The organism is Ulvibacterium sp. (genome assembly GCF_965248315.1).
Classification (GTDB): Bacteria; Bacteroidota; Bacteroidia; order Flavobacteriales; family Flavobacteriaceae; genus Ulvibacterium.
Genome location: NZ_CBDFIX010000002.1, coordinates 4,170,995 through 4,227,508 on the forward strand (window position 1 = coordinate 4,170,995; position 56,514 = coordinate 4,227,508).

The window sequence follows — 56,514 nt, forward strand, 5'->3', positions numbered from 1 at the left end:
GGGCACTATGTCGCCTTCCTTAGGTAAAGGTATTGGACTAGGATATGTACCTACCATTTTTTCGGAAACTGGTAGTAAGATACATATTCAGATCAGAAAGAACAGGGTATCCGCTACTGTAGTAAAGTTACCATTCTATAAAGGGTAAACAACCTCTATGGGTAAAAGAAGGGGAAAGTTGGAGGAAGGAGGAAAAAAGGTACTCATTTTAGGAGCCAGCGGTTTTTTGGGCAATGCCATTTACAAAGAACTTTGTAACTATTTTGATACCTATGGCACCTATTTCTCGGCCAGAAGGGCCTTCGAGGATAATCATCAATTCTTTAAGTACGACATGCAGGAGGATGATATTTTCCACCTTTTGGAAAAAGTACGCCCCCAATATATTATTTCTGCGGTGCGCGGTAACTTCGCCGCCCAGATACAAATGCATCAACACATTACCGAATACATTTTGCAAAATAAGTGTACCCTCTACTTCCTTTCTTCTGCAAATGTTTTTGATGCTTACAGCAAATATCCATCCTACGAGTACGATAAGACTTTGTCCGAAAGTATTTATGGGAGATTGAAAATAAAGATCGAGAACATGTTCCTTAGGCTTCCCAAAAAGAAGATGGCCATCTTAAGGATACCCATGGTTTTCGGAAATTCTTCTCCTCGGATAAAGGAAATTAAAAAGGCAATATGGAAGAACACCCCTATCGAGGTTTTTCCAAACTTGGTAATGAACGTTACCAACGACGACAAGCTAACCCAACAGATACACTACTTGATCAACCAAAACAAAACGGGTATTTATCATATGGGGAGTATGGATTTAATACACCATGATGAATTCATAAAGGAAATTGTAAATCGTATCGGTAATTTTAATCCTATCTACAAGCGTGTATATACCACAAATGAAGAACGTTATTTAGCCGTACTTCCTAAAGACAATACCCTGCCGAAAAATCTAAGATTCGGTTATCAGGAAATTATTGATCATCACATTCTCAAATAAACTTCTTTCTGGCGTTAATTTTTGTTTAAATCTTGTACCATCGAATGGAACGTTCATTCAATTCTTTACTTTTAGAGGGATACTAAAAATAACACTATGAAAAAATTATCAGAACGGACTATAGCGGAGCGTTTGGAAAAATTTGAAAGATGGCAATACAAGGATGGAGCCATAGAGGCCAATTTCACTTTTAAGGATTTTAGGGAAGCCTTTTCCGTAATGACCCATGTCGCTTTTGAGTGTGAGGCACATAACCACCATCCGGATTGGACCAATGTATACAACTCCTTAAAAATACGGTTGAACACCCATGATGCCGGAGGTGTGACAGAGAAAGATTTTCAACTTGCCCATAGTATACAGAATATAATTCTGTAAAAGGACTATGCTCAATTGTTCTTGCAGCAGGTATTAATTTTGCTAAATTTGCCTATTACATTTTACAAAATATAGGCAATGGGAAGAGCTTTTGAGTTTAGAAAAGCACGCAAAATGAAGCGGTGGGCCGCGATGTCCAAGGCATTTACCCGTATTGGGAAAGATATCGTAATAGCCGTTAAGGAAGGTGGGCCAGATCCCGATTCAAATGCCCGGTTACGGGCGGTAATCCAAAATGCCAAGTCCGTGAATATGCCCAAGGACAATATTGAGCGGGCCATTAAACGGGCATCGGACAAAAGCCAAGGAGATTATAAAGAAGTCCTTTTTGAGGGCTATGCCCCACATGGAATCGCTATCCTTATTGAAACCGCTACCGATAACAACACACGTACCGTGGCCAACATAAGGAGTTATTTTAACAAATGCGATGGCAGTTTGGGAACTTCTGGTTCTGTAGAGTTTATGTTTGATCATACCTGTAATTTCCGAATCAATGGAGATGATATAGATCCTGAGGAATTGGAATTGGATATGATCGATTTTGGTGCGGAAGAGGTTTTTGTGGACGATGATGGAATTTTAATTTACGCTCCATTTGAAAGTTTTGGATCTATCCAAAAGGAATTGGAGAATAGGAACATTGAGATTCTTTCTTCCGGATTCGAACGTATTCCCCAGGTAACGAAGGAGCTTACCGAAGAACAGGCCCAAGATGTGGAAAAACTCTTGGAAAAAATTGAAGAGGATGATGATGTTCAGAACGTATACCACACGATGAAGGAATAGCCCTCCAACAATTTGATTTATTTTTTACCGTTTTGTAAATAAGCTTCCAGGGCAACGACTTACTTATAAAACGTGTTATGCGCAATCTTTTCCTCCTTGGCCTTTTATTTTTTATGTTCAACATCGCTGCAAGCAGAGCCCAGGAAATGAATCCTACAAAGTTGGGGGAACTTATTGAATCGGTCACAGACACCTTTGAAATCAATGGCAATTCCTTTAGGTTCGTTTATAAGGATGTTTTTCTTTTTATGATTTATGATGAAAATGCCAACCGTATGCGCATTATTTCACCAATTGTTCAACGTGCGGAAATAGAGGAGGAACAGTTATTGAATGCCTTAGTGGCCAATTTTCATTCTGCCTTGGACGTGAAATATGCGCTAAGTGATGAAATCATTTGGTCCGTTTTTACACATCCCCTCAGGGAGCTTTACTCTCACCAAGTATTGGACGCCATTGACCAGGTTTATTTAGCTAATGTGACCTTCGGCACTACCTACTCCAGTACTAATCTAGTATTCCCGGGCAATGCGAATAAAAAAGATGAGCCCAGACCAAAAAAACTGATCAAAAGGGATTAGAAACTATATTCCCGTACCTTACCCTGTACCCCGTTAAAAAACCTTTGATAAATTTCAAAATCCGTTTCTTTACTCTCGGATGGATATTGGGCCTCTGAAATTTTCACTTGCTTGCGACCATAGTCAAAAGCTACCATAACAATAGGCACCTGGGCACCTTTGGCGATATAGTAAAAACCGGTCTTCCATTGTGTAACCTTCTTTCGGGTACCTTCCGGAGAAAGAGCCAATCTAAACTTTTTGCGTTCCCTAAAAATCTTGGAAACAGCGTTTACCGTATCGCTACTTTGGTTACGATCAATGGGCGCACCACCCATCAACCTCAAATACCAACCCAAAAGAGGCGTAAATAAACTTTTCTTGGCGATAAAATTAATTTCCTCATCCAATACCCTACGAACCAAAAGTCCGAGAAAAAAATCGACCCAACTGGTATGGGGCACCACAATGACGATACATTTGTCCACTTTGGGAAATGAACCTATCAATTTCCATCCCAAGATCTTGAAGTAAATGAATTTTGCTAGCGTATGCATGTGTTAACTTGCTGTTGCATAAGTACGGCCATTTAATAAATGAAAGTGTAGAAGTGATTCGAGTTGAAAATCTAGTCAGGAAATGAACAAAGGATTGTTAGCCCTAATGCCAACTATTATCACCAAAATTATATCCTACTATAAATAGATTTCAATTTTTTCCGGGTGGCAATATCGCGCCAGCCCTTGCCAAGGGCATTCTCCCATAAAGGTTCCATGCTAAGGGAAACGCTTATCATGGTTTCGTAGTCGCTATCGGTAAGGTCAGAACAGATACCCGTTGGCAGTTGTACTTTTTGTTTTTGCACCATCTGATCAAAAAGTGCCACTCCTTTCGGGTAAAACTCTTCCAAATGCTGAAATACCATACAATTCCCTATGCCGTGTTTTACGCCAAGCAAATAGGACAGTCCATAGCTCATGGCGTGTGCCACCCCTACTTGCGAGTACGCTATGCTCATGCCTCCGTGCCAAGAGGCCATCATTAGTTTATCCCTGGAATCTGCGGGTGATAACTCACCAAGATACACTTCCTTACAAAGTTCCAAAGCCTTTTCACCGTAACTTTGGCTGAAAGCGTTTAAATAGGTACCATTGAGCGATTCTATACAATGGATAAAACAGTCCATTCCTGTATAAAACCACTGTTCTTTTGAAACACCATTGGTTAAATCAGGATCCAGGACCACTTGATCAAATGTGGTGTGGTCCGAATTTATTCCCAGCTTTTTTTCCGGCCCCAAAAGAACGGTTGTCCTGGAAACCTCTGCTCCAGTACCACTTATTGTGGGAATACCAACATGGTAAACCGATGGTTTTCCTACCAAATCCCATCCCTGGTAATTACATGAACTTCCCTTATTGGTCAAACAAATTGATACGGCCTTGGCCAAATCCAAGAGAGTACCGCCCCCAATCCCAACAATTCCGGACGGGAGTTCGTTAAACTCCGTTTTTATTCTCCCTACCAGGGCATCAACTTGAACCGTTTTCGGCTCCTCCTCGGCAGAAACAAAAATTACCTGGTCATTAAAAATTAAAGGGATACGACTAGCAAACGATGTACCTTCAAAAACGTCGTCGACCAAAAATATAAATGGAGCTTCGGAATGCCTACGCTTGGGCATAAGTATTTCGCCCAATTGATCAAAACTTCCTCGCCCAAATATTACCCTGGGCACCATGGGAAAGTTTCTATACCGACTTACTTTAGAAGTGATAGAATCCCTTACGCCAACCTCTTTTCTAATCTCCATAACGATTTACAAATACTTCAAAATATCCGTCAATTGATTAATTTTCAGATATGTATACTTTCCTTCTTCTACTGATACTTCCTCATGCTGCCATGTAGTGTGAAAAGGAACATGTACGGCCTGAGCGCCTATATTGAGAATCGGTAAAACATCGGATTTTAGGGAATTCCCAATCATCAAGAATTCATTAACCCCTATTTTCAAATGATCCAACAAATTTAGATAGTTTTCTTCTTTTTTATCACTCAAAACCTCAACGTGGTGAAAATAATTCGACAAGCTTGAGCGTTCCAATTTGCGTTCTTGGTCCAAAAGATCGCCTTTGGTCAAAACTATAAGTCTATACTTTCCATTCAATTGTCTCAATACTTCCTTTACTCCGCCCAATAGTTCAACAGGATGTGCAATCATCCTTTTACCAAGATTCAATATTTCCGATATCGTTGCTTGGGAAACTTGATTATTTGATAATTCCATGGCAGATTCTATCATGGAAAGCATAAATCCTTTAATCCCATATCCATACAGCTCAAGGTTTTTCATTTCCATTTTGAAAAGCTCTTGGTCTATTTTGTTCTTGGTCTCATAGCCCTCCAATAAATCTGCAAATTTTTCCTCGGTCTCCCTAAAATAGGTTTCATTTACCCAAAGTGTGTCATCCGCATCAAAGCCTATAACCTTGATGCTGCTGTAATCTATTTCCATTCCTCTTGTGCCCGTTTTAAGTCCTCAGGGGTATCAATTTCTATTCCACTAATGGTCGTTTCTACCATTTTTATTTTTTTCCCATATTCCAAATAGCGAATAGCCTCAATTTTTTCCGATGCCTCCAATGGAAGCATAGGCAATTTTTGAAAATCCATCAGGGCCCTTTTTCTAAAAGCATAAATTCCTTTATGTTTAAAGTAAGGAGGGTCAACTTCCTCCGCCCTATGATACGGAATAGGGGATCGTGAAAAATATAGGGCGAAATTATAATGGTCAACAATAACTTTTACGGTATTGGGGTTGTGGATTTCGTCCTTATCCCGAATCCTGACCATTAAGGAAGCTAAATCGATTTCTTTTTTCACATCACCTTGAAATACATTTAGTACCGCTGCTAAACTTTCCCTATCGATAAAAGGTTCATCACCCTGAACATTTACAATAATATCCACATCCATATCCTCAACTGCCTCGGCAATACGGTCACTTCCACAATCGTGTTCCTTAAAACTCATTTTTGCCTTACCTCCGGCATTTGAAATGGTATCAAAAATAAGTGTGCTATCAGTAACTACGTAGACGGCATCGAAGAGCTTTGTTTTCACAGCAGCTTCATAGGTCCTCAAGATTACGGGTTTGCCCATAAGGTCTTGCATCAATTTTGCGGGAAATCTTGATGCCGCATAACGCGCCGGTATCATAGCAATAACTTTCACCTTCTTTTTGTTTTGGTTGGTCTATTTTATGTTTTGGGTCGTGGCCTTAATTTTCTATATATCCTGAATACAATTATCAAGATTACGATGACCAGGACAGCCGCCATTATGGGCGCAAAAATAGAGGCCACGGAGACAACAAGAGCAGTTCCCGTTTCTACCGTAGATACTATAGGGTTTGCCAGACCTCCTGTAGATGCCGTAGAAGCCAGCCGGCTCGTGGCACCGGCACCTTTAATTGCCGTAGCGGTACCTCCGCCTGCTATAATGGCCAATGACCAAGTTATAACAGGATCTAAATCGGCAACGGTAGATACCATAACAGCCGTGCCTGCTATAGCCGCCAAGGGTATGGCCATACTATCCAAAACATTGTCCACCCATGGAATGAAATAGGCAAAAATCTCAACTACGGTAGCCACGCCCAATGTAATCAGGGTAGCAAGACTTCCCACCCATTGCCAATTCTCGTTAAGCTCCCAAATATTAAAGTAGGCAGCCAAACTTAGGGCGAACAAGGGTAAAAAAACCCTAAAGCCAACAGAAGCGGCAAGGCCTATACCCAAAAAAATGCTAACAATGGTATCCGAGGTCATTCTATTTTATGGGAGCTTTGTTTAACCACCCCCTTTAACTGCACGAATTTAACTTATTCATTCCCAACAAAAAAATTGTCCTTAAAGCCAATGAGATACAGTTGTCTTTTGGCACGTGTTATTGCTGTATATAGCCAGCGAAGATAATCCTTATCCACCCCATTGGGTAAATAAGGTTGTTCTACAAAAACGGTATCCCATTGCCCTCCTTGTGACTTATGGCATGTAATGGCATAGGAGAACTTTACCTGCAGCGCGTTAAAATACCTATTGTTCTTAACCCCTAAAAATCTTTTGTACTTGGACTTTTCATGTATATAATCCTTACTCACCTCCTGGTATAATTTGTTGCCATCCTCATAGGACAAAGAAGGTGTAATGGCCTGTATAGTATCTAGGAGGAGCACTGTTTCAAATGGCTTTTGATCGGGATAATCTACCATTCTTACTTTAACCTCGGCAAATTTGAAACCGTAAATCTCCTTTAGGGTAAGAATTTCAAGCACTTCAATGATATCGCCATTTGCTATAAATCCAGCTTCGGAATTAGGCTTTAACCAAAAGTAGTTGTTCTTTACCACCATCATATAATCACCGACGGCCAATTCATTTTCAAGAAATAAAATCCGGCTCCGAATATTTTCATTGTAAAGATTCGCTCTTTTGTTTGAACGAACAATAAAGGCCGTCTCTTCTCTCCCGTTCCTAGAGTAAGATGAATCTATGGCTTCTTGTATTTCATGGCCATCCACCAACCTTTGGATGTCTTTAAAAAGGTTGACATCAAACTGAAACGAATCAAAAAAACCGCCTTGAAGTTGTTCACGCAACAGGGTTGCGTTGACTAAAATACCAGAATTTTCTGCTTGACGAACTACTTCATCCAATTCAACCTTAACTATTTCTTTATTATAATTGAGGGATAACTTGTTCTCATCCAAAGCTGGACTTATATTCAGATGTACCGGGGGCAACTGAGCCGTATCGCCTATTAAGATCAATTTACAGTTATGGCCCGAATAGACGAACATTAATAAATCGTCCAACAAGGAACCGTTTTCAAAAAGTTTGGAATCCGCGGGGGAATCGGGAATCATTGAGGCCTCATCCACAATAAAAACTGTATTTCTATGTTTATTTGGCGCCAACACAAATTGAATTCCACCTCCACTCTGTTTTTTTGGAAAATATATCTTTCTGTGTATCGTAAATGCCTGTGTATTGGAGTAATTGGACATTACTTTTGCCGCCCTTCCCGTCGGGGCCATGAGCACAGACTTCATAGTCGTCTTCCAAAGGCAATTGACCAAAGTACCTATAATTGTAGTTTTTCCCGTACCTGCAAAACCTTTTAATAGGAACACACTATCCTTTCCTTCGGACAAAAGATAATCGGCCATTTTTTGAAGAACGACAGATTGCCCTATGGTAGGTTCGTGGGGGAATTTCTCTTCTAGAATAGCATAAAAAGACGTACTTGAAAGACGTTTCATAGATTTTCAAAGATAGAGAGGATTTCCTTGCAAAACCTCTGTAATATTATAAAAGAAGTCTTATTCCAGGTCAGATGGCCAAGTAACATTCCTTCTCTCTGAGATTTATAGCCTTGCCTTCCAAGCCTATAAAACAAGGAGATTTTCCACCGTTAGACCCATAAAATCCAGTGCAAAATCCGAATGCAAAAAATTAGGCAGTTTGCAAAAAAATTGTAGATTTGTGTTAACCACTAAATTTAATTAACACATACGAAATGAAGACCATAATACAAATTGTACTTTGGATAGCTTGTGTAGGACTTGGATATCTTATTTATAGATCGGTTACCGGTCCCATAGAGTTCAACAAAGTTAAGGTAGAACGCTTTGCCAAAGTAGTTTCCAACCTGAAGGATATTCGAAATTCCCAGGAAGCATACAAAACGGTAAACGGTAAATACGCCAAGGATTTCAATAGCCTTATCACTTTTGTGGACACCGGAAAATATGTGATAACCCAGCAAAGGGATTCCTCGTATATGGAGTTTGACAAGGTATACCAAATTGACCTGTTGAAAGAAGTGAAAATTATCGACACGCTTGGTTTTATTTCGGTAAAGGATTCATTGTTCAAAACAGACGATCGTTTTAAAAGCATGATGAACGTTCCTGGAGCACCAGGTGGTGAAAAGTTTGAAATGAAGGCGGATATCATTGAAAAAAGTGGTTACAAGGCTCCTGTTTTTGAAGCAAAAGTGGAGAAAAACGTAATACTTTATGACCAACCCCAGGACTTATTGGCAAAGGAAAATGCTGAAATAGGAGTGGACGAGGTGAATGGAAATGTTATTAAAGTAGGTTCTTTGGAGGAAGTGAGCACAAGTGGTAATTGGCCTCCTATTTACGATAAAAAAGGTGAACAATAATTCCAAGGGAATTTCTCAAGATTTTTTGAAACTGTCCATTCAAGTTAGTTTGAATGGACTTTCTTTTTGTATTCTGGATACTATTAAAAATACCGTGCTGCTATCGGAAAAGAAAACTTTTGACATAACCCTTACCCCCTATAAACTGTTAAGGGAAGTAAAAGATCTCTTTAAAAAACATTCCATTTCTCAAAAAGAGTTCTCCGAAGTAATTGTCATTCATCAGAACAAATTATTCGGTTTGGTCCCAAAACCACTGTTCAATCCGGAAGAGCTCCCTAATTATATAAAGTTTAATGCTAAAATATTGGCAAGTGATCATATAGATTTCGACGAGATAGCAAGTTACGATATGGTTAATGTTTATGTGCCATTTGTAAATATCAACAACTATATTTATGAGCTTTTTGGTGATTTCATTTTTAAACATATCGGTACCGTTTTGATTGAATCTTTATTAAAAAATCATACCAACGGGAAAAGTCCGGTTTGCTACGTTCATGTGTCCGAAAAAAATATGGACATCGCGGTTATCTCCCAAAAAAGATTGTTATTGTACAATAGTTTTTCATTCGATACGAAAGAGGATTTTCTTTATTATCTCCTTTTTGTACTGGAACAATTGAACTTGGATGCGGAATCTGTCACCTTACGACTCTTTGGCAGTATAGAAGAGGATGATGAAATCTATGTGCTTTGTTATGAATATATTAAACATATCTCCATTTTTATGCCTACGGGTGCGTCGCATCCTTTTATAGATACTGCATCTGAAAATATCGATTTTGCCATATTAAATTCCCTATAATGCGCATTATCTCCGGGGAACACAAGGGGAAACGGATCTTGGCCCCTAAAAAATTACCTGTTAGGCCTACGACCGATATGGCCAAAGAAGCTTTGTTCAACATTTTGAACAATCGATATTATTTTAAGGACGTATCTGTTCTCGACCTGTTTTCGGGTACTGGAAATATTAGTTATGAGTTCGCTTCACGAGGCTCCAAACCTATTTACGCCATAGATACCAATAGCAATTGCATAAAATTCATTTCACGAATGGCCCGTGAATTAAAATTTAATATCACCCCCATTAAGGCCGATGTTTTGGTCTATTTGAAGAAGTCCGACATAAAAGTAGATATTATCTTTGCCGATCCCCCTTATAACATGCCTTTAAATGATTTTGAAAAAATACCCCAGCTTGTTTTTAATAATGACCTACTTACAGAAAATGGCATACTGGTAATTGAACATTCCAAGCATATGAACTTGTCCCAATCTATTCATTTTTCGGATTCAAGAAAATATGGAGGGAGTATCTTTAGCTTTTTTGATCCATCCACAGGTGGACAAGATCGCGAGTAAAGCTAAAATGGACATTATAAAAAAGCAGGCCATAAGCCGGATTCTGTTTCCATTAATACGGATCCTTATCATTTATCTAGGCCCTTGGTCACCCAAAAGCTCCATCCGCCTACCCTTCGGCTTGGGCATGCAACCCTCATAACGCCGGTATATGTGGCGTTTCACCGCATAGAGTTTACCTGATTTCACTACAGCATTATCTGTACATACTTTCTGTTGCACTGGTCCTTTCCCATATGCATGGGAAGACGGGCGTTACCCGCTATGCCGCATTTTGGTGTCCGGACTTTCCTCCCCCAATAGCTATCAAGGGCGATAAGGCGACCTGCTTCTCGCAAAGGTAGTCCAATTGTTGATAAAAATTAACGATATGGCCCATTATCACAGCATATCAAAAACAGCTATCTTTATATTTGTAGAACAAGTTAGCTGTAATTCAAAAGACACATATTGGAACCATTTATCGTATCAGCTAGAAAATATAGGCCTCAGACATTTGCAGATGTCGTTGGACAGGAAGCCATTACCAAGACCTTATTGAATGCCATTGAAAGCAATCATTTGGCACAAGCCTTGCTTTTTTGTGGACCAAGGGGAGTTGGCAAAACTACATGTGCCCGTATTTTGGCCAAGCAAATCAATCAAGATGGTACGGAACGTGAGGAAGAGGATTTTGCCTTTAATATTTTTGAGTTGGATGCAGCATCCAACAACTCGGTAGATGATATCAGAAACCTTATCGATCAAGTACGAATCCCACCACAGGTCGGAAAATACAAGGTGTATATCATAGACGAGGTGCATATGCTTTCCCAGTCGGCATTTAACGCCTTTTTAAAAACCTTGGAGGAGCCACCAAAACATGCGATTTTTATTTTGGCCACCACTGAAAAGCATAAGATAATCCCCACCATTTTATCCCGTTGTCAGATATTCGATTTTAAACGAATAACGGTCAAGGATGCTGCGGCCTATCTAAAAAATATAGCCGAAAGACAGGGCGTACAAGCCGAGGACGATGCCTTGCATATTATTGCACAAAAAGCCGATGGCGCGATGCGTGATGCGCTTTCCATATTTGATAGGGTGGTCAGTTTTTCAGGAAAACAACTTACCCGAAAGGCAGTTACGGAAAATTTAAATGTACTGGATTATGATACCTATTTCGAGGCCACAGAGTTAATATTACAACATAAAATCCCCCAATTGCTATTGTTATTGAACAGTACACTGGCCCTTGGTTTTGATGGACATCATTTCATTGTTGGTCTGGCATCCCATTTTAGGGATTTAATGGTGTGTAAACATCAAGATACCATTGATTTATTGGAAGTGGGTGAAGTGGCAAAAAATCATTATCAAGAACAGTCCAGGAAAACTTCCAACTCCTTTTTGTTGAAAGCCTTGGATATTGCCAATGATTGCGATTTAAATTACAAAGCCAGCAAAAACCAAAGATTACTTGTAGAACTGGCCTTGATGAAAATGGCATCTATCGATTTTGAAAAAAAAAATCCTGATTCCACTGATGTAAACCAATTCGCCAACGCGCCTATTGCCCCTGCATCTTTTTTTAATCATTTACCGGCCCCAGTTCTCGAAACTGCCAACACATTAAAGGAAGTCCATTCAAAAGACTCTCCAATAGACGTTGAGCCATCAGCTTTTACTGCAGAAGTAGAAGAGCAGGTTCCAGTTAATGCTAAAATTGAAATTCCAGTTGCTCCCAATACGATTACTCCTACTCCACCTGTCACAAACAAACCGCCAACATTAGAGAGGATAAACCTTAAGACAGCCGGAAAAAGGATATCCGGACTTTCCCTTTCCAGCCTTAAAGCAAAAAAAGAGCATCATCTAAGCAAGAAAGAGGAATCCATTGAGGAAAGCCAACTTCCAAAAGATGTCTTTACCGAAGAGGATATGCAAAAACATTGGGCAGATTTTGTTCAAAAGATAGATGGGGAAGGCAGAAAGATACTGGCATCCAGTCTCACCACGGATACACCCAAACTCTTTGATGAAAGCACCATCTGGATAGAATTGCCCAATGATACTATGAAAAAAGAGGTGGAAAGAGAACAGTATGATCTAATGCTACACCTAAGGCAGCAATTGAATAATTATTCCGTTAATCTAAGGATTACCGTTAATGAGCAAACGGCCAAGAAATTTGCCTTTACACCAGAGGAAAAATATCAAAAACTTCGGGAGAAAAACCCTGCTATTGATCTACTTCGCAAGGAATTCGATCTAGACTTTTGAAGCTCGTAAAAAACGGGTGCGAAGGGCATACACGAACATTATGACAGAAATAATGAGGAGACCAAAGGCCTCCCTACCCTCTTCAATATTTTTTATATCTCCAGTACCTATTTCAAAACCTTCAAACTTTTCGGGAAAAATATAGACAAAACCCAATAGGGCAATAACTCCAAAAGATAAAGGCACCAAGTAATGCATTCTCCCTATAGCGAAGCCAAAAGAAACCAATGCCGCAATACTATAAATTAAAATCCAGACCCAAGGATCGGGATCATTATATTGTACTACTGCCGATACAAGGAACAAGGCTCCAAAAACCCAACCCAATATGGAGAAAAGTAATCTCATAAAAACAAATATAATAAGCAAGCTTTTGAATTCTATTGCAATTCCCATTAAATTTGAAAAAATCCAATTACAATGCTGGGATTAAAACTGCCAACGGACCCAAGGTGGGTAAATATCGTTGAAAAAAACATCGGAGAAATTCTTACGGATCATGCCTACTGTGAACAAAAAGCGGCCAGTACGGCTATTTCCCTAATCGTTACTTTTCCCGAATATCCAGAATTGGTAGAAGAAATGATTGCGCTTTCCCGAGAAGAAATGGGTCATTTTAAAATGGTCCACGATAGAATTATCGCAAGGGGAGAAATCTTGGGTAAATATCGAAAGGACGAATATGTAATCGAATTGATGAAATTCTTTCCAAAAGGCGGCAGCCGAGCAACACAGTTGGTCCATAGACTGTTGTACGCTGCATTGATAGAGGCGAGAAGCTGTGAACGGTTTCGTTTATTGTCCGAAGAACTTAAGGATAAGGAACTAGCGGAATTCTATCATAAACTGATGGTAAGTGAAGCCTCGCACTATACCATGTTCCTCAAGTTTGCTAGAATGTACGGGAAACGCGATGAAGTTGATCAAAAATGGAAGGAATTACTAATCTACGAGGCGGATATTATGAAAAATCTTGGAAAAAAAGAGACTGTTCACGGATAAATCGAAAAAGGCACAAAGAAGGTATCAGGAATTGAGTTTGTCCAAATAATAATCATAGGTGGCGAACTGCGATCTTACCTCTGGGCCATCGCTCTTTCTGTAGGCATTATCCTGTTCTTCGGAAAAGACCCTGGCCTTTAAATTGTCCTTCCAAGAGATTTCAAAAGTATCTATTAATTCCTGTTTTACATCCTTATCATAAATAGGGCAACCCACTTCCACCCGATAATCCAGGTTTCGGGTCATCCAATCTGCCGATGAGATATATACTTTGGGGTTATCTTCATTGGCAAAAATAAAAATCCTGGGATGTTCCAGAAATTTATCGACTATGCTTATGGCCTCAATATTATCGCTCATCCCTTTAACCCCGGGCACCAGACAACATATACCACGTATTATCAATTGAATTTTTACGCCAGCCCTACTCGCCTCGTACAATTTATCCGCCATTTTATAAGAAGTAAAGCTGTTCATTTTTATTTTTATATAGGCTTCCTTACCTACAATGGCATTGGCGATTTCATTATCAATCAATTTTTGAAACGTACTTTTGGTATAGTGTGGGGATACCACCAAGTGTTTATATTTGTTTATCTTATAAGTGGTTTCAAAAAAGGCAAAAACCTTGTTCAATTCCTTTAAAATGGGCTCATGTGCCGTAAAAAGGGTGTAGTCCGTATAAATTCTGGCCGTGGATTCATTAAAGTTGCCTGTACTTATAAATCCATAACGTTTAATTTCTTCGTTCTCCTCCCGTTCAATAACACATATTTTGCTATGTACCTTAAGGCCGGGAACCCCAAAGATCAATTTAACACCTTCTGCCTGTAATTGCTCTGCGTATTCTATGTTCGCCTGTTCGTCAAATCTCGCCTGTAGTTCAATCTGAACGGTGACCTGTTTCCCATTTTTGACGGCATTAATAAGTGATGCGGCTACCTGAGAGTTATTAGCCAGACGATAGACGGTTATTTTTATACTACGGACCTTCGGGTCTAAAGCCGCCTCCCTAAGGAACTTGATTACATAGGAAAACGTATGGTATGGGGTATATTGCAAATAGTCCTTTTGCGCGATGTGCTCAAAAAGACTGCCCTCCATACTTAAGCCCTTGACTGGCAAAGGAGTAATCTTATCATAGAGCAAATCCTTCCTTCCTAAACTAGGAAAGCCCATATAGTCTCTTCGATTGTGATATCTGCCTCCTGGGATAACACTATCCGTATCTTCTATATTCATCTTTTCTTTTAGGAATAGAAGCGTATCTCTCCCTATGCTTTTGTCATATACAAACCTAACGGGGTCGCTTATTTTGCGAGATTCCACACTGGAAGATATCTTTTCGATAAAGCTTTTGCTCAGATCATTGTCAATATCCAATTCGGCATCCCTGGTAATTTTTATCATATGTGCGGAGATGGACTCATATTCGAACATGGTAAAAATGCTGTCTAAACAGTACCTAATCAAATCATCCAAGATAATAATGAAGTTTTTTTCTCCTTCCTTGGGAAGTACCACAAAACGATCTATCCCTTTTGGGATTTCTATAAGGGCATATCTTTTTTCCTTTTCCTCTTCATCTCCCCGTATCACCATTTTTATGGCTAGATATGCAGCAGTATCCTTCAACATGGGAAACTCGGTAAGGTCATTGAGAATAATGGTCATGAGCTGGGGGCTCACGTTTTGAATAAAGTAATTCTTTACAAACTCCTTTTGATTTTCATTGAGCTCCGTTTCCCGTAAAAGAAATATATTTTGTGTCTCAAGCTCCTTCTCAATGTTCCTTAAAATGGTAATACTGTCTGCCTGCTGTTTGATTACAATTTTGGTGATTTCCTCCAGCAAATCTTTCGCTTTCTCTCCTCCGAGAACACTTTTACCTGTCTTTCCAGCTTCCACTATGCGTTTGACCGTAGCATAACGCACTTTAAAAAACTCATCAAGATTGTTGGAAAATATGCCCAGGAATCGAAGTCTTTCTATGAGCGGTACGTTCTTATCGGCACTTTCCTGTAATACCCTTTCATTAAACCATAACCAACTAATTTCCCTGTTAACATATTGATTTCCCGTTTTGTTCATTCTTTAAGATCTTTTGGAAAAATGGTCTGTACTGTAATCCCTTTTTCCACGGAAGCCCATTGGTCGGTCTGAAACTCCAAATGAACCAGTCCGCTGGTAGGAACATTGTCAATATAGCTATTTCCCAAGGAATTGGCAATATGTGTAAAGGCATGGTTATGTCCAAAAATCATTACTGTTTTTAAGTTGTCGTCCAGGCCTTGAACAAACTCTAGCACATCATCGCCCGAAAAATCGTACAACATTTCTGAGAGCTCAAATTTGGCAAAGGGAAAGTCCAACTGTCTTAAAAAAATTAGGCAGGTATGAAGTGCCCTACTGGCAGGGCTTGAAAAAATGGCATCAATCCCCATATCCCGGGAATGGAATGCGGAACTCACCAAATGACCATCATTTATTCCTCTTTCGTTAAGTGGCCGATCTTTGTCATCTACGGAATACTCCCAAGAAGATTTACCATGCCTTACCAATATAAGTGTCTTCATTTAACGTAAACTTAATATGAGTTAAAGATGTCAATACCGAAATCAGAAGAGCTCAATGGACCAAAATCTTAGGGTGCCAACCGTTCTATCTTCCAGTTAAAATCTTCTTGAAGGGTATAACGGATACGATCATGCAAACGGTTGGGTCTACCCTGCCAAAATTCAATGGATAAAGGCTTTACAATATAACCTCCCCAATAATCGGGCCGTTCAATATCTTTCCCAGAATATTCTTTTTCAAGCGCCTTTAACTTTACTTCCAAAAATTCCCGGGAAGGAATAACGCTGCTTTGGTTAGATACTATGGCCCCTAATTTACTGCCCTCAGGCCTGGATTCAAAATACCCATCGGAAAGGTTTTCGGCAATTTTCTCGGCATTTCCCTTTATAATGATCTGTCGCTCCATGGTCGGCCAAAAAAATGAAAGACATACGTTGGAGTTCTCGGCTATCGACTTCCCCTTTTCACTTTCATAGTTCGTATAAAAAATAAATCCTTCATAGGTATACTTTTTAAGGAGAACTACCCTGTTTTTTGGAAATCCATCCAAGCCCAAGGTAGAAACGGTCATTGCATTAGGCTCCTCCGTTCCCTCCGAGGCCTCAACCTCATAAAACCATTTTTGAAAGAGTTCCATGGGATTGTCTGAGATATTATCCTCCATTAAGGCGCTCTTTTCATATGATTTCCTATAATTCCCTAAATCTTTTTGCATTTTGCTATCATCAAAAAAACAAGATAGGCAAAGTTCTTAAAAAGACGGGACTCTGGAAAGATGAATCGGACATTTCAAACCAAAGCTTGGTGAAAATAGAAATCAAAATTGAAAGATTCTCCCGTCTCTTGCAAGTTCCACATTTTCAAAAATCTCTTCGGCTTCTTCCTTGAAAAGATCTATGGATTTATATCGGGTAGAATAATGCCCCAGAATAAGTTTACCAACTTTGGCCATCTTCGCCATAGTTGCAGCTTCCTTGGCCGTAGCATGCTTTGTTTTAACGGACAAATGTTTTTCAGTTTCCAAAAAAGTAGCTTCGTGATATAGGATATCCACACCCATTATCTGTTCCTTTAAATCTGGTTTAAACTGGGTGTCACTACAATACGCATAGCTCATGGATTTTGGTGGATCTAACGTAAGTTTCCCATTGGGAATTGTTCGACCATCATCCAATGGTACATCCTCACCTCCTTTAATGTTACGGAAATGAGCCTTATCAATTTTAAAGGCCCTTACGGCTTCTATATTCAATTTTCGTTCCAATGGTTTCTCCCTAAATAGAAAACCATTGGTATACACCCGATGATTCAAGGGAATGGTTTCTACAGTAACCTTATCGTCCTCAAAAAGTATTGTGGGCTCTTTGGAGGTAAGCTCATGGAAAATTAAGGGATAATTGGTCCATGAATCCCCTAGCTTCAACAAAAGGGTGATTGCCTCTTTTATCCCCTTTGGGCCGTAAATATGCATTTCCTTGTCCCGCCCTAAAAGCCGAAAAGTCGAAATCAATCCAGGAAGTCCAAAAAAATGATCTCCATGTAAGTGGGAAATAAATATGTGGTTGATCCTTGAGAATTTTATCCTATTCTTCCTCAATTGTACTTGGGTCCCTTCCCCACAATCTATTAAGAACATATGGTTTCTGATTTCCAATACTTGTGAGGTGGGGTTGGTAAGTGTTCTTGGAGTGGCAGCGTAACAACCTAGAATTGAAAGTTTCATTGCCAACTAATTAGAAATCCAAATCTCTTTCAATTTCTTCCATTTCAATAATATCATGTGCTTCCCTAAGGGTTGGTACTACACAAATCTCATCTGGTACTTGATCAAACGAAACTTTGTCAGTTACCAAAACAAAAGATTTTTTGGAGGCTCTATGCCTATTGGAAAGATTCAAAAACTCCAAAATGTCCCCAGAACTTAATTCGGAAAATGAAAAAAGATTGATGATAACATTATCATTTTTGATTTCTTGATGGTAGCTGTTCAAGTTTTCCAAAAATTGTTTCAGCGCGATATTTTCCTGATGTACCACGATTGTATTCCCTTCCCTATCAAAAATCATGGTTTACTGTTTTATTTTGGAGGCCAGTAAATAAATAACGGCCATACGTATGGCCACTCCGTTTTCCACTTGGTTCAATATGATGGATTGCTTTGAATCAGCCACATCACTGGTTATCTCTACCCCCCTGTTAATCGGACCCGGATGCATAATTACAATTTCTTTGTCCAGATCATCCAACAACTTTCTGTTCACCCCATATTGTTGTGTGTATTCCCTAGTGGTAGGAAAGTAGCTAATATCCAATCGTTCATTCTGGATGCGCAGCATATTGGCCACATCGCACCAATTTAGGGCTTTCTGCAAATCGGTCTCCACTCCTACACCTAAAGATTCTATATATTTGGGCAATAGGGTGCGTGGTCCACAAACTTTTACTTCGGCCCCTTGGAGCTTTAAAGCGAATATATTGGACAAGGCTACCCTGGAGTGTAGAATATCTCCCACAATAACCACTTTTTTACCCGCCACATCACCCAATTTTTCACGAATGGAGTATGAGTCTAAAAGAGCTTGGGTAGGATGTTCGTGGGCTCCATCCCCCGCATTGATAATGGAAGCATCGACATATTTGGCTAAAAAAATCCCCGCTCCCGGATTGGGATGGCGCATCACTACCATATCCACCTTCATGGAGAGGATATTGTTTACCGTATCGATCAAGGTTTCGCCTTTTTTCACCGATGATTGTCCAGCGGAAAAATTAATGACGTCAGCCGAAAGGCGTTTTTCCGCAAGTTCGAAGGACAACTTGGTACGTGTGCTGTTTTCAAAGAAAATATTGGCTATGGTTATATCCCTAAGGGAGGGTACTTTTTTGATCGATCGGTTGATGACCTCCTTAAAATGATCGGCAGTCTCAAAAATGAGGTGAATATCTTTCTCTCCCAGATATTTTATTCCTAATAAGTGCTTAACACTTAATTCGCTCATTCTTATTTATTTATCAAATATATTACGTCCTCTCCGTCATTTTCCTCCCACATTACCTTTACCTTTTCATCGTTTATGGCATCTACTTGCCTACCCCTATAATTGGGTTGTATGGGCAAATGCCGACTAAAGCGACGATCAATAAGCGCAAGCAGTTCAATCTCCTGAGGCCGACCAAAGGATTGAATAGCTGTAAGCGCTGCCCTTATACTTCTCCCGGTATATAGGACATCATCAATGAAGACCACTTTCTTATCCTCGACCAGAAAATCTATTTTGGTGGTGTTGGCTTCTAAGGGCTTGTCCCCCCTTCTAAAGTCATCTCGATAAAAGGTGATGTCCAACAAACCAAGATTTATCTCTTTTACACCATATTCCGATTGGAGTATTTTTTTTAGTCTTTGGGCCACAAAAATACCCCTAGGTTGCAAGCCAATTAGAACGGTATCCTTGAAATCCAAGTGATTTTCAAGAAGTTGGCAAGCCAAACGATGAAGAATGATATTGATTTCTTTTGAGGAAAGTAGTACTTTTTGGCTCATGTATTAGACCGTCTACTCTTGAAAGGACAAAAATAGGGATTATTCCTTAAATAAGAAGTTTGATTTAAGACAAAAGAGAAAGCCCTGAACCGTATGCACAATTGGTTCAGGGCTTTCATTTCCTTAAAGGAAAGCTAGTTCTAAAACCTATTTCTTTTTATTGGCTTCCATTTTGTCCTTTAAAGCTTGTAATTGCTCATTGGCGTCTCCTAGGGTAGGCTTGGACTCCTCCGCACTTACCGCCGCCCTCTTGGCCGCAGCTTTTACGTTTCGTCGTTCCTCTTCCTTGAAAATAGCGGTATGGCTTGCCACTACGCGCTTAAAGTCCTTGTTAAACTCAATAATCTTAAATTCGGCTTCTTCACCTTTGCCCAACTTCTTCCCATCTTCCTTCTCCATGTGCCGTTGCGGAATAAAGGCAGTGATATCCTCATTGAAGTCTATGGTACCTCCTTTATCCACTATTTCAGTAATGGAGGCCTTATGTACTGTTCCTTCGGCAAATTCCTTTTCGTATTTGTCCCAAGGGTTTTCCGTAGTCTGTTTGTGGCCGAGGCTAAGCTTACGACCCTCTACATCCAATTCCAGTACTTCTACTTCAATAGTATCTCCAACAGTTACAAATTCTGACGGATGTTTGATTTTCTTGGTCCAGGAAAGATCCGAAATATAAATCAATCCGTCTATTCCCTCTTCCAATTCTACAAACACACCAAAATTGGTAAAGTTCCTGATAATTCCCTTATGTCTGGAACCAACAGGGTATTTGGTGGTAATATCGGTCCACGGATCTGGGGTAAGTTGTTTTATGCCCAAAGACATCTTACGATCTTCCCTATCCAAGGTTAATACTACTGCTTCTACCTCGTCACCAACATTTACAAAATCCTGAGCGGAACGTAAATGTGTGGACCAGGACATTTCAGAAACATGGATAAGTCCTTCAACACCTTCCACAACTTCAATAAAGGCTCCGTAGTCCGCAATAACAACCACTTTCCCTTTTACTTTGTCTCCGATCTTGATTTCATCACTCAAAGCGTCCCAAGGATGTTTCTCCAATTGTTTTAGCCCCAGTTGAATCCTTGACTTGTTTTCATCAAAATCCAAGATAACAACGTTGAGCTTTTGATCTAGCTCCACCACTTCGTTAGGGTGATTTATCCTGCTCCAGGAAAGATCGGTAATATGAATCAATCCGTCCACGCCACCTAGGTCAATAAAGACACCGTATGACGTAATGTTCTTGACAACACCTTCCAATACCTGTCCTTTCTCCAACTGGCTGATAATTTCCTTCTTTTGTTCTTCAATATCGGCCTCAATAAGTGCCTTATGGGAAACTACCACGTTCTTGAATTCATGGTTTATCTTAACCACTTTGAATTCCATGGTTTTCCCCACGTACTGGTCATAGTCACGAATCGGTTTAACATCAATTTGTGAACCGGGCAGGAAGGCCTCGATGCCAAAGACATCTACGATCATACCGCCTTTGGTCCTACATTTTACAAATCCACTTACAATTTCCTCCTTGTCATGTGCATTATTTACGCGCTCCCAAGCCTTAATGGTTCTGGCCTTTCTGTGGGAAAGTACTAGTTGACCACTTTTGTCCTCGCGGATATCGATCAGAACCTCTACTTTATCCCCAATCTTTAAATCCGGATTATAACGAAACTCGTTTAAGGAGATTACTCCTTCGGATTTTGCGTTGATATCTATAATGGCCTCGCGCTCCGTTAAGTGGACTACTTTTCCCTCAACCACTTCCTCATCTGCCGTATCCACAAAGTTTTCGGCTACCAAATCCTCAAACTCTTGAAGTTTGGAGTCCTCTACGCGCTCTATCCCTTGTTCGTATTTTTCCCAGTCAAAATTTTCCAAGAATTCCTTGGGATCTTGAACCTGAGTTTCTGTTTGTGTTTCCTGTGCTGCTTCAGTAGTTTCTTCTACCTGGGCCGTTTGTTTTTCTTCAGCCATATGCTGATTTAAAATTTGTATTCCGAAGTGTTACAAGAGCTAAACAATATCCCCGAAAGTTGTTAAAAGTCTATTTTTATTGTATCCTTTTCCTCTTGAATCTTTGCAAAAAAGGATTGCAAAAGTACAATTTAAAAATGGTTTTGCAAACCATAAATAGCTAAGCCGGATGCAAAAATACTATTTCAAAGCTTTTTCATAATAATATATGAAGAATCGTTATCTTTCAGGCATTAATATTAACCATTAAAAGAGAACAACTATGAGCGTTAAAGCCAAGTATCAGCCCGTTTTAAGTTTGGGCGAACAGTTAGGAATCAAGGACGGAAATGTCACCGAGGAAGGTGGTATCATCAAAATAAAAGGTGAGGCCAATACACCTTATGAAAAGGACTTGTTGTGGGATAAGATAAAGGAAATCGGTGGTGAAAACCCTTCCGATATAAAAGCCAATATTACTGTTGCCGATACTTCCGTTTACCATAGACATGTAGTCAAAAGCGGAGAATCACTTAGTAAGATAGCCAAACACTACTATGGAGATGCCATGAAGTATAAACAAATCTTTTCGGCCAATACAAATATCTTAAGCAACCCGGATGTAATACATCCCGATCAGGTTTTGGTTATCCCAAATGCCTAAGATGTCTAAACTTTTATCAAAAAAAATGGGGCGCTCATGGAGTGCCCTTTTTGTTTTTCCTTTCAATAACACGCTTTGCATAATTGTGTAAGCGTTCAAATTGCTCTTGAAGGCCCATATCACTGTTATCGAAAGTTATGGCACCATCTGCCTTCCTTAGCGGGGAAAATTCCCTGCTGGAATCTATCCGATCCCTCAACGCTACATTTTTCAATATCTCCTCGTAGGTGACCTCTTCACCTTTCTCCAAAAGTTCCTTATATCTCCTATATGCCCTTTTTTCGGGTGATGCGGTCATAAAAACCTTAAGTTCGGCATTGGGGAAAACTACGGTCCCAATGTCCCTACCATCCATGACGACCCCTTTTGACTCGCCCATCTCTTGCTGCATTCCGACCAACATTTCGCGAACCTCTTTAATTTCTGCTATTCTACTTACGTATTTTGAAACTTCCAGAGTTCGTATTTCTTTTTCAACATTAACTCCATTCAGGTACATCTCGGAATACCCCAATTTGTAATTGTACTCAAATTCTAAGTTTATTTTAGAAAGTGATGCCACTATAGCATGAGTATCGTTGATATGTTCTGCAATGAACTTGTTTTGAAGTGCATATAGTGTTACGGCCCTATACATGGCACCAGTATCTATATAAACATAGTCCAAGGCTTTTGCCAACTGTTTTGCAATAGTACTCTTCCCTGTAGATGAATAACCATCTATGGCAACGGTAATTTTTCCCATAGGTTAAAAATAGGTAGAATTACAGAGTTCAAAGATGATTTTAAAGCGAATATTTCCTAAAAGGCATTAAAGCTTTTTGGCGTTCTTTACTTTTCTGTCGGTCAGGGCAGTGTCTATAACTTCATGCATGTCTGTTACATAATGGAAAACAAGTCCCTTTAAATACTCCTGTTTTATATCCAGAATATCCTTTCTATTGTCCTCACAGAGAACAATTTCCTTGATTCTTGCCCGCTTCGCAGCTAATATTTTTTCCTTGATACCGCCAACAGGCAATACCTTGCCACGAAGTGTTATTTCTCCGGTCATGGCCAAGCTCTTCTTTACTTTTCTTTGAGTAAACAAGGATACCAAGGAAGTGAGCATGGTAATACCGGCACTAGGTCCATCCTTAGGTGTAGCGCCCTCCGGCACATGGATGTGTACGTTATATTTATCAAAAATCTGGGTATCTATCCCAAACCGCTCTGCGTTGGATTTTATATACTCCATAGCAATGGTAGCGGATTCTTTCATCACCTTGCCCAAGTTGCCCGTTATGTTCAACGTGCCTTTTCCTTTGGACAATATGGATTCTATAAAAAGGATATCCCCTCCAACGCTTGTCCAAGCAAGCCCGGTAACTACACCTGCAACCTCATTGTTCTCATATTTGTCCCTTTCCAAACGTGCAGGTCCCAAAACCTTCTCTACATCGGCATTGCTCACTTTTATATCATACTCCTCTTCAATAGCAATGGATTTAGCGGCATAGCGTACCATTTTGGCAATTTGTTTTTCCAAGGAACGTACCCCGGATTCCCGGGTATATCCTTCAACAATCTTTTCCAATTGTCGCTTTCCTATTTTTAAATCTTTGGAGGAAAGCCCATGCTCCTTAAGTTGTTTGGGAAGTAAGTGCCTTTTTGCTATCTCTACCTTTTCCTCTATCGTATAACCCGTGACATTTATAATTTCCATTCTATCCCGTAACGCAGGTTGAATGGTGGATAAGTTATTGGCCGTGGCAATGAACATCACTTTGGAAAGGTCATACCCCAACTCCAGGAAATTATCATGAAACTCACTATTTTGTTCAGGATCCAAAACCTCTAACATAGCTGAAGAAGGATCTCCTTGATGGCTATTGGAGAGTTTGTCTATTTCATCCAATATGAATACGGGATTAGAGGTACCTGCCTTCTTAATGCTTTGTACAATGCGGCCAGGCATGGCCCCTATATAGGTTTTTCGATGGCCGCGGATTTCCGCCTCGTCCCTCAGTCCTCCCAGGGACATTCTAACATACTCCCGTCCCAAAGCCTCGGCGACCGATTTCCCCAGAGAGGTCTTACCCACTCCCGGAGGACCATAAAGGCAAAGGATGGGTGATTTCATATCATTACGAAGCTTCAATACCGCCAAGTACTCCATTATCCTTCGTTTTACATCCTCAAGGCCGTAATGATCCCTATCCAAAATTCGTTGCGCTCTTTTTAAATCGAACTTATCCTTCGAATATTCGTTCCAAGGTAAATCCAAAAAAAGATCAAGGTAATTTCTTTGAATGGAGTATTCCGCAACCTGAGGATTCATTCGCTGGATTTTAGCCAATTCCTTTTCAAAGTGCTCCTTTACTTTTTTACTCCACTTTTTGGTCTTGGCCTTAGCACGCATCTCCTGTACTTCTTCATCATAGGACACACCACCCAATTCCTCTTGGATGGTTTTCATTTGCTGATGAAGGAAGTATTCGCGTTGTTGCTGGTCCATATCGCTTCGAACCTTGGATTGAATATCATTTTTGAGTTCCAACCGCTGTAATTCCAGGTTCATATACTTTAAAGTTGCCAAAGCTCTTTCCTGTAGGCTACCTATTTCCAAAAGCTCCTGCTTTTCCTTTACATCCAAATTTAAATTCGAGGACACAAAATTGATAAGGAAAGAATTGCTCTGAATATTCTTTATGGCAAAAGACGCCTCACTGGGAATATTGGGGTTGTCTTTGATTATTCGCAAGGCCAAATCCTTTATGGACTCTATAATGGCCAGGAATTCCTGTCCGTCCTCATCCGGTCGCTCTTCCTTTGTCTCCCGCACCGTAGCCATCATGTAGGGTTTTTTGGTAAGTACTTCTGCGATCTCAAAACGCTTTTTGCCCTGTATGATAACCGTGGTATTCCCATCCGGCATCTGGAGGACCCTAAGTATCCTTGCCACAGTTCCCAAGGTATTGATATCATTGATATCAGGGTTTTCGGTTTCCTCATCCTTCTGGGAAACCACCCCTATAACCTTGGATCCATTGTTGGCATCCTTTATCAAATTAATGGACTTATCCCTACCCGCCGTGATAGGGATCACCACACCGGGAAATAGCACCGTATTTCGTAAGGGCAAAATAGGCAAGGTCTCCGGTAGTCCTTCTTTACTCATTTTTTCCTCGTCCTCTGGAGTCAACAGAGGAATCAACTCCGAGTCCTCATCAATTCCATGAAAGGACATATTGTCAAAATTTGAAAATTTGGAATCTCCCATATATTTATTTCGGTCATTCTGTCACAATTAGACAGAATATTATGTTCAACTAAAGCTTTGTTAACACCGATACATCCTATATTCATTATAATCATATGAGATAAGATGCTCTGGCCATACCTTACTGAACAATTGTTATGCCATATCCATAATAGATAAACTTACTTTTTTATATTTTACTGTAACAATCCAAAAATGGAATCATCTTTTATATAAACCGTCCATCTTTTGAGCCACAAGAGTGAACATATTGATGCTTTATTGCAATTATGCCTTAAAGGAAACCAAAGTGCACAACTGGAAATTTACAATCGTTATTACAAGGCGATGTACAACATCTCCCTTAGAATTGTAAAGGACAGTGCCGAAGCCGAGGACATCATGCAGGAATCATTTCTAAACGCGTTTACCAAACTGCATACGTTCAAAGGGGAGGTCACATTTGGAGCCTGGCTAAAACGAATTGTTATAAACAACAGTATCTATCACTATAAAAAGCAGCAGAAAAAAAATGAAGTTGCTTTGGAAGATGTAATGTACAGGGTTGAAGATAATGATGGAGTTGCTTCGGATCATGCGTTTACCGAACTGAAGGCTCAAAAGGTGATGGAAGCCATGAAACGGTTGAAAGACAATTACAGAATTTCTTTAACCCTACATTTAATAGAAGGTTATGACTACGAAGAAATAAGTGGTATTATGAATATAAGTTACGCTAATTGTAGGACAACAATCTCAAGAGCCAAGGAAAGCCTACGACAAAAACTATTAATTGCAGGATGATGGAAAACGAAAATTTGGAAAAACTGTTCAAGCGATTACAAGGTTCTTTTGATATGGAAGAACCAGCTTCGGGCCATGAATCGCGTTTTTTGGAAAAAATGAACGCTGCCCAAGGAGTGGTACAGATGCGCCCAAAAAGAAGAAACTGGTGGAAACCCTTGTCCATAGCGGCCTCTGTTCTTGTGCTTTGCACCATAGGATTTGGTCTTTATACCGGTGAGGCCACAACACAGGAAAAAGTGGCGGAAATCTCCCCCGAAGTGTCCAAAACCGAGTTTTACTTTGCCAATCTTATTGAGCAACAAGTGAGGGAACTGGAAAGCAAGAGCTCCCCGGAAACCGAAAAGATTATTGCCGATACCATGACCCAGCTAAAAAAGTTGGAGACAAATTACCTACAATTGGAACAGGACCTTTTAAATGGAGGTAACAGCAAGCTTATACTTAGTGCCATGATTACCAATTTCCAAACAAGAATAGATCTTTTGCAAGATGTTCTGAACCAAATTGAAACTATACAAACATTAAAAGATTACAATGATGAAAACATTACTATATAAATATACGGCAGTAGTACTCTTTTGTATGCTACCATTGACCTTATGCGCCAATGAGGGAAAATTAAAGGGCAGATACACCAAGGAAAAGACCATTAAAAAAGAGTACAACGTAAACTCTGATGCCCTCCTGAAAGTAAACAATAGCTATGGCAACCTAAATATCACCTCTTGGAACGAGAATCGTGTACTTATAGAAGTACATATTAAGACCAACGGCAACAACGAGGACAAAGTGCAACGTAAGTTGGACAACATCAATGTGGACTTTGACGCAAGCAGTAGTATGGTTTCCGCCAAAACCATTTTTAACGACAGCAAAGGTAGTTGGGGCTGGAACTGGGGAAGGAACAACAACGTAAATATGCAGATCAATTATACCATTAAACTACCGGTAAAGAATAGTGTTCATTTGGACAATGATTACGGAAATATCATTTTAGACCGCGTAGACGGGCATGCCAAAATAAATTGTGACTACGGCCGGTTGGAGATCGGCGAATTAAGGGGTAGGAACAATCAGCTTAATTTTGACTATACTTCCAGATCAAGCATCGGATACATTAACAGCGGAGATATACGGGCGGACTATTCGGGCTTTACCATTGAAAAAGCCGGAAATCTTATGATCAATGCAGATTATACGGATTCAACCGTGGAAGAAATGGAAAACTTACGATATACCTGTGATTATGGAAAAATAGATATCGGTGAAGCAAACGATGTTCAAGGAAGTGGGGATTACATCAATGTAAAGTTAGGTACAATCCATGGTGATGTGGATATCTCCGCCGATTATGGCTCCATAAAAATTGAAGATATGGCCGATGATGCCGGGAACCTTCAAATTAGAACGGATTATACCGGAATCAAAATCGGTTATTCTCCCCAATATCATTTCGACTTTGAAATCGATACGGAATATGCCGGAGTGAGCGGTATGGGTGATTTTGAAGTGAATATCAGCAAGGAAAAATCCCATTCCAAGTATTATAAAGGCTTTCACGGACAGCAAAATAGTGGCAACACGGTCACCATTTCTAGTGACTACGGCGGTGTATCCTTTTCAAGAAATTAATCGAAAACCAACTATTATGAAAAATGTCTTATTACTCGGTTTAGTTTCTATCTTAACCTTTTCCATACAGGCACAAAGCCTTGAAAAACGTACGGTAGGGGAATATGATGAAATCTCCGTATCAGGTTGGTTCGATGTAGAACTAGTGGAAGGGAATGAGGGCCAAATAACCCTTACAGGAAGGGAGAGTCAATTGAAGCATATTGATAGCGAAGTAGTCAATGGAGACCTAAAAATAGAATGGGCCAAAAGATCCAATCTGAACCCCTTTTATTCCTTCTCTAAAATAACGATTACCATACCTGTTGAAAACATCAATGCCGTGTCTCTTTCCGGTTCAGGTTCAATTTCGGGAAGTACAACTTTGACCGCTGACCGTTTTACCACTAATCTTTCCGGTTCAGGTGAAATTGATCTGAACGTAAATGTGAACTCCCTGAATTCCAGAATATCAGGTTCGGGAGATATCATATTTCATGGACAGGCCAAAAATCATGACACGGAGATATCAGGTTCTGGAAAAATAAAGGCTTATGACATGGAAACCGATATTATAGATGCGACCATAAGTGGCTCCGCTAATGTTAATGTCAAGGCCAACAAGGAAATCCGGGCAAGAATCTCAGGTTCTGGGGATGTAAATTATATCGGTACCCCTGATAAAATAGATAGTAAGGTCTCGGGGTCAGGTTCCGTTACCAAAAGAAAAAGAAGTAGTTAGCACATAAATAAAAATCAAAAAACAACACATTATGAAAAAAATAATCACATTAGGTCTGGTACTGGCATTTACGGCCTCTTGTACCGCGCAATGGGGCAGGAGAATAAAAGGAAATGGCAATACCGTTACCATAGAACGGTCTACCGGAGACTATGACGCAATTTCAGTATCAGGATGGTTTGATGTAAATCTCGTGGAAGGAAATGAAGGGGAACTAACCTTAAGGGGAGAAGATAACCTTTTGGAATACATTAAAACCGAAGTTAAAAATGGGAAACTGGTCATTAAGACCGAAAAAGGGGTAAACCTAAAACCTTCCAAATGGAACGAAGGTATTGTTATAACGGTTCCCGTAGAAACTGTAAACTCCATATCGCTATCCGGTTCGGGTGATATCGTTGGTAAAACAACTATAAAGACGAATTCCTTTGAAACGGCCATGTCTGGATCGGGCGACATCACTTTAGCAGTAGAAGCCAACTCCGTCAATGCCTCCATGTCCGGTTCGGGAGATATAAGGCTTAAAGGAAAAACAGATGATTTTGAAGTGAGTATTTCAGGCTCTGGAGATGTTGCGGCCTATTCGCTAGAGGCAGAGAACGTAGAGGCAACGGTATCCGGATCCGCAAACATACAGGTTACAGCCAATCAAAGACTAAAAGCACGGGTTTCAGGATCGGGAGATATAGAATACCGGGGAAATCCCGATAAAGTGGATACCAAGACATCCGGTTCCGGAGATATTTCAAGGGGATAACGCCGTATACAAAAGTAGTAAATCAAAAAACGAATAGTGTTTAAATAAAGGCTTCCATTATCCAATGGGGGCTTTTTTTGTTTTATTCACCCGGGTAAGTAAAAACATACCGATCAGAAAAAACAACCCTAGAAAGATTGTGGAATTTCGCATGCTCCCAGTAAACTGGGCTACAAAACCATATAAAAAAGTACCTATTACAATGCCTATTTTCTCCGCTACATCGTAAAAACTAAAAAAAGAGGTAGTATCTGTTGTCTCAGGAATGAACTTGGAATAGGTTGAGCGGGACAGGGCCTGTATGCCTCCCATGACCATTCCCACACATCCTGCAGCAATATAGAAGTCCATAGGAGTAATCAAAAAGTAAGCGTAGATACAAATGGATACCCATAAAAGGTTGATTACTATCAGTGTAGGAATATTGCCAAAAGCCTTGGATGCCCTAGCGGTCAAAGTGGCTCCTAAAACAGCTACAATTTGAATGACCAAAATACTGGTAATCAAGCCTGTGGTACGTTCACCATCCGAACCCCAATTAATCTCCTCTTCGCCAAAATAAGTAGCGATGAGCATTACGGTCTGGACGGCCATGCTGTAGACAAAAAATGCCCCTAAATACCGCTTCAATTTGGTTTCATTGCCCAATTGATGCCAAACGCCTTTTAACTCCCTAAAACCGTTAAGTATGATATTCGTTCTTTCGCCCTCCTTTTTATATCCTTTGGGCAAGTGGAAAAAGGTGTACTGCGCAAATGCTATCCACCAAATACCGACGGAGACAAATGAGTATTTCATGGCTTTTAATTCCGCAGCCTCCCCCACACTATCCTGAATGCCAAAAAGGTCCGGTTTCATTACCATAGCCAGATTAAACAGCAAAAGAATTACACTGCCTATATATCCCATAGAAAAGCCTTTTGCACTAATGCGGTCTTGTTGCTCTGGAAATGCGATATCCGGTAAGTATGAGTTGTTAATGGCGAAGCTTACCCAAAAACCAACAAGGCCAAAAAAATAACACCCTAAACCCAAATAGATACTTTCCAGGGAAAACCAATATAGACCAATGCAGGAAAGTCCGCCCAGATAACAGAAGAACTTCATGAATACCTTCTTGTTACCCAAATAATCGGCAATACCGGACAATAGGGGTGTTATTATGGCTATGAACAAGAAAGCGGCGGAAGTAATATAACTGATCAATGGGGCCCTAGCAATTTCTCCACCAAACACAGAGACCTTTTCAACTTCGGCCACTCGAAACAACGCGCCATAAAAGATAGGGAAAATAGCAGAAGCGATGACCAAACTATATACTGAATTGGCCCAATCATAAAACGCCCAAGCGTTCAATAGTTTTCGATTTCCCTTTATCGCAATAGTTTTATTCATATAAAAAATAAAAGCCTCCCACTTGTTGGCGGACAGCTTTCAATATACAATTTTATATTGCTTCTTTGGGATACTTATTCAAATGATGTTACACCAAATTTACCTGCCTCTTGTTTTGCCATCGGAGCCCAATTTTCAAGATTAGCGATTCGGGTATCATTGGATGGGTGTGTACTCAAGAACTCAGGAGGAGCTTGTCCCCCACTTTTCGCTTTCATTCTTCTCCAAAGGTCCGCGGCCTCATCCGGGTTGTATCCTGCAATTGCCATCATTTGAAGACCGATCAAATCTGCTTCTGTCTCGTGGCTTCTACTGAAGGGCAACATCAAACCTACTGAAGAGCCCACACCATAAGCCTGATTGAACATATTGCGTTTCTGAGGGTCCTTAATGGCTACATTTCCAGCCACAGCACCTAATTGCTGTAATGTACCGGCACTCATCCGTTGTGCCCCATGATCAGCAAGGGCATGGGCTACTTCATGACCCATGACCACCGCAACCCCGGTTTCTCCCTGGCAGATAGGCATAATCCCCGTATAAAAAACGATTTTCCCTCCTGGCATACACCAAGCGTTAACGGTCTCGTCCTGTACAAGGTTATATTCCCACTTATAGTCCTTAAGGTATCCTGGTTGACCATTCGCTGCAAGCCATCTTTCCGCAGCTGAAGCTATCCTTTGACCTACCTTTTCTATCATTTTCGCTTCGGCCGTACCTTCCACAACCTTGTTTTCATTCAAAAACTGATCGTATTGGGCAAAGGCCGTGGGAAACAATTGGCTATTGGAATAAAAATTCAAAGTGCTCTTTCCGGTAAACGGGTTGGTTTTACAGGCCACAACGCCAATAAAAACAACCAAAGTCAATACTAATTTTTTCATTTCTAATAGTGTTTAGCATAAGAAAAATACGAAAATTATTTTCCTGTTATGTGTAATTCGGTAAAATTCTTGTCGATTTCAATGCTATTATTACCATTCAATTTTATCTGCTTTAATGGAACCTCCTCATTATCCACTTCTATGGTAGCTATGGTAAATGGCAATCCGTGTAATTTAAATTTAAAGCTCTCATAGGAAGTTGTATAAGAACCATCTTTGAATTGTTGGATTATCAGTTCGTTTTCCTTGCCTACCAATTTAAACTTGCGTAGACTAAACTGTCCCTTCTTATAATCATATCCGTCCTGGGCATCCTCATAAATCATGGAATTTTCCGGTCCGATCTTAAAATAGACATCCAGAATCAATTCTTTTATTTCAAGCTCTCCCACATATTGTTGCACGGGATATTTGGGTATTATGGCTCCTTCCTTAATGAATAGGGGAATCTTATCGATATCCGCGGTCACCCATCTTTCCTTACCCCCTTCTACGGTTTCCTCAGTCCAATAATTGTACCACTTTCCTCTAGGAACATACATCCGTCTACCCTTTGCATTGGGTTCCTGAACGGGGCAGACCAAAATCTGCTTTCCAAAAATAAACTCATCTGTACGGAAGTGGGTCTGAGTATCCTCTTGGTCGTAATAGAACAAGGACTGCAACATAGGTGTGCCGTATTCCGTATACCTATAAAACATCGTATACAAATAGGGTAATAATTGATATCGCAATTCAATAAACTTGCGGACAATATCCGTTACTTCATTGTCAAAAGACCAAGGTTCCTGATCGCCGTGATCCCCACTGGAGTGTACCCTGCAAAAAGGATGAAAAACACCTAATTGAATCCATCTGGCGAACAGTTCACCATTAGGCTGTTCGGCAAATCCCCCAATATCAGACCCCACAAAAGAATAGCCGCTAATACACATGCGCTGCGCCTGGACGTTGGCTATCCACAAATGTTCCCAGGTGGCCACATTGTCCCCAGTCCAAGTTGAGGAATACCTCTGGGTCCCCGCGAAGGCCGCTCTGGTAATGACAAATGGTCTTTTAGGAAATACATACTTCTTCACACCTTCATAGGTGGCCCTTACCATTTGCATGCCATAAATGTTATGTGCCTTTCTATGGGTACAAGGGTGACCATCATAATTGTGCCTGGTGTCCAGCGGGGCCGTTTTCGTAGGTACTTCCATTACGGCAGGTTCGTTCATATCGTTCCAAACGGCATGTACCCCGATCTCTGCCATAAACTCTTTGTACAGTTCCGCCCACCATGCACGTACTTCCGGGTTGGTATAGTCAGGAAACTTACAGGCACCGGGCCATACTTTTCCCTGCATATAGGGTCCATCACCGCGTTTACAGAAATAGTCCTTTTCCATCGCTTCCTGGTAGACCCAATAATCCCTATCCACCTTAATACCGGGATCGATCATTACTACAGTCTTAAAGCCATCTTCATTCAGTTCCCCTATCATCCGTTTCGGGTCGGGAAATCGCGTTTTATCCCATGTAAAGCAGCGAAAGCCGTCCATATAATCAATATCAAGGTAAATGGCATCACAAGGAATCTTGAGCTTTCTAAAGTTTTCGGCTATTTCCTTTACCCTGCTTTCAGGAAAATAGCTCCATTTGGATTGATGGTATCCCAAGGCCCATTGTGGGGGCATTTCCGGAGTTCCTGTCAAATTTGTATAGGAACGTACTACCTCGGACATTTGTGGTCCGTAAAAAAAGTAGTAGTTCATTTCCCCACCATCTGCCCAAAAACTGGTTATGTTTCTACGTTCATGGGCAAAATCAAAATAGGTCCTAAAGGTATTGTCGAAGAAAATACCATAACTTTTACCATTGTGAAGACCGGTATAAAATGGTATTGCCTTATATAGTGGTTCTTGATCTTTTCCATAGGCATACTGATCGGTACACCAGTTATTTACACGCTTGCCCTTTAGGTTGGAGTGTGTAGCCTTATCCCCCATACCATAAAAGCTTTCGGCGGTCTGGGTTATTTTACTCATTTTTACGGTATTGCCGCCATATTCATAATTTTCCTCCCAGTGAAAGCCGAGTTCGTCCTCATTTATGATATTCCCTTCCAAGTCGGATATCTGAGTGCGCAAGGTTTTTTTATCGATCAATAGTTGAAGAACGGAAGTTTCCAAAAGATACTCGGTTTTGTTCTCCGTAACCTCCAAACGGTTATATCCCTTACTCGCTGTTTCACTTATGGCATATGAAAAATCAGGTTCAAATACATATTCCGTAGCATATCGAAACCTTAAGACACTATCTTGAAGGACCGTAACTTCAAGTATAACGCCATTTTCCGTGGTAAAGTAGAGTTTATCCGAATCCCTTTTGTAGTCTACTATACGATTTGGGTATAAATTGCCCTTATATTCAAGTTCGGTATTGGTAATCATAGCGGGTTAAATTTAAAACGCCACAAATTAAGGACTTAACCCATAATAACGAAAACATATTACGACCAATTGTTAACTATAACGATATAGCTACTTTTCGTTACTTTAAAATGACGATACCTAAAGGAGGAATGGTGATTTCTATGGATTTTTTATACCCATGCCATTCTTTATTCGTGATTTTCACAGAAGTATTTTGTGTGCCGCTGCCACCATATTTCGAAGTATCACTATTAAAAATTTCTTTTAAGGCCTTGGTTTTTGGAACACCGATACGGTATTTTTCCCGGGGTACGGGTGTACAGTTGCAGGCAACGATAATATCGTTCTTATCATCATGGCCACAGCGGATATAAGAAAGCACGGAGTTTTCCGAGTCTCCGTAATCTATCCATTGAAAACCTTCGTGGCTAAATTGTTTCTCGTACAATGCGGGTTCCGATTTGTAGAGTGCATTTAAATCCTTAATCAATTCCTGAATTCCAGAATGTGGTTCGTACTGGGTTAAATGCCAGTCCAAACTTTGTTGAAAGTTCCATTCCGATGTCTGGCCGAATTCCCCTCCCATAAAAATTAGATTACCTCCGGGATGGGTAAACATATAACCAAAAAGCAACCTCAGATTGGCAAAACGTTGCCATTCATCCCCGGGCATGCGATAAATAAGGGACTGCTTACCATAAACCACCTCATCATGCGAAAAGGGCAACATGAAGTTTTCGGTAAAGGCATAAGTCATGCTAAAAGTGATATCATTTTGATGATGTTTCCTATAGACAGGTTCTTTTTTGAAATACTCCAAGGTATCGTGCATCCATCCCATCATCCATTTCATCCCAAAACCGAGCCCTCCTAAATTCACAGGTCTGGAAACCCCTGAAAATGCAGTGGATTCCTCTGCAATGGTCTGTACATCCGGATAATTCCCATAAACCGTTTCGTTGAGCTCCCGAATAAAGGATATGGCTTCCAAGTTTTCGTTGTTGCCATATATATTTGGTTCCCATTCTCCTTCTTCCCTGGAATAATCCAAATAGAGCATAGAGGCTACCGCATCTACCCGTAACCCGTCTACATGATATTGTTCTAGCCAAAACAAGGCGTTACTGATAAGGAAGGCCCTAACTTCGTTCCTGCCGTAGTTGAAAATCAAACTTTTCCAATCAGGATGGTAACCCCTACGACGGTCCGGGTTTTCATAAAGGTGAGATCCATCAAAAAAGCCAAGTCCATGGGCATCTTCGGGAAAATGCGATGGAACCCAATCCAAAATAACGCCAATGTCGTTTTGATGGAGTTTGTCAACCAATAATTTGAAATCCTCCGGTTTTCCAAATCTTGAGGTAGGCGCAAAATATCCCGTTAATTGATAGCCCCAAGAAGGATCATAAGGGTATTCCATAATGGGCATAAATTCCACATGCGTAAAGCCCATATCCTTTACATATTTTACAAGGTCTTCGGATAAATCGACATAGGAGAGATATTCGTTTCCATTTTTACGTTTCCAAGAACCTAGATGTACTTCGTATACGGAGTAAGGCCGATCCAGACCATTTTTATCGCCGCGATAACCCATCCACTTTTTGTCCTTCCATTTATATGTATCATTCCAAACTACAGACGCCGTATTGGGCGGATGTTGACAATAACGTGCAAACGGGTCTGCTTTCTCCGTCTTGATATCGTTATTGTGGGAGCGTATCTTGTACTTATATAAAGAGCCTTGGTCTATACCAGGGATAAATCCCTCCCAAATACCACTTTCGTCCCATCGTACAAAGAGTTTGTGGTCGCCCTCGATCCAATAATTGAAATCGCCCACCACCGATACGGATTTCGCAGTGGGTGCCCATACAGCAAAATAGGTGCCCTTTTTGCCATTCAACTCCATGGGATGAGATCCCAGTTTCTTATAAAGCTGATAGTGCTTACCAGCTTTAAAAAGATCAATATCAAAATCGGTAAATAGACTGTGCGCTATTACGTTTGCCATATTATAGTTTAGTTAGTATCGTTAATAATTCCCATAATACCTTCTAAGGGTATTACTGCCCACTGCGGCCTGGAATTCATTTCGTAACCCAATTCGTAAACTGCTTTTTCCAACATACAGTATTTAAGAAGAAATATGCGTTCTTGCACGTATCCTATGTTAAGGTTGTGTTCCTGTATTAAGCCCACATAACTTCCTAAGAACACCCCGATGAAATAGCGGTATAATATTTCGCCTGCCTTATACAGATCTTCCCGCGAATATGGATACTCTTCTCCTTTTCCAAAGATGGTTGCATAAATTGCGTAGTGGAAAGAGCGAAAAATACCGGCAACGTCCTTTAGGGGAGGTTGTTTCACTTTACGATCCCGAATAGTGCTCTCCGGCTCTCCCTCAAAGTCCAGCAGGTAGAAGTCGTCTTCCTGAACCAACACCTGGCCCAAGTGATAATCCCCATGTATACGGATACGCTCTCCCTTTAGTTTGGTCCAATCAAAATTCACGAATCGTTTTCGTATCTCGTTCTTCCGTTCCAAAAACTCCTGGGCCAATTCCAATGAAAGTCCCTTCAAACGGTGCATATTGTTCTCAACGATATTCAAGCGATTCTGAAATTGATACAAAAGCCTATTCTTTAGCCACACTTCATAGTCTCCGTTAAAATGTGTGGGGTGAAAGGCCGTATCGCCAAATTCGGATCCCAAGGCAATGTGCATCTCCGCCGTTCTCTGCGCAAGTTTTTGGATTTTCAAAAAAATATTGAGCCCGGCCCAATCAATAATCTGTGGGGGTACATTGTTAATGCCTAAATTTTTAAACATCGAGGTTTCGGGCAAGTTCTTTACTTGAATACGCTTGTATTCCAGATTGCTGAATATTTTATGCAGTTCCCCCAACATATACTCCCATGCATCCCCTTGGTTCGGCACTAATTCCTGCATTAGGGCAATTGTGATATTCACGTTATCGGAATCAATGACGTTGATACTTCCTTTATACGCTGGTATGTTCCTGTACTCCTTCTCCTCGGAGAGAAATCGGGTCATTTCATAGTCGGGATTTTTATCGGAATAAATTCTGCGGAAAAACTTAATAACCAGCCTATCATTTATGATTACCGAAGTATTGCTCTGCTCCAATCCCATAAATCGGGAGGATACGTACTCCGTTTCCGAAAAACTGGCACTTTTATGATACCTCACTTTAGTGGTATCATTGGGTACAGCCGTCATAATACGCTCAAAGACCAATTTTCGAAAGGCCTCAAGATTGAGCGCGTCTATAATATAACCTTCCTGGTCCTTTATTTTTATGGGCAAGATGCGATCTTTCTCGGCAAAACTTTCATCGGATACAAAGGCAATGGGCAAGAAGTAATGTTGATAGAAGGCCTCTTCAAAATTAACTTGCAATAATAGGCCATAGTATACTTCCTCATTTTGTTGAATCCTAAAATACTCCTGGAGTTCCACATATTTCAACTTGCTGGCTTTGCCCCCATACCACCGTTGTTGTACTATGTAGTTTTCCAGCACATCGGAAAGAAACACTTTGACAAACTTATCGTTCCCCATCAATTCTTCCCATATGGTATCGAAATGATAAGGTGGTCGTGCCAAAGATTCCTTTTTCTTTTTGGTCATCTCTTATGTTTTGATATGGAACAGATGAAAAGGCAATGCCGGATGCAGCTCTATAAAGTTCCATTCATTGTGCCAAAGGTACCCATTATCCGTAACAACATCATGTACCTGTACGGATTGCCCTGCATGGATTCCCAAGCTGTCCAATGGAAGTTGAACCGTACCCCTTTGGGAGTAATAGGGATCTAAACTGATTACAATCAACATTTGGTCCGTACGGTCATCGTTCCACTTATAAAAAGCGATTAGATTATCATTATCAACAGTGCAAAAATGGACGTTATTAGTTTGCTGTAGGCATTCATGCGCTCTACGCGCCGCATTTATTTTACTTATGACATAGGTTAACTTATTTTCCTTGGACCAGTCCCAATGTCGTATCTCATATTTTTCGCAATTCATATATTCCTCCTTGCCCGGAAGGGCTGCGGTATCCATATATTCAAACACCGGTCCATAGATTCCTATATTTCCGCTCATTGTAGCTGCCAGGGCGTACCGAATAAGATGCATGGCCTCATTGCCCCCCTGTAGATGATATGGGTTTATGTCCGGGGTATTAGGCCAAAAATTGGGGCGGTAGTACTCCTTCATTTCTGTTTGGGTAAGTTCTACCATGTACTCAATAAGTTCATGCTTCCATACCCTCCAAGTAAAATAGGTATACGATTGTGAGAAGCCTTGTTTGGCCAATTGCTGCATAACCCTTGGCCGGGAAAACGCCTCTGCCAAGAACAGCACGTCCGGATAATCCTTCTTGACCTGGGCAATGAGCCAATTCCAAAAATAATAGGGTTTGGTGTGGGGGTTGTCTACCCTAAAAATGTGAACTCCACAATTGACCCAATGCAGGGTAACCTTCAAAAGTTCCTCCCAAAGCTCTTTGTATGCATTGGATTCAAAGTAAAAATTGACGATATCCTGATATTTCTTGGGAGGGTTTTCGGCATATTGGATGGTTCCGTCCGGTCGTTTTCTAAACCATTCCGGATGATCGGTAATATAGGGATGATCCGGGGCAGCTTGAAAAGCAAGATCCATAGCGATTTCTATTCCATGGTCATTCGCCTTTTTGATCAAGTTCTTAAAGTCTTTTTCAGTACCCAATTCCGGATGTATGGCAGTATGGCCTCCCAATTTAGATCCAATGGCCCAAGGCACACCAGAATCCCCTTCCACGGCATTTACGGTGTTATTTTTTCCTTTCCGGTTTACCTCGCCAATGGGATGCACAGGAGGAAAATACAACACGTCAAAACCCATATTGGCTATTCTGGGCAGTAATTGTTCACAATCCTTAAAAGTCCCGTGCGTATTAGTTTTTGGCGAGGAAGATCTTGGAAAAAACTCGTACCATGTGCTAAAATTGGCCTTCTTACGATCAACATATACTTGAAGCACCTTACTGCTATTGGCTAAAAAACGTTGAGGGTAGCTCAAAAACAATTCGTGTAATTTGTGGGATACAGCTTCCTTTACCGCCTCATCATAAGAATTGTCTTCCTTAAAAAGTCCTATTAGTTTCTGGAGATATGGCCTTTCCTGGGCGGGCGCTTTTTTGGAAACATACTCCAAGTACTGCACGCCGTCCAAAAGTTCGCTCTTAACATGTTGCCCATCCTCAAGTTTCGCCTCAATACCGTGTTGCCAGTTCAAGGCGTGGTCTACCCATCCCTGTACCTTATAATCGTAAAATCCTTGTTTATCTACCGCAAAGGTTTCAAAATATACATCCTGTCCTTGATCTTGCATACGGACCACCGAATATTTCTTCTCACTCTCGTGTTTATAAAGAATTTCGGCCTGGATAACATCATGACCATCTGGGAGTACATCAGCATAAACTGTAACTTTTTCGCCTATGGTCCTCTTGATAAAAAACGCTCCACATTGAATTTGTGGTGAAACATTTTCAATAACAACACGTTGTTGTTTTAACATAGTTTAAGGTTTGTCCGGTTTTGCTAAAAATAGGAAATAAAACGATAATCCCACATGTGAGAGGCACAAATATTGGGTTCTTTGAAGAAGTCAAATTCTACCAATCTCATTTTTGGAACGCTTTTTGAAACAGGTACAAAAAAGAATCATATCTCTAGCTAAAATACAGTAATTATGAAAAAAACAACTTTGGTATTTAGTACAGTATTGGCCCTATTTTTTATATCCTGCGAGGGTCCGGCAGGGCCTCCAGGATTGGACGGATTTGATGGGGCGGATGGTGCTCCGGGGCCTCCAGGTCCCGAATTTGAAGCGATAGCCTTTGAAATTGATATTGATATGGTTTTAAATTCGGACCTAAACCGGTACGAGTTTGCTCTTGAACCCTTCCCCGATGATGTAATATTGCTACAGGACGATGTGGTGCTCATGTATCGATTGGAGGAAGTAAACAATGACCTGGACGTTTGGCGACAATTGCCACAGCCTTTCTTTTCCGATCAGGGATTGTTGTTCTACAATTTTGACTTTACCCTAAATGATTATAGTGTTTTGGTAGAACCGGAATTTGATGCAAGTTTGGTTCCTGCGGATTTGGTCCAAAACCAAATTTTTAGAATCGTCGTTATTCCGGCAGATTTAGGTCTATCCTCAAAAATGGATAAATCCAATATCGATGCCGTAATGCGTTCGTTGGGCATTGAAGAAAAGGACGTTAGAAAAATAAAATTGGATTAAACCCATTTTAGCATAAAATCACGCAAAAGCCTGTTCCCCAATTGTGAACAGGCTTTCTTTTAGATAGATAGTATTGGCAAGACATTAACCTAATATGTTCCTAAAGTTAGGTTGCATTCGAAAGGAATTGCCAAGGGCATCGTCCAATTTAAGAAATGAAATAAGCCTATGTTCATGAACCGTAAAATACTTTTGATCGCCCTTATCCTTCATATGACCGGATGCAAAGAAAATTCCCAAGAAAGGGAAACTGCCTCGAATAGGGACGCGAAAAAAGAAAAGACTTTTCCCATATCGAAAACAGAAGAAGAATGGCATAAGGAACTTACCGATATAGAGTTTTATGTACTACGAAAGGCCGCTACGGAAAATCCCTTTAGTAGTGATCTCTTGGATAATAAGGAGGAAGGGACCTATGTGTGCGCAGGTTGTAATACTCCACTTTTTAAGAGCGAACATAAATTCGATTCCGGTACAGGTTGGCCCAGTTTTGACCGGGAAATAGAGGGCAATGTTGCCTACGATATAGACTATAAAATAGGTTATAAACGAACCGAGGAACACTGTTCAACCTGTGGAGGTCACTTGGGACATGTATTTGATGATGGCCCCAGAAACACTACGGGAAAACGGCATTGTATCAATGGTGTAGCCTTGGATTTTGTGCCCAAGGAATAAGCACTATATCTTGCACTGACAAAACAAAGATTATTTCCAATCTGCAGTAGATAGGTTGTTCCAATCATTAGGACAGATTACATCTTTCGGTCAAAAACCTGGTAATCTTAAAATATTGGCTTCTTATCTTTAAGAACGTTTCAAAACTAAAGCAAAACAGGAAGACCGTAAATACATGTTTTGATATGTTATTTTAGGATTTCTTGGCAAACAATTGGGATGTTGAATTTGTAATTTGGGTTCTGATTTCCGTACTTTTGCACCGCTCTCGCCCGATGATCCATTCGGGAGCTTTCGGGAGGTAATTTCTAAAAAGTTTGAAAATGGCCAATTTCGATGTTATTGTTTTGGGCAGCGGTCCCGGCGGCTATGTTACTGCCATAAGGGCTTCCCAACTAGGTTTCAAAACCGCGATTGTTGAAAAAGAAAGTCTCGGTGGGGTTTGTCTAAATTGGGGTTGTATCCCTACGAAAGCTTTGCTTAAGTCTGCCCAGGTATTTGACTATCTCCAACATGCCGAGGATTATGGCCTTAAGGCGGGTGATGTGGACAAAGATTTCAATGCCGTGGTAAAACGTAGCCGTGGGGTAGCTGATGGGATGAGCAAGGGCGTACAGTTTTTGATGAAGAAGAACAAGATAGAGGTCCTTTCTGGTTTTGGAAAATTGAAACCTGGAAAAAAATTGGTCGTTACCGATGCTGAAGGTAAGGAAACCGAATATAGCGCGGAGCATGTTATTATAGCCACGGGAGCGCGTAGTCGCGAATTGCCTAGTCTACCCCAAGACGGCAAAAAGATAATTGGTTACCGGGAAGCCATGACCTTGGACAAGCAACCTAAAAAGATGATCGTGGTAGGTAGTGGGGCCATAGGTATCGAATTTGCCTATTTCTATAACGCTATGGGTACCGAAGTTACCGTTGTGGAATTTCTACCCCGCATAGTACCGGTTGAGGATGAGGAGGTCTCCAAACAACTGGAACGGAGTTTTAAAAAGACAGGAATCAAGATTATGACCTCATCCGAGGTTACTAGTGTGGATACCTCGGGAGAAGGTGTTAAAGCTACCGTAAAGACCGCAAAAGGCGAGAAAGTCCTTGAGGCGGATATAGTTCTTTCGGCCGTAGGTATAAAATCGAATATTGAAAATATCGGTTTGGAAGATGTGGGGATTGCCACCGACCGGGATAAAATTCTGGTCAATGATTATTACCAGACCAATATTCCAGGCTACTATGCCATAGGTGATGTTACACCAGGGCAGGCCTTGGCCCACGTGGCCTCTGCAGAAGGTATCCTTTGCGTGGAAAAAATAAAAGGCATGCATGTTGAGCCTCTGGACTATGGCAATATCCCTGGATGTACGTATTGTATGCCCGAAGTAGCTTCCGTAGGATTGACCGAAACACAAGCAAAAGAGGCCGGGCATGATATTAAAGTGGGGAAATTCCCATTTTCAGCAAGTGGAAAAGCCAAGGCCTCTGGTAAAGCGGATGGATTCGTTAAGGTTATCTTCGATGCCAAATATGGGGAATGGCTGGGTTGCCATATGATCGGTGCAGGTGTTACGGATATGATAGCCGAAGCGGTGGTCGCGCGAAAACTGGAAACTACGGGGCACGAAGTGCTAAAGGCGGTTCACCCCCACCCTACTATGAGTGAGGCCGTAATGGAAGCTGTGGCCGATGCCTATGACGAAGTAATCCATTTGTAAAGAATGCTTACCACATTTAGAATTACGGCTGTTCTTGAAGGTATTTCCTATCTGATGCTTTTTGCCATCAGTATGCCCTTGAAGTATTGGGCGGACATCCGTGAACCCAATATCTATATTGGTTACGCCCATGGGGCCTTGTTCATTGCTTATCTGCTTTTGGCCATTGTCTTTTGGATGGAAAAAAAGTGGACCATTAAACGATTGTTCGTATTGATCATGGCCTCTTTATTGCCCTTTGGTACGTTTTATATGGACCAGAAATATCTAAAGCCGTTACAATCCGAGCAATAAGGGGATAAATTTTGCACCTGTTTTTGAATGACCGAACAAGGTTTGCCCTTCTGATACTCAAAAGCCACTAAGGATATTGGCTATTCTGTGATATTTCCCAAAAAACTCTGTATCGCCAAATCATAGCTTTGTAGGCCGAAGCCGAGGATGACCCCTTTGGCGCCCGAAGAGATATAGGAAACATGTCGGAAATCCTCCCGTTTATGGGTATTGGAGATATGTACCTCTACGACCGGCGTTTCAATAGCCTTAACTGCATCACCAATACCTACTGATGTATGTGTATATGAGGCGGCATTGAGGACAACGCCATCATAGGAAAACCCTACTTCCTGAAGCTTACCAATAATTTCCCCTTCAATATTGGATTGGTAATACTCCAACTGAACGTCCTTAAACTTAAATTGCAGTATCGAAAAATAGTCCTCAAAAGTCTGGTTGCCATATACCTCGGGCTCCCGTTTGCCCAAAAGGTTTAAGTTGGGGCCGTTGATTATAATGATTTTCATATAGCTAAAATAAACAAATTAGCGCCCGTAAAAAAAATGTTGATTGGGTGATTTTGGAATCAACGCCTACGCCCGGTAGGAAAGGTATAGATTACACCAAGATTGGCAGAGTTCCATGTGCTTTCGTCCAATTGTATTCCAGTATAGGAAAGATTCAATTCAGTTTGTGGACCTAACAAAAAACCGATGATAGGCCTATAGTAAAGTCCCCCATCATTACCTTCATTGATCCCTAAGGCGGTTCCGGCATGTATTCCAAAGGAAAAGGAATTGGAAGGCCAAATCCGGATGGAAGCGGCCAGGGGAAAAAACTGTACATTGGGTAAATCAACCGATACAGCTTGATCTTGAAAAGTTTCGGCAAAACCATGGATAAAACCAGCAGTGGCACCAAGATCCACCAACTCGCCCAAGGCCCACGAATAACCTACATCTGCTCCAACAAATAAACTTACCGCATCATTAAAGTCCCCAAGGGGCAATCCGCCTTGAATGCCCAGTTTAAATCCTTCCTGCGCATTGATGGACCATCCGAATAAAATAAAGACAAAGACGTATACGGTTTGTTTCATAACTATGGATTATTGGTACCATAACGTCAAATATGTCCATTAACCTACATGATTAAGCAACTTTGTTGCCAAATTTGCGAAAACCGTTGCACATAGGCTTTATAGGTGTATCAAAAGGATAGTGATACCCTTGAATCAGAAACAATTTTTCCAAGAACGGCGGTCTCCATTATGCCAAGCATAACAAAGTCGGCAAAAGGGCATATATCCTTTTGGTTATCGGAAGACAGTCTACAAATCCCTGAAAAGTATTTTTACCCCTTTCGGATTTTAAAAGAAGTAGCTAGCAGAAATCTGTAACACGCGGTTCTTGGAATCGAAATCCTTGACCACATTGATAAACCCAGGAATAAAACGTAACTGAAAGTAGAAGTTCTCGTCCAATCGATATCCCGCTCCCAGGGCAAAACCAATGTCGAACGTATTCTTGTCCGGTGTAACCAAAGTGCCATAGGTATCCTCATCGATATTACTGGAAAGTAAAACGCTAAATTGTGGTCCTGCCTCTATGAAAAGGTTATCCCAAACATTGTATTTACCGATCAAAGGCACATTGAGGTAAAACAAGTTAATATCATCATCCAGGAATGTACCACTACCCTGAAAGGAAAGAAGCACTTCCGGTTGAAGAATAATAACATCTGAAAAGGGAATTTCTACCAATCCCCCAATATGAAAACCGGGCTTGGAGCCGTAATCATACCTGCTATCACCACCTAGTGAAGATAGGTTAAATCCAGCCTTAACGGCCACTGTGCCGTCAGCGCCAATATTATTGGTTCCCTGTATTTGGGCCAAGGCACATTGTAAGGTAAAAAAGGAAAACAAAACGGTTAGGAAAGTTGCTTTTTTCATGTTTTCATATTTAAAGGTTGTCCACACAAAAATACCATTTTTTACAAAGTACCCGTTTTAAAATTCTATTTCAATGCTGAAAAAAAAGTCCAATAAAGCTATTTCATTCAATGATATTTTCGATTAACAAAGTTCCAATTCTATAAAAAATGCCCTGATACTTGCCAAAGACAATGATAGCATTGAAGGATTGGTACCCTGGAAATCTTGGACATGACGTATCTTTAAACCATGAATTGGCAACAAGCATTGAAGGATTATCAGCATTATTTAAGAATAGAGCGAGGCCTGGCCCAAAATTCCATCAAAAGTTACCAAAGGGACATAAACAAGCTTATACAGTATCTGGAAACACATAACATTCTGGAGGACCCTATAAAAGTAAGCATGGAAACAGTACAAAGGTTTGTTTACGATATCGCAAAAACTGTTAGCCCTCGTTCACAGGCTCGTATCATTTCCGGACTTAAGGGTTTCTTTAATTATTTGGTCTTTGAGGAATACAGAACCGACAATCCTATGGATCTTTTGGAGTCCCCAAAAATTGGACGAAAACTCCCAGATACCCTTTCAGAACCTGAAATAGATACACTTATCGGAGCCATAGATTTAAGCAAACCGGATGGAGAGCGAAACCGTGCCATGCTAGAAACCTTGTACGGATGCGGGCTACGTGTTTCCGAATTGATAGGTTTAAAACTTTCGGATCTTTTTTTTGAGGAAGGTTTTATAAAGGTAACAGGCAAAGGGGATAAACAACGTTTTGTCCCCATAGGGACCATTAATATCAAATACATCGACATCTATAGAAACGAAATCCGAATACATCAAAAAATCCAAAAGGGCCATGAGGATATTCTTTTTCTCAATAGAAGGGGCAAACAATTGACAAGGGCCATGATATTCACCATTATTAAACGGCTTGCGGAAAAAATCGGACTACAGAAAAGTATTAGCCCACATACATTCAGGCATTCCTTTGCCACCCATCTCTTGGAAAATGGGGCGGACCTCAGGGCCATACAACAAATGCTAGGCCATGAAAGCATTACTACTACCGAGGTCTATATGCACGTAGATCGTAGCCATCTTTCCGATGTTATGAACAAATACCACCCTAGAAAATAAAAGAGGTCTATTTTATATCAGAACTTGAATTTTCCTCCCAATGAATACAGGGCAGGAGTAGGAATAAGAGGTTCTCCAAAGCTTCCCATTTTGGAATCATTAAATTGTATGTTGGCCCTTGCTTCCAAAAAAAAGTTTTCCTGTACCTCATAGCCAGCACCTGATACAATCCCTATTCTGGGAGACAAAGGCGCTCTCCCATCTTTTTTCGCCTCCCTTTCCAGTTCCATCCCAGAAAGAAGGTATAGCTTTTCCGTAAGATAATACCTTCCCAAAAGAGCAGTTCTAAACCTATTGGAAACAATATATGTATCGTGAAAACCTTCCAATAGGACATCCAGTTCTTCGGACAAATCATAGTTTATCAGAAAAGACGAGTGTTCTTCATTGCTGAAAAATAGAGGGTAAGAAAACCCTTCTATGTTTAAATTGCCTTGTTTCATAAGACCAAAGGGGTCCGGCTTAGGCTCTTGACTATATACCGCAACAAGCCCCATAAAAAAGAAAAGAATCTTGGGAACTTTTAAGTGTGAAAATACAGGTTTCACTTTCAGTAATTGCATATCTAAAAGTAGATGAAACGCCTTGGTATTCCTAAATATTTAAAATGAATTTAACGTACAGGTATTCGCCTTCACCTTAGAGGAAAAGTTTTGAATTTAAGCGATATCCAGAGGATTAAGGAGTTCATCTGCAAAAAAATAGGGAACGCAATCGTTATAGTTGATTTAAGATTTTTCCAGACCCGATTTTTCTTAAAGAAAACAATATATTAGGGCTCCGCAAAAAGTTTGTATGGAAGAGCGAGCAAAGCGAAAATGGTGGAAAGAAGGCATTGTCTATCAGATTTATCCTAGAAGCTTTCAAGATACGACGGGCAATGGCATTGGTGATTTAAAGGGCATTATCCATAGATTGGACTATATTAAAAGTTTAGGAGTAGATATTGTTTGGTTGAACCCTATATACAAATCCCCAAATGATGATCATGGCTATGACATAAGCGATTACCGAGGCATAATGGAGGAATTCGGTACTATGGCGGATTTTGACGAGTTGCTTAAAGGAATGAAACAAAGGGGTCTAAAGTTGGTTATGGACCTTGTTGTGAATCATAGTAGTGACGAACACCCTTGGTTCAAGGAATCCAGAAAATCCTGTGACAACCCCTATCGGAATTATTATCATTGGTGGCCTGCGGAAAAAGGAAAACCGCCCAAGCGTTGGAGCTTTTTTGACATTGAGGAGAATGCCTGGAAATATGACCCAAGTACCAAAGCGTATTACTTGCATTGTTTTTCCGAAAAACAGCCCGATCTAAATTGGGAAAACTCCAAAGTACGGCAGGAAATCTATGACCTCATGAAATTCTGGTTCGACAAAGGGGTCAACGGTTTTCGTATGGACGTCATTTCCTTTATCTCAAAGGACACAGACTTTCCAGAACTTCCTGAAGAATATGGAGGAGATTTTATCCCATACTATGCCAATGGGCCCAGACTCCATGAATATTTGCACGAGATGAACAAGGAGGTGCTAAGCAATTATGATGTGATGACCGTTGGTGAGGGGACCGGTATATCCATTGAGCGTGCATTGGATTTCGTTAACGAAGACCGAGAGGAACTTAATATGTTCTTTCATTTTGATTTGATGGACCTTGATCGAGAGCCCGGTCAAATGTTTACAATGCGAAAAGAAAAATGGAAGCTTACCGATTTCAAACGGATACATTCCCAGTGGGATTCCATTTTTGCTCAAAAAGGTTGGGGAAGCATCTATTTGAACAATCATGATTTTCCTCGGGCCGTAAGCCGTTGGGGAAATGATTCAAAAGCGTATTGGCACAATTCGGCCACTATGCTACAGACTTTTGTGCTTACCATGCGGGGAACTCCTTATTTTCTGTATGGTGAGGAAATTGGAATGACCAATATAAAGTTTAATGACATCAGTGATTACAGGGATATTAATACCCTAAACCGCTATGAAACCCTTAAAAACGAGGGCGGGGATCTTGAGGCATTTATTCAAAATGAAAAACATGCCAGTAGGGACAATGCCCGTACACCCATGCAATGGGATCTTTCCAAAAACGCCGGTTTTACCAAGGAAAGACCTTGGATAGGAATCAACGGGAATTACGAGGAAGGTATAAACGTTATGACCCAGGAATCCGAAGAAGATTCCGTACTCAACTATTTTAGACGTATGATCGGTGTTCGTAAGTCCAATACTACATTAATCTATGGAGACTATACCTTGCTAGCACCAAAAAATGAAGATATCTACGCGTACACCCGTAGCGATAGTAAAAACACGTTCTTGGTATTGCTCAGTTTTTCTATAGAACAGGCCGAAATTAATCTGAAAGAACTGGATTTTGAGCATGCCAGACTTATCATTAGCAATGCTGAGGCAGCTGAACTTAAGAAGGATACAAGGTTTGCACTAGAACCTTACCAAGCGGTAATTTATCAATTGCATTGAAACCGATTTTAGTATATTTAAGCCCCTTAACACCGGCTATGCTAAAAAAACAACGACTTCTTTTTTTTCTTGCCATTCTACTTTTTTCAGTAGTAAGCCATGCCTGTTCCGTAGTATATTACATCGACTCTGTTACAGGAAAGATTTATGTGGCCAACAATGAGGATTATTGGTATGATGTAGATGCCTATATCCAGATCGTTCCAAAATCCAAAGGGGAATTGGCCCGTCTCTGGTATGGTTGGGATGATTTTGCCCAAGGGGGAATCAATGAATCAGGACTGTTCTTTGATGGTGCAGTTACCCCGGAACAACCTAAAATAAAAGGTTCCAAAAAAATAAAAGGGAATTTAGGGGATGAAATCTTGGCCTCCTGTAAAACGGTACAGGAAGCCATTACATTTATTGAAGAAAGAAAAATCGCGTTGCCCGATGCCCACATCATGTTTGGTGATGCCAATGGAAATGCCGTGGTCGTCGAGTGGATGGACGGAGATCGGAAAATCGTTCCCATAACGAACAATAAATTAATCATGACCAATTTTTTGCTGGCCGACCCCTCAAAAGGAAACCATCCATGCCCAAGATACAATGCCATCCAAAAAAACTTGGAGGCCTTGGAGAAAAATAAAGATTCTATAAGTTTTTTGGAAGTTGCAAACACTGTTGGCAGTTCAGTTCAAACACCGGCTGTGGATAAGAAGGGTAGAACAGGCGGCACATTATATTCAACCTTTATCAATATTTCGGATATGGAGTTAATATTGGTTTACAAATTGGATAACAAAAAAATATCAAGACTGGATTTACAAATGGAGTTTAAGAAGCCAAAGGGAAGAAAAATTGAGTTAAATTCACTTTGACCCTAAAAAAATCAAGTGGGAAAAATGAAAATTAAACCTTCCAAAACATTTGTAAACCTGAACTTCCAGATTTATTCTGTAACAAAACAAAGTAACGCTCTACTAATCAATAACAACTTACCAACCCGTACGTGAACAAGGAACTGGAACATCAATTTGTTACAGAGCTTGAGAACAATCAGAATATTGTTCATAAGGTGTGTACGCTATACACCAATGATAGGGATTCGCACAATGACCTTTTTCAGGAAATAACCATACAACTATGGAAAGCTTATCCAAAGTTTCGAGGTGAATCCAAATTCAGTACATGGATGTACCGCGTAGCATTGAATACAGCGATTACTTTGTATAGAAAATCAAAAAGACAGGTAATCACCCAAGATTATGAATCGGTAATTTTTAAGATAAAGGCCGACGAATATGATGAGACGGAAGAGAAACAACTGAAACTGATGTACAACGCCCTAAAACAATTGGGCGATATTGAAAAGGCCCTTGTCTTTCTTTATCTGGAAGATAAGGACTATAGGGAGATTGCAGAGACCTTGGGTATCACAGAAGTGAACGCCAGGGTAAAGATGAATCGCATCAAGAATAAATTGAAAACCATATTGAATCCTTGAGGATATGATGGACGAATTAGAACTTCTGAAGAAAGATTGGCAAAAAAAGGGAGCGGAGCTTCCCAAATTGTCCTTTGATGAAATACAGAACATGCTATGGAAAAAATCTTCTTCCATAGTTAGATGGATATTGATCATTAGTATTTTGGAGATTTCGCTTCCCCAATTATTATTTTTGTTTCCCTCCATTAGGAATTCAATGGCCCTTTTGGACAATTCCACCTTTAACCTTGGCTTGCTGATTCTGTCCATTTTTTATTATGCGGTGGTCGTCTATTTCATTTATCTTTTTTACAAACGCTACAAGGAGATTTCCGTTCTAGAAAACGCTAAAACCCTTATGGACAAAATAATCCTTACCAGAAAAACCGCTTTCTATTATATCATTTTTTCCCTAAGCATGTTTTTTGTCTTCTTTTTGTACTATGCCTTGGAAATGTATTTCGTAGATGATGTCTTAATGAGTATCGATGGTTTTGAGGAAGTGCTAAAAAAGAGAACATTGGAAGAAATCCGGACTATGGTGTTCTGGGGGGTTATCCTTGGAGGGTTCTTCTTTACCCTTGTAATGGGCGGAATCTATTTTCTGCTTTACGGAATCTTGCTCAGGAAGCTTAAAAGAAACTATCAAGAACTGAAACGTTTGGAAATCTAAACTTTCTTTCGATTGCGGAACCTGCGCAATTCGTTTTCCTGTTCATAGGCCAGTAACTCTTCTTGAGGGATCACTTTCAAGAAGGAAGGGTGCTGTTCTATGGCGTATTCCAATTTTTCAATAATAGATTCCGGAGATTCGTTCCCGTAGTCTATTTCCAGAGGTTCTTTGATGACCATAGACTGCAAAATGCCCTTTTTCTTTACGCGAAGCCCTTTTTTATCGAACGAACGACGAAATCCATCAATAACTACAGGAACAACCACAGGTTTATATTTTTTTATAATATGTGCAGTACCTTTTCGCAAAGGTTTCCATGGCGTGGTCGTACCCTGGGGAAAGGTAATGACCCAGCCATCTGCCAAAGCCTTACCAATATTGGAAATATCGCTCATTTTAACCTGCCGTTGCACATCCTTACCTTCCGATCGCCAGGTGCGTTCCACGCTAATAGAACCGGCATAGGCAAAGACTTTGGTGAGCAGGTTCTTTTTCATCGTCTCGGCAGCAGCCACATAATACACGTTCAGTTTCGGGTTCCATAGATAACCCAAATTCTTTAAGGAGTCTTCTCTTCCTGATAAACTTGCATTAAAAACATGGAACATGGCCACCACGTCCGCAAAATAAGTCTGGTGGTTACTTACAAAGAGTACGTTTTCCCCAGGTAGGTTTCTTATGACTTCCGAACCTTCAATTTCCAATGTATTGAAGCCCTTGTAGCGTGAGCGCGTCATAAGCCCCATGATTCGAATGAGCCACTTTTTTAAAAAGAGAATATGCCCAAAAGGATTTTCCTTGAATAAACCCATAAAGGCAAAACTACAAAATATGGAGCTATAAGACCTGTCTCAACAACTCCTTGATCTCACTTAGCATCATGGCCGTAGCTCCCCAAACAGTGTAACCCTTTAAATTAAAGGCAGGTACATCAATATTTGCCGCATACGAAGTGCTTAGCTTTTGCATGAAAATTTTGGAATCATCCATAAAGTCAGCAACCGGAACCTCTACCAAAGCTTCTACCTCGGATTGCTGAGGTGCAAATAAGGGCTTCCTATTTTGATGAAGGCCTATATAAGGATGCACTTCAAAATTGCTAGGAGGAATATAGATCTCACTCAATGACCGTATAACCTCAATTTCAGTTGAGGGAACACCCACTTCCTCATGGGTTTCCCTGAGAGCCGTCTCTTTTAAATCCCTATCACCCCGCTCTGATTGCCCCCCGGGAAAACCTACTTGCCCTGAGTGTACGTCCTTAGGATGGGCCTTTCTAAGGATTAGTAGTATGTGTGCCAAAGCATTAGTATCCGGATAGAACAAGGCCATTACCGCAGCTCTTTTTGGGCTTCTTTTTTTTTGTCTTGCTTCCTGCATTAGTCTAATCCTTGTTTCAGGAGCCATTTTAAAATGGGAGACTTCACCCGGTAAGGGTAGATTTTTTATTTTTGAAAGTCGTTGGGAAAATAAATCGAAATCCATGCTATTGAAAAAAATCGCTTTGCATACAATATTACTACTATTTTTGACTGGATGTGGGGATTCCTCGGCTAAAAAACAGATTGGGGAACAGGTAAAATCCGCAGAGAAGGATACCATGCAAATGGACTCCTTGGCGTCCCATGAGAAAGAGGAAAAGTTCGTGCTTACCGAGGAAAATGCCATCGATTTTTTCTTTGATTACCAAAAGGACCTAAAAGTGAACAAGGTAAAATTGACCACCAGTATGGGTAGTTTTACCGTACAGCTTTATGACAATGTACCCTATCACAAGGCCAATTTCATTTTTCTGACCCGTAAGGGATATTTTGATGGTACACAGTTTCACCGCGTAGTAAAAAACTTCATCATCCAAGGTGGAAACGCAGATGATAAGGCCACACCGGAAAAACGTCGGGAAATTGGCCGTTATCTCCTACCACCGGACACCCGAAAGGGATATAAACACCATAGAGGTACTTTGTCCATGCCCAGTAGTGAAATCAACAATCCGCATATGCTGGCCTCACCCTACGAATTTTTTATCGTAGTTACCAATCCAGGTTCGTATCATTTGGATGGGGAATATACTCCCTTTGGAAAAGTAATCCAGGGAATGGAAGTAGTGGATAAAATTAACAAGGTAAGGGTAGGCAAAGGAGATTGGCCCTTTCAAAATGTATATATAGAAAAAGCGGAGGTTTTGGAGTAGATGCCAACTTAAATCCCAAATTCCAAAACTCAAACTTAGAACTTAGCTTTCGATAACCAAATATGTCATGCTGAGCGAAGTCGAAGCGCCAAGACTCAAATCCCAAGTTTCAAATTAGAAGAAAACGGTTTTTAGGGAAGTTGGATTTTGGTCCTTGTAATTTGAAATTTGAAGTTTTACTTTTTGTTTCTGTAGATATTAGGCAAAGCAATCTTAAAACGGACGGCCAATAATCGGATAATAATGATAATAAGAATCGCTGTGACGTAGGAAAAGGCCCCGGCCCAAGGCAACTTGATCAAAAGGAAATAGCTGATTCCTCCAAAAACACATGCTGTGGCATAGACTTCTTTTCTGAAAATCACAGGAATCTCATTGCATAGGATATCACGGATCACTCCACCAAAAGAAGCTGTAATGGTTCCTAGGAAAATACACATTACGGGCATTAGATCGGCTGAAATTCCTTTCTCTATTCCTACCATTGTAAAAAGCCCTATACCAATGGTATCGAACAAAAAGAGTGTTCGCCTCAAATACTTTAACTGGTTCACGAAAAGTATGGCGAAGACTACGGATCCCAAAATAGTAATAACATAATCAGAACTGCGCATCCACATAACAGGAGTATCGCCGATAAGCATATCCCTTAGGGTTCCCCCTCCTACCGCGGTGACAAAGGCAATAATACACACCCCGAAAAGATCCAGCTTTTTTTCCATGGCCACCAATACTCCCGAAATGGCAAAGGCAATGGTTCCTAGAATATCAATTATATAGTAGAACATGGGATTATAACTGTTGGGTATAGTAATTGTAATCCTTAATGGCAATATCCACGAAATCAATAGGTTTTAAATCCGTAACTATTTCGGCCACTTCCTTGATCTTATCACTCAAAGAAACAATAATTTGGTGGTCTCCGTTTACTCGTGCCGCATCATAAAGCTCCTTTATGGTCTGCATCTCCCTATCCTTAAAAACAGTGACCTGGGGGAATTTTGGAGCATAATCTTGGGGCAATTCCCGTAAGATAGTGTCTTTTAAAAAGACCCTTTTACGCTCGCTTATAACCGTAGTGCCAGCGGCAATATCCCCTACACGCTGTCCTTTGCCCCTGATCAATATGGTCAATACCGCCACCCCTCCGGAACTTAAGGCCACATCGATTATCCGTAAAATCCATCGAACGAAATAACTAGCAAAATTAGGCTTTGAACCATCCAATTTTACAACACGAATGTGCATAAGGTTCTTACCGATAGTCTTCCCGTCCGTAAAGGTTTCCAAGAGAACGTAATACAAAAAAGCAGGTAAACTCAATAGTAAATACAGTGCCCACATATCAGCAAAATCTACGTCAAGTGCCAACAACAACCAAATCATTAATACTGTATAGACCAGTATAACAAAACTGTCTATGATGTACGCCAGCATGCGGTCTCCGAGATGGGCCGTATTTTGATCGATACTTATATTTTGGGCCGTTTCTATTTGAAATTGTTCCATAGTTTCGTTTCTTTGAGGTAAACCCAAAGTTGATGCGCGAGGCGGCATTCGTAAAGCAAAATAAAGACAAATGGGCTGTTTTTGAAAATGCCCTGTCCAACAAAACGAAGATAGCGCCCGATGTATTGTCCGACCTTTACATTGAAATCACAGACCAACTCAGTTATGCCAAGACCTTTTATGGTGGTAGCAATACGGAATTTTATCTAAATTCCCTTGCATCACAAGCACATCAAAAAATATATAGGACTAAAAGGGAGCCTAAAAATCGCATTGTAGAGTTTTGGAAGGCCGAGTTTCCCACTATGTTCTATTACCATCATAGGGAATTGCTCATCGCTTTTCTGGTTTTTTCCTTTTTTGTTGTGGTAGGCGCTTTTTCTTCGGCCAATGAGGGAGATTTTGTCCGATCTATTTTAGGGGATGGTTATGTAAACATGACCTTGGAAAATATAGAAAAGGGTGACCCCATGGCCGTTTACAAGGAGATGGGCGAGTTCAACATGTTCCTAGGCATAACCATCAACAATATCCGTGTGGCCCTCTTGGCCTTTGCCTATGGGATTTTTCTTGGTGTAGGCACCTTGATCATTATGCTACAGAACGGTATAATGCTGGGTAGTTTTCAATATTTTTTTTATGACAAGGGGCTTCTATGGGAGTCTGTACGTACCATTTGGATCCATGGTACCATAGAGATTTCTGTCATTATTATAGCAGGATGTGCAGGTTTGGTGTTGGCCAATGGAATGCTGTTCCCCGGCACCTACACCCGATTGGAGTCTTTTAAAAGGGGAGTGAAAAACGGTCTGAAAATCATGATCAGCACCGTACCCTTCTTCATTATCGCCGGATTTCTGGAAGGGTTCGTTACCCGACATACTGAAATGCCAGATGCATTGGCTATTCTGATTATTGGTGGATCCTTAGCACTCATTACATTCTATTATATTATATATCCGAGACAAATCCATAAAAAGCTAAACCATGAAGGATGACTACATTGAGTTTAAAAAACAACGCGAACTTGGCGAGATTCTGTCCGATACCTTTGCCTTTCTCCGTAGCCAATTTAAACCCTTTTTCGCTACATACTTCAAGATAGTCGGCCCATATTTAGTTGTATTGCTTGTAGCTTCAGGGTTTTATCTGTATTCGTTTCAACCTTTTTTTGATATTGGATCAGAACCATCCGATCAGATATTTGGAGGAGCCGTAATGGTGTTGTCTCTTTTTGTTTTCCTAATTTCCTTGGTACTGGTCTATTCAATCTCACAATCCACAACCTTGCATTATATAAAATCCTATGCAAACAACAAAGGCAGTATTGATTTGGCCGAAATTAAAAGGGAAGTATACGCCACCTTATGGAGTTTTATTGGACTAGGGTTTTTGGTGGTACTATCCATCATAGCCGGATTTATGGCCTGCGTCATTCCCGGAGTTTACCTATATGTACCTTTGGTGCTTTCTTTTTCCGTATTGGTATTTGACCAAAAAGGAGCTACGGATGCCTATGGATATAGCTTTACACTAATAAAGGATGAATGGTGGATTACCTTTGCCACACTATTGGTCATTGGTATAATCGTTGGTATCGCCAGCTATGCCTTTAACATACCGGCCGCCATCTATAGCTGGATGAAAATGGGCATTTTTTCCGGAGAATTGGATGCCGAAACCATGACGGGCAATTTTGTAGATCCTATCTACATCCTGTTAAATGTACTAAGCACCTTGGCCAGTCTTCTGCTCAATTTGATATCCGTTATTGCGGCTGCCTTTGTATATTTTAACTTAAACGAGAAAAAGAATTTCACAGGTACCTACGAACGCATCCAAAATTTAGGTAAAACCCCTGAAAATTAGGCATGCGGAAATTTTTACCTT

General features: G+C 40.6%; 60 protein-coding genes and 1 other RNA gene (2 of these 61 only partly in view). 29 read left to right on the top strand and 32 right to left on the bottom strand.

Features of this window, described 5'->3' with window-relative positions; all coding sequences use genetic code 11:
- The 5 genes from gcvT to ACP2AF_RS19400 all read left to right on the top strand — a co-directional run.
- Positions 1–148, top strand: partial view of a glycine cleavage system aminomethyltransferase GcvT gene (gene gcvT / locus ACP2AF_RS19380; protein WP_425237795.1) — the 3' portion only. The gene continues 938 nt to the left of window position 1, outside the view; 148 of the gene's 1,086 nt are visible here — the last part of the coding sequence; the start codon falls outside the window, past its left edge; it ends in the stop codon at positions 146–148.
- A 9-nt stretch (positions 149–157) separates the two neighbouring features.
- The gene (locus ACP2AF_RS19385; protein WP_425237796.1) at positions 158–1,006 is read left to right on the top strand and encodes a sugar nucleotide-binding protein; all 849 of its coding nucleotides are present in this window, start codon (positions 158–160) and stop codon (positions 1,004–1,006) included.
- 96 nt (positions 1,007–1,102) lie between these two features.
- The gene (locus tag ACP2AF_RS19390) at positions 1,103–1,384 is read left to right on the top strand and encodes a 4a-hydroxytetrahydrobiopterin dehydratase (RefSeq protein ID WP_425237797.1); all 282 of its coding nucleotides are present in this window, start codon (positions 1,103–1,105) and stop codon (positions 1,382–1,384) included.
- Between the two features lie 78 nt (positions 1,385–1,462).
- The gene (locus tag ACP2AF_RS19395) at positions 1,463–2,173 is read left to right on the top strand and encodes a YebC/PmpR family DNA-binding transcriptional regulator (protein WP_425237799.1); all 711 of its coding nucleotides are present in this window, start codon (positions 1,463–1,465) and stop codon (positions 2,171–2,173) included.
- 77 nt (positions 2,174–2,250) lie between these two features.
- Complete coding sequence (locus ACP2AF_RS19400; RefSeq protein ID WP_425237800.1) at positions 2,251–2,754, top strand: hypothetical protein; 504 nt, start codon at positions 2,251–2,253, stop codon at positions 2,752–2,754.
- On the opposite strand, the gene ACP2AF_RS19405 is transcribed toward ACP2AF_RS19400, so the two are convergent.
- From ACP2AF_RS19405 to ACP2AF_RS19430, 6 genes are all read right to left on the bottom strand, one after another.
- A complete protein-coding gene (locus tag ACP2AF_RS19405) occupies positions 2,751–3,290 on the bottom strand; it encodes a 1-acyl-sn-glycerol-3-phosphate acyltransferase (RefSeq protein WP_425237801.1) in 540 nt (179 codons plus the stop codon). The two genes, ACP2AF_RS19400 and ACP2AF_RS19405, sit on opposite strands and share 4 nt — an antisense overlap.
- Positions 3,291–3,418: 128 nt before the next feature.
- Positions 3,419–4,546, bottom strand: a complete 1,128-nt coding sequence (locus tag ACP2AF_RS19410) for an iron-containing alcohol dehydrogenase family protein (protein WP_425237802.1) — start codon at positions 4,544–4,546, stop codon at positions 3,419–3,421.
- Positions 4,547–4,552: 6 nt separating this feature from the next.
- A complete protein-coding gene (locus ACP2AF_RS19415; protein WP_425237803.1) occupies positions 4,553–5,251 on the bottom strand; it encodes an HAD family hydrolase in 699 nt (232 codons plus the stop codon).
- Positions 5,242–5,955, bottom strand: a complete 714-nt coding sequence (kdsB, locus tag ACP2AF_RS19420) for a 3-deoxy-manno-octulosonate cytidylyltransferase (protein WP_425238048.1) — start codon at positions 5,953–5,955, stop codon at positions 5,242–5,244. The genes ACP2AF_RS19415 and kdsB overlap by 10 nt, the downstream gene beginning before the upstream one ends.
- A 41-nt stretch (positions 5,956–5,996) precedes the next feature.
- Entirely contained in the window at positions 5,997–6,566 is a 570-nt protein-coding gene (locus ACP2AF_RS19425) for a DUF4126 domain-containing protein (RefSeq protein ID WP_425237804.1), read from the bottom strand.
- 53 nt (positions 6,567–6,619) lie between these two features.
- Entirely contained in the window at positions 6,620–8,059 is a 1,440-nt protein-coding gene (locus tag ACP2AF_RS19430; RefSeq protein ID WP_425237805.1) for an ATP-dependent DNA helicase, read from the bottom strand.
- 257 nt (positions 8,060–8,316) lie between these two features.
- On the opposite strand from ACP2AF_RS19430, the gene ACP2AF_RS19435 reads away from it, so the two are divergent.
- From ACP2AF_RS19435 to ACP2AF_RS19445, 3 genes are read left to right on the top strand one after another with little or no spacing between them, the layout of a single operon-like run.
- Positions 8,317–8,967 (top strand): hypothetical protein, encoded by a 651-nt coding sequence (locus ACP2AF_RS19435; protein ID WP_425237806.1) that lies wholly within the window; start codon positions 8,317–8,319, stop codon positions 8,965–8,967.
- The gene (locus ACP2AF_RS19440) at positions 8,957–9,775 is read left to right on the top strand and encodes a DUF3822 family protein (protein WP_425237807.1); all 819 of its coding nucleotides are present in this window, start codon (positions 8,957–8,959) and stop codon (positions 9,773–9,775) included. Before ACP2AF_RS19435 ends, ACP2AF_RS19440 begins: the two co-directional genes overlap by 11 nt.
- Positions 9,775–10,335 carry an RsmD family RNA methyltransferase gene (locus ACP2AF_RS19445; protein WP_425237808.1) on the top strand — a complete coding sequence of 187 codons (561 nt, stop codon included), beginning with the start codon at positions 9,775–9,777 and terminating at the stop codon, positions 10,333–10,335. Before ACP2AF_RS19440 ends, ACP2AF_RS19445 begins: the two co-directional genes overlap by 1 nt.
- A gap of 17 nt (positions 10,336–10,352) precedes the next feature.
- On the opposite strand, the gene rnpB is transcribed toward ACP2AF_RS19445, so the two are convergent.
- Positions 10,353–10,667, bottom strand: an RNA gene (rnpB, locus tag ACP2AF_RS19450) — RNase P RNA component class A.
- Between the two features lie 118 nt (positions 10,668–10,785).
- Here rnpB and ACP2AF_RS19455 point away from each other — a divergent pair.
- The gene (locus ACP2AF_RS19455) at positions 10,786–12,600 is read left to right on the top strand and encodes a DNA polymerase III subunit gamma/tau (protein WP_425237809.1); all 1,815 of its coding nucleotides are present in this window, start codon (positions 10,786–10,788) and stop codon (positions 12,598–12,600) included.
- Here the strand turns inward: ACP2AF_RS19455 and ACP2AF_RS19460 are convergent.
- Positions 12,589–12,948, bottom strand: coding sequence for a transmembrane 220 family protein (locus tag ACP2AF_RS19460; RefSeq protein ID WP_425237810.1), 360 nt, complete (start codon positions 12,946–12,948; stop codon positions 12,589–12,591). The two genes, ACP2AF_RS19455 and ACP2AF_RS19460, sit on opposite strands and share 12 nt — an antisense overlap.
- A 72-nt stretch (positions 12,949–13,020) precedes the next feature.
- On the opposite strand from ACP2AF_RS19460, the gene ACP2AF_RS19465 reads away from it, so the two are divergent.
- The gene (locus ACP2AF_RS19465) at positions 13,021–13,602 is read left to right on the top strand and encodes a tRNA-(ms[2]io[6]A)-hydroxylase (protein WP_425237811.1); all 582 of its coding nucleotides are present in this window, start codon (positions 13,021–13,023) and stop codon (positions 13,600–13,602) included.
- 24 nt (positions 13,603–13,626) lie between these two features.
- On the opposite strand, the gene ppk1 is transcribed toward ACP2AF_RS19465, so the two are convergent.
- The 8 genes from ppk1 to rpsA all read right to left on the bottom strand — a co-directional run bounded on the left by ppk1 (position 13,627) and on the right by rpsA (position 21,703).
- Positions 13,627–15,693, bottom strand: a complete 2,067-nt coding sequence (gene ppk1, locus ACP2AF_RS19470; protein WP_425237812.1) for a polyphosphate kinase 1 — start codon at positions 15,691–15,693, stop codon at positions 13,627–13,629.
- On the bottom strand, positions 15,690–16,178 hold the full coding sequence (locus tag ACP2AF_RS19475) for a SixA phosphatase family protein (protein ID WP_425237813.1): 489 nt from the start codon (positions 16,176–16,178) through the stop codon (positions 15,690–15,692). The genes ppk1 and ACP2AF_RS19475 overlap by 4 nt, the downstream gene beginning before the upstream one ends.
- Positions 16,179–16,246: 68 nt before the next feature.
- Positions 16,247–16,894: a pyridoxamine 5'-phosphate oxidase gene (gene pdxH / locus ACP2AF_RS19480; protein ID WP_425237814.1), complete on the bottom strand. Its 648-nt coding sequence runs from the start codon at positions 16,892–16,894 to the stop codon at positions 16,247–16,249.
- A 102-nt stretch (positions 16,895–16,996) separates the two neighbouring features.
- Positions 16,997–17,902 (bottom strand): ribonuclease Z, encoded by a 906-nt coding sequence (locus ACP2AF_RS19485; protein ID WP_425237815.1) that lies wholly within the window; start codon positions 17,900–17,902, stop codon positions 16,997–16,999.
- Positions 17,903–17,912: 10 nt separating this feature from the next.
- Positions 17,913–18,245 carry a ribonuclease Z gene (locus ACP2AF_RS19490; protein WP_425237816.1) on the bottom strand — a complete coding sequence of 111 codons (333 nt, stop codon included), beginning with the start codon at positions 18,243–18,245 and terminating at the stop codon, positions 17,913–17,915.
- Between the two features lie 3 nt (positions 18,246–18,248).
- Positions 18,249–19,178, bottom strand: a complete 930-nt coding sequence (locus tag ACP2AF_RS19495) for an aspartate carbamoyltransferase catalytic subunit (protein ID WP_425237817.1) — start codon at positions 19,176–19,178, stop codon at positions 18,249–18,251.
- Between the two features lie 2 nt (positions 19,179–19,180).
- A complete protein-coding gene (gene pyrR / locus ACP2AF_RS19500) occupies positions 19,181–19,720 on the bottom strand; it encodes a bifunctional pyr operon transcriptional regulator/uracil phosphoribosyltransferase PyrR (protein ID WP_425237818.1) in 540 nt (179 codons plus the stop codon).
- Between the two features lie 147 nt (positions 19,721–19,867).
- Positions 19,868–21,703: a 30S ribosomal protein S1 gene (rpsA, locus tag ACP2AF_RS19505; RefSeq protein ID WP_425237819.1), complete on the bottom strand. Its 1,836-nt coding sequence runs from the start codon at positions 21,701–21,703 to the stop codon at positions 19,868–19,870.
- 262 nt (positions 21,704–21,965) lie between these two features.
- Between rpsA and ACP2AF_RS19510 the strand changes: the two genes are divergently transcribed.
- A complete protein-coding gene (locus tag ACP2AF_RS19510; protein WP_282161102.1) occupies positions 21,966–22,346 on the top strand; it encodes a LysM peptidoglycan-binding domain-containing protein in 381 nt (126 codons plus the stop codon).
- Between the two features lie 34 nt (positions 22,347–22,380).
- Here ACP2AF_RS19510 and cmk read toward each other — a convergent pair whose 3' ends face one another.
- Together cmk and lon are read right to left on the bottom strand one after the other, a co-directional pair.
- Positions 22,381–23,091 carry a (d)CMP kinase gene (gene cmk / locus ACP2AF_RS19515; protein ID WP_425237820.1) on the bottom strand — a complete coding sequence of 237 codons (711 nt, stop codon included), beginning with the start codon at positions 23,089–23,091 and terminating at the stop codon, positions 22,381–22,383.
- 66 nt (positions 23,092–23,157) lie between these two features.
- Positions 23,158–25,608 carry an endopeptidase La gene (lon, locus tag ACP2AF_RS19520; protein ID WP_425237821.1) on the bottom strand — a complete coding sequence of 817 codons (2,451 nt, stop codon included), beginning with the start codon at positions 25,606–25,608 and terminating at the stop codon, positions 23,158–23,160.
- A gap of 228 nt (positions 25,609–25,836) precedes the next feature.
- Between lon and ACP2AF_RS19525 the strand changes: the two genes are divergently transcribed.
- From ACP2AF_RS19525 to ACP2AF_RS19545, 5 genes are read left to right on the top strand one after another with little or no spacing between them, the layout of a single operon-like run.
- Positions 25,837–26,391, top strand: a complete 555-nt coding sequence (locus ACP2AF_RS19525; protein WP_120713927.1) for an RNA polymerase sigma factor — start codon at positions 25,837–25,839, stop codon at positions 26,389–26,391.
- Positions 26,388–26,951 carry a hypothetical protein gene (locus tag ACP2AF_RS19530; protein WP_425237822.1) on the top strand — a complete coding sequence of 188 codons (564 nt, stop codon included), beginning with the start codon at positions 26,388–26,390 and terminating at the stop codon, positions 26,949–26,951. The genes ACP2AF_RS19525 and ACP2AF_RS19530 overlap by 4 nt, the downstream gene beginning before the upstream one ends.
- The gene (locus ACP2AF_RS19535; protein WP_425237823.1) at positions 26,932–28,026 is read left to right on the top strand and encodes a hypothetical protein; all 1,095 of its coding nucleotides are present in this window, start codon (positions 26,932–26,934) and stop codon (positions 28,024–28,026) included. The genes ACP2AF_RS19530 and ACP2AF_RS19535 overlap by 20 nt, the downstream gene beginning before the upstream one ends.
- A 16-nt stretch (positions 28,027–28,042) precedes the next feature.
- Positions 28,043–28,747: a head GIN domain-containing protein gene (locus ACP2AF_RS19540; protein WP_425237824.1), complete on the top strand. Its 705-nt coding sequence runs from the start codon at positions 28,043–28,045 to the stop codon at positions 28,745–28,747.
- Positions 28,748–28,778: 31 nt separating this feature from the next.
- On the top strand, positions 28,779–29,504 hold the full coding sequence (locus ACP2AF_RS19545; protein WP_425237825.1) for a head GIN domain-containing protein: 726 nt from the start codon (positions 28,779–28,781) through the stop codon (positions 29,502–29,504).
- 57 nt (positions 29,505–29,561) lie between these two features.
- On the opposite strand, the gene ACP2AF_RS19550 is transcribed toward ACP2AF_RS19545, so the two are convergent.
- The 6 genes from ACP2AF_RS19550 to ACP2AF_RS19575 all read right to left on the bottom strand — a co-directional run bounded on the left by ACP2AF_RS19550 (position 29,562) and on the right by ACP2AF_RS19575 (position 39,798).
- Positions 29,562–30,899 carry an MFS transporter gene (locus ACP2AF_RS19550; RefSeq protein WP_425237826.1) on the bottom strand — a complete coding sequence of 446 codons (1,338 nt, stop codon included), beginning with the start codon at positions 30,897–30,899 and terminating at the stop codon, positions 29,562–29,564.
- A 74-nt stretch (positions 30,900–30,973) separates the two neighbouring features.
- On the bottom strand, positions 30,974–31,783 hold the full coding sequence (locus tag ACP2AF_RS19555) for a M48 family metallopeptidase (protein ID WP_425237827.1): 810 nt from the start codon (positions 31,781–31,783) through the stop codon (positions 30,974–30,976).
- Between the two features lie 35 nt (positions 31,784–31,818).
- On the bottom strand, positions 31,819–34,218 hold the full coding sequence (locus ACP2AF_RS19560) for a glycoside hydrolase family 31 protein (RefSeq protein ID WP_425237828.1): 2,400 nt from the start codon (positions 34,216–34,218) through the stop codon (positions 31,819–31,821).
- 100 nt (positions 34,219–34,318) lie between these two features.
- The gene (gene glgB / locus ACP2AF_RS19565; RefSeq protein WP_425237829.1) at positions 34,319–36,214 is read right to left on the bottom strand and encodes a 1,4-alpha-glucan branching protein GlgB; all 1,896 of its coding nucleotides are present in this window, start codon (positions 36,212–36,214) and stop codon (positions 34,319–34,321) included.
- A gap of 8 nt (positions 36,215–36,222) precedes the next feature.
- On the bottom strand, positions 36,223–37,857 hold the full coding sequence (locus tag ACP2AF_RS19570) for a maltokinase N-terminal cap-like domain-containing protein (protein WP_425237830.1): 1,635 nt from the start codon (positions 37,855–37,857) through the stop codon (positions 36,223–36,225).
- A 3-nt stretch (positions 37,858–37,860) separates the two neighbouring features.
- Positions 37,861–39,798, bottom strand: coding sequence for an alpha-1,4-glucan--maltose-1-phosphate maltosyltransferase (locus tag ACP2AF_RS19575; RefSeq protein ID WP_425237831.1), 1,938 nt, complete (start codon positions 39,796–39,798; stop codon positions 37,861–37,863).
- A 174-nt stretch (positions 39,799–39,972) separates the two neighbouring features.
- Between ACP2AF_RS19575 and ACP2AF_RS19580 the strand changes: the two genes are divergently transcribed.
- From ACP2AF_RS19580 to ACP2AF_RS19595, 4 genes are all read left to right on the top strand, one after another.
- Positions 39,973–40,536 (top strand): collagen-like triple helix repeat-containing protein, encoded by a 564-nt coding sequence (locus ACP2AF_RS19580; RefSeq protein ID WP_425237832.1) that lies wholly within the window; start codon positions 39,973–39,975, stop codon positions 40,534–40,536.
- Between the two features lie 174 nt (positions 40,537–40,710).
- A complete protein-coding gene (gene msrB, locus ACP2AF_RS19585; RefSeq protein ID WP_425237833.1) occupies positions 40,711–41,214 on the top strand; it encodes a peptide-methionine (R)-S-oxide reductase MsrB in 504 nt (167 codons plus the stop codon).
- A gap of 323 nt (positions 41,215–41,537) precedes the next feature.
- Complete coding sequence (gene lpdA, locus ACP2AF_RS19590) at positions 41,538–42,929, top strand: dihydrolipoyl dehydrogenase (protein WP_425237834.1); 1,392 nt, start codon at positions 41,538–41,540, stop codon at positions 42,927–42,929.
- 3 nt (positions 42,930–42,932) lie between these two features.
- Positions 42,933–43,223 carry a DUF3817 domain-containing protein gene (locus ACP2AF_RS19595; RefSeq protein ID WP_425237835.1) on the top strand — a complete coding sequence of 97 codons (291 nt, stop codon included), beginning with the start codon at positions 42,933–42,935 and terminating at the stop codon, positions 43,221–43,223.
- An 80-nt stretch (positions 43,224–43,303) separates the two neighbouring features.
- Here ACP2AF_RS19595 and aroQ read toward each other — a convergent pair whose 3' ends face one another.
- The 3 genes from aroQ to ACP2AF_RS19610 all read right to left on the bottom strand — a co-directional run bounded on the left by aroQ (position 43,304) and on the right by ACP2AF_RS19610 (position 45,159).
- Positions 43,304–43,732, bottom strand: a complete 429-nt coding sequence (gene aroQ / locus ACP2AF_RS19600) for a type II 3-dehydroquinate dehydratase (RefSeq protein WP_120713941.1) — start codon at positions 43,730–43,732, stop codon at positions 43,304–43,306.
- A gap of 59 nt (positions 43,733–43,791) precedes the next feature.
- On the bottom strand, positions 43,792–44,304 hold the full coding sequence (locus ACP2AF_RS19605; RefSeq protein WP_425237836.1) for a hypothetical protein: 513 nt from the start codon (positions 44,302–44,304) through the stop codon (positions 43,792–43,794).
- Positions 44,305–44,574: 270 nt separating this feature from the next.
- Positions 44,575–45,159, bottom strand: a complete 585-nt coding sequence (locus ACP2AF_RS19610; RefSeq protein WP_425237837.1) for a porin family protein — start codon at positions 45,157–45,159, stop codon at positions 44,575–44,577.
- 231 nt (positions 45,160–45,390) lie between these two features.
- Between ACP2AF_RS19610 and xerD the strand changes: the two genes are divergently transcribed.
- Positions 45,391–46,287, top strand: a complete 897-nt coding sequence (gene xerD / locus ACP2AF_RS19615; protein WP_425237838.1) for a site-specific tyrosine recombinase XerD — start codon at positions 45,391–45,393, stop codon at positions 46,285–46,287.
- A 17-nt stretch (positions 46,288–46,304) separates the two neighbouring features.
- Here the strand turns inward: xerD and ACP2AF_RS19620 are convergent, their stop codons facing one another.
- Complete coding sequence (locus ACP2AF_RS19620; RefSeq protein ID WP_425237839.1) at positions 46,305–46,850, bottom strand: hypothetical protein; 546 nt, start codon at positions 46,848–46,850, stop codon at positions 46,305–46,307.
- A 232-nt stretch (positions 46,851–47,082) separates the two neighbouring features.
- Between ACP2AF_RS19620 and ACP2AF_RS19625 the strand changes: the two genes are divergently transcribed.
- The 4 genes from ACP2AF_RS19625 (at position 47,083) to ACP2AF_RS19640 (ending at position 50,921) form a co-directional block, all read left to right on the top strand.
- Positions 47,083–48,777 carry a glycoside hydrolase family 13 protein gene (locus tag ACP2AF_RS19625; RefSeq protein ID WP_425237840.1) on the top strand — a complete coding sequence of 565 codons (1,695 nt, stop codon included), beginning with the start codon at positions 47,083–47,085 and terminating at the stop codon, positions 48,775–48,777.
- Positions 48,778–48,815: 38 nt separating this feature from the next.
- On the top strand, positions 48,816–49,640 hold the full coding sequence (locus tag ACP2AF_RS19630) for a carcinine hydrolase/isopenicillin-N N-acyltransferase family protein (RefSeq protein WP_425237841.1): 825 nt from the start codon (positions 48,816–48,818) through the stop codon (positions 49,638–49,640).
- Positions 49,641–49,771: 131 nt separating this feature from the next.
- Complete coding sequence (locus tag ACP2AF_RS19635; protein ID WP_120713948.1) at positions 49,772–50,266, top strand: RNA polymerase sigma factor; 495 nt, start codon at positions 49,772–49,774, stop codon at positions 50,264–50,266.
- A 4-nt stretch (positions 50,267–50,270) separates the two neighbouring features.
- A complete protein-coding gene (locus tag ACP2AF_RS19640) occupies positions 50,271–50,921 on the top strand; it encodes a hypothetical protein (RefSeq protein WP_425237842.1) in 651 nt (216 codons plus the stop codon).
- Here the strand turns inward: ACP2AF_RS19640 and ACP2AF_RS19645 are convergent.
- Positions 50,918–51,733 carry a lysophospholipid acyltransferase family protein gene (locus tag ACP2AF_RS19645; RefSeq protein ID WP_425237843.1) on the bottom strand — a complete coding sequence of 272 codons (816 nt, stop codon included), beginning with the start codon at positions 51,731–51,733 and terminating at the stop codon, positions 50,918–50,920. The two genes, ACP2AF_RS19640 and ACP2AF_RS19645, sit on opposite strands and share 4 nt — an antisense overlap.
- A gap of 25 nt (positions 51,734–51,758) precedes the next feature.
- Positions 51,759–52,301 (bottom strand): NUDIX hydrolase, encoded by a 543-nt coding sequence (locus ACP2AF_RS19650; protein ID WP_425237844.1) that lies wholly within the window; start codon positions 52,299–52,301, stop codon positions 51,759–51,761.
- A gap of 103 nt (positions 52,302–52,404) precedes the next feature.
- Here ACP2AF_RS19650 and ACP2AF_RS19655 point away from each other — a divergent pair, with 103 nt between their 5' ends.
- A complete protein-coding gene (locus ACP2AF_RS19655; protein ID WP_425237845.1) occupies positions 52,405–53,115 on the top strand; it encodes a peptidylprolyl isomerase in 711 nt (236 codons plus the stop codon).
- Positions 53,116–53,291: 176 nt separating this feature from the next.
- On the opposite strand, the gene ACP2AF_RS19660 is transcribed toward ACP2AF_RS19655, so the two are convergent.
- Together ACP2AF_RS19660 and ACP2AF_RS19665 are read right to left on the bottom strand one after the other, a co-directional pair.
- Positions 53,292–53,903, bottom strand: coding sequence for a trimeric intracellular cation channel family protein (locus ACP2AF_RS19660; protein ID WP_425237846.1), 612 nt, complete (start codon positions 53,901–53,903; stop codon positions 53,292–53,294).
- A gap of 4 nt (positions 53,904–53,907) precedes the next feature.
- On the bottom strand, positions 53,908–54,624 hold the full coding sequence (locus tag ACP2AF_RS19665; protein ID WP_425237847.1) for an RDD family protein: 717 nt from the start codon (positions 54,622–54,624) through the stop codon (positions 53,908–53,910).
- A gap of 32 nt (positions 54,625–54,656) precedes the next feature.
- Here ACP2AF_RS19665 and ACP2AF_RS19670 point away from each other — a divergent pair, with 32 nt between their 5' ends.
- The 3 genes in view from ACP2AF_RS19670 to ACP2AF_RS19680 are tightly spaced (at most 2 nt apart) and all read left to right on the top strand, a layout consistent with a single transcriptional unit that may run on beyond the window.
- Positions 54,657–55,622, top strand: a complete 966-nt coding sequence (locus ACP2AF_RS19670; protein ID WP_425237848.1) for a stage II sporulation protein M — start codon at positions 54,657–54,659, stop codon at positions 55,620–55,622.
- Complete coding sequence (locus ACP2AF_RS19675; protein WP_425237849.1) at positions 55,612–56,493, top strand: hypothetical protein; 882 nt, start codon at positions 55,612–55,614, stop codon at positions 56,491–56,493. The genes ACP2AF_RS19670 and ACP2AF_RS19675 overlap by 11 nt, the downstream gene beginning before the upstream one ends.
- Before the next feature lie 2 nt (positions 56,494–56,495).
- Positions 56,496–56,514: the start of a DUF4129 domain-containing protein gene (locus ACP2AF_RS19680; protein ID WP_425237850.1), read on the top strand. The gene runs 722 nt beyond the window's last position; 19 of the gene's 741 nt are visible here — the first part of the coding sequence; the start codon lies at positions 56,496–56,498; the stop codon falls past the right edge of the window.

What these genes read in the sequence shown, in the direction of transcription:
- ACP2AF_RS19385 (WP_425237796.1), top strand. Translation starts at nt 158, where the DNA reads ATGGGTAAAAGAAGGGGAAAGTTGGAGGAAGGAGGAAAAAAGGTACTC.
- ACP2AF_RS19390 (WP_425237797.1), top strand. Translation starts at nt 1,103, where the DNA reads ATGAAAAAATTATCAGAACGGACTATAGCGGAGCGTTTGGAAAAATTT.
- ACP2AF_RS19395 (WP_425237799.1), top strand. Translation starts at nt 1,463, where the DNA reads ATGGGAAGAGCTTTTGAGTTTAGAAAAGCACGCAAAATGAAGCGGTGG.
- ACP2AF_RS19400 (WP_425237800.1), top strand. Translation starts at nt 2,251, where the DNA reads ATGCGCAATCTTTTCCTCCTTGGCCTTTTATTTTTTATGTTCAACATC.
- ACP2AF_RS19405 (WP_425237801.1), bottom strand. Translation starts at nt 3,290, where the DNA reads ATGCATACGCTAGCAAAATTCATTTACTTCAAGATCTTGGGATGGAAA.
- ACP2AF_RS19410 (WP_425237802.1), bottom strand. Translation starts at nt 4,546, where the DNA reads ATGGAGATTAGAAAAGAGGTTGGCGTAAGGGATTCTATCACTTCTAAA.
- ACP2AF_RS19415 (WP_425237803.1), bottom strand. Translation starts at nt 5,251, where the DNA reads ATGGAAATAGATTACAGCAGCATCAAGGTTATAGGCTTTGATGCGGAT.
- kdsB (WP_425238048.1), bottom strand. Translation starts at nt 5,955, where the DNA reads ATGATACCGGCGCGTTATGCGGCATCAAGATTTCCCGCAAAATTGATG.
- ACP2AF_RS19425 (WP_425237804.1), bottom strand. Translation starts at nt 6,566, where the DNA reads ATGACCTCGGATACCATTGTTAGCATTTTTTTGGGTATAGGCCTTGCC.
- ACP2AF_RS19430 (WP_425237805.1), bottom strand. Translation starts at nt 8,059, where the DNA reads ATGAAACGTCTTTCAAGTACGTCTTTTTATGCTATTCTAGAAGAGAAA.
- ACP2AF_RS19435 (WP_425237806.1), top strand. Translation starts at nt 8,317, where the DNA reads ATGAAGACCATAATACAAATTGTACTTTGGATAGCTTGTGTAGGACTT.
- ACP2AF_RS19445 (WP_425237808.1), top strand. Translation starts at nt 9,775, where the DNA reads ATGCGCATTATCTCCGGGGAACACAAGGGGAAACGGATCTTGGCCCCT.
- ACP2AF_RS19460 (WP_425237810.1), bottom strand. Translation starts at nt 12,948, where the DNA reads ATGAGATTACTTTTCTCCATATTGGGTTGGGTTTTTGGAGCCTTGTTC.
- ACP2AF_RS19465 (WP_425237811.1), top strand. Translation starts at nt 13,021, where the DNA reads ATGCTGGGATTAAAACTGCCAACGGACCCAAGGTGGGTAAATATCGTT.
- ppk1 (WP_425237812.1), bottom strand. Translation starts at nt 15,693, where the DNA reads ATGAACAAAACGGGAAATCAATATGTTAACAGGGAAATTAGTTGGTTA.
- ACP2AF_RS19475 (WP_425237813.1), bottom strand. Translation starts at nt 16,178, where the DNA reads ATGAAGACACTTATATTGGTAAGGCATGGTAAATCTTCTTGGGAGTAT.
- pdxH (WP_425237814.1), bottom strand. Translation starts at nt 16,894, where the DNA reads ATGCAAAAAGATTTAGGGAATTATAGGAAATCATATGAAAAGAGCGCC.
- ACP2AF_RS19485 (WP_425237815.1), bottom strand. Translation starts at nt 17,902, where the DNA reads ATGAAACTTTCAATTCTAGGTTGTTACGCTGCCACTCCAAGAACACTT.
- ACP2AF_RS19490 (WP_425237816.1), bottom strand. Translation starts at nt 18,245, where the DNA reads ATGATTTTTGATAGGGAAGGGAATACAATCGTGGTACATCAGGAAAAT.
- ACP2AF_RS19495 (WP_425237817.1), bottom strand. Translation starts at nt 19,178, where the DNA reads ATGAGCGAATTAAGTGTTAAGCACTTATTAGGAATAAAATATCTGGGA.
- pyrR (WP_425237818.1), bottom strand. Translation starts at nt 19,720, where the DNA reads ATGAGCCAAAAAGTACTACTTTCCTCAAAAGAAATCAATATCATTCTT.
- rpsA (WP_425237819.1), bottom strand. Translation starts at nt 21,703, where the DNA reads ATGGCTGAAGAAAAACAAACGGCCCAGGTAGAAGAAACTACTGAAGCA.
- ACP2AF_RS19510 (WP_282161102.1), top strand. Translation starts at nt 21,966, where the DNA reads ATGAGCGTTAAAGCCAAGTATCAGCCCGTTTTAAGTTTGGGCGAACAG.
- cmk (WP_425237820.1), bottom strand. Translation starts at nt 23,091, where the DNA reads ATGGGAAAAATTACCGTTGCCATAGATGGTTATTCATCTACAGGGAAG.
- lon (WP_425237821.1), bottom strand. Translation starts at nt 25,608, where the DNA reads ATGGGAGATTCCAAATTTTCAAATTTTGACAATATGTCCTTTCATGGA.
- ACP2AF_RS19530 (WP_425237822.1), top strand. Translation starts at nt 26,388, where the DNA reads ATGATGGAAAACGAAAATTTGGAAAAACTGTTCAAGCGATTACAAGGT.
- ACP2AF_RS19535 (WP_425237823.1), top strand. Translation starts at nt 26,932, where the DNA reads ATGAAAACATTACTATATAAATATACGGCAGTAGTACTCTTTTGTATG.
- ACP2AF_RS19540 (WP_425237824.1), top strand. Translation starts at nt 28,043, where the DNA reads ATGAAAAATGTCTTATTACTCGGTTTAGTTTCTATCTTAACCTTTTCC.
- ACP2AF_RS19545 (WP_425237825.1), top strand. Translation starts at nt 28,779, where the DNA reads ATGAAAAAAATAATCACATTAGGTCTGGTACTGGCATTTACGGCCTCT.
- ACP2AF_RS19550 (WP_425237826.1), bottom strand. Translation starts at nt 30,899, where the DNA reads ATGAATAAAACTATTGCGATAAAGGGAAATCGAAAACTATTGAACGCT.
- ACP2AF_RS19555 (WP_425237827.1), bottom strand. Translation starts at nt 31,783, where the DNA reads ATGAAAAAATTAGTATTGACTTTGGTTGTTTTTATTGGCGTTGTGGCC.
- ACP2AF_RS19560 (WP_425237828.1), bottom strand. Translation starts at nt 34,218, where the DNA reads ATGATTACCAATACCGAACTTGAATATAAGGGCAATTTATACCCAAAT.
- glgB (WP_425237829.1), bottom strand. Translation starts at nt 36,214, where the DNA reads ATGGCAAACGTAATAGCGCACAGTCTATTTACCGATTTTGATATTGAT.
- ACP2AF_RS19570 (WP_425237830.1), bottom strand. Translation starts at nt 37,857, where the DNA reads ATGACCAAAAAGAAAAAGGAATCTTTGGCACGACCACCTTATCATTTC.
- ACP2AF_RS19575 (WP_425237831.1), bottom strand. Translation starts at nt 39,798, where the DNA reads ATGTTAAAACAACAACGTGTTGTTATTGAAAATGTTTCACCACAAATT.
- ACP2AF_RS19580 (WP_425237832.1), top strand. Translation starts at nt 39,973, where the DNA reads ATGAAAAAAACAACTTTGGTATTTAGTACAGTATTGGCCCTATTTTTT.
- msrB (WP_425237833.1), top strand. Translation starts at nt 40,711, where the DNA reads ATGAACCGTAAAATACTTTTGATCGCCCTTATCCTTCATATGACCGGA.
- lpdA (WP_425237834.1), top strand. Translation starts at nt 41,538, where the DNA reads ATGGCCAATTTCGATGTTATTGTTTTGGGCAGCGGTCCCGGCGGCTAT.
- ACP2AF_RS19595 (WP_425237835.1), top strand. Translation starts at nt 42,933, where the DNA reads ATGCTTACCACATTTAGAATTACGGCTGTTCTTGAAGGTATTTCCTAT.
- aroQ (WP_120713941.1), bottom strand. Translation starts at nt 43,732, where the DNA reads ATGAAAATCATTATAATCAACGGCCCCAACTTAAACCTTTTGGGCAAA.
- ACP2AF_RS19605 (WP_425237836.1), bottom strand. Translation starts at nt 44,304, where the DNA reads ATGAAACAAACCGTATACGTCTTTGTCTTTATTTTATTCGGATGGTCC.
- ACP2AF_RS19610 (WP_425237837.1), bottom strand. Translation starts at nt 45,159, where the DNA reads ATGAAAAAAGCAACTTTCCTAACCGTTTTGTTTTCCTTTTTTACCTTA.
- xerD (WP_425237838.1), top strand. Translation starts at nt 45,391, where the DNA reads ATGAATTGGCAACAAGCATTGAAGGATTATCAGCATTATTTAAGAATA.
- ACP2AF_RS19620 (WP_425237839.1), bottom strand. Translation starts at nt 46,850, where the DNA reads ATGCAATTACTGAAAGTGAAACCTGTATTTTCACACTTAAAAGTTCCC.
- ACP2AF_RS19625 (WP_425237840.1), top strand. Translation starts at nt 47,083, where the DNA reads ATGGAAGAGCGAGCAAAGCGAAAATGGTGGAAAGAAGGCATTGTCTAT.
- ACP2AF_RS19630 (WP_425237841.1), top strand. Translation starts at nt 48,816, where the DNA reads ATGCTAAAAAAACAACGACTTCTTTTTTTTCTTGCCATTCTACTTTTT.
- ACP2AF_RS19640 (WP_425237842.1), top strand. Translation starts at nt 50,271, where the DNA reads ATGATGGACGAATTAGAACTTCTGAAGAAAGATTGGCAAAAAAAGGGA.
- ACP2AF_RS19645 (WP_425237843.1), bottom strand. Translation starts at nt 51,733, where the DNA reads ATGGGTTTATTCAAGGAAAATCCTTTTGGGCATATTCTCTTTTTAAAA.
- ACP2AF_RS19650 (WP_425237844.1), bottom strand. Translation starts at nt 52,301, where the DNA reads ATGCAGGAAGCAAGACAAAAAAAAAGAAGCCCAAAAAGAGCTGCGGTA.
- ACP2AF_RS19655 (WP_425237845.1), top strand. Translation starts at nt 52,405, where the DNA reads ATGCTATTGAAAAAAATCGCTTTGCATACAATATTACTACTATTTTTG.
- ACP2AF_RS19660 (WP_425237846.1), bottom strand. Translation starts at nt 53,903, where the DNA reads ATGTTCTACTATATAATTGATATTCTAGGAACCATTGCCTTTGCCATT.
- ACP2AF_RS19665 (WP_425237847.1), bottom strand. Translation starts at nt 54,624, where the DNA reads ATGGAACAATTTCAAATAGAAACGGCCCAAAATATAAGTATCGATCAA.
- ACP2AF_RS19670 (WP_425237848.1), top strand. Translation starts at nt 54,657, where the DNA reads ATGCGCGAGGCGGCATTCGTAAAGCAAAATAAAGACAAATGGGCTGTT.
- ACP2AF_RS19675 (WP_425237849.1), top strand. Translation starts at nt 55,612, where the DNA reads ATGAAGGATGACTACATTGAGTTTAAAAAACAACGCGAACTTGGCGAG.